Source organism: Methylophilus sp. 3sh_L (assembly GCF_046766015.1).
In the GTDB taxonomy this organism is placed as follows: Bacteria; Pseudomonadota; Gammaproteobacteria; order Burkholderiales; family Methylophilaceae; genus Methylophilus.
Map to the genome: position 1 here is coordinate 852,230 of NZ_JBKOUF010000001.1, position 57,148 is coordinate 909,377.

Sequence of the window (57,148 nt, forward strand, 5' to 3'; positions counted from 1 at the left end):
AAGCCGTTTGTGTTCCGCAAGTATTTGGATTTTAATGCCTATGCCTCCATGCGCGACCTCAAGTTGCAAATACAACGCGATGTGGTGCAACGTAAACTCTCAGACAACATTAAGCTGGGCCGCGGCGGCATCCGCGAGGTGGAGTTTATTGCGCAGTTGTTCCAGTTAATCCGGGGCGGCCAAGTCCCGGATTTACAAATCAAGCCAACGCTGGCGGTTTTGGATTGTCTGGCCGAGCGTCACATGTTGCCCTTGGAAGATGTCGCTGCGCTCAAGCAGAGTTATATTTATCTGCGCAACCTTGAGCACCGCCTGATGTATATCGATGACCAGCAAACCCAGGATTTGCCCGCATCTGAGACTTACCGTAATTATCTGCTGCGTATGCTCAAACACGCTGACTGGACCAGCTTTATCGCCGAGCTCAATATGCATAGAGACCGGGTGCAACGTTTTTTTGACGCAACCTTTAAAGATGAACAGCAGCAGGATTTGCAACAGGAAACCGCTCTTTGGCAAGGGACGCTGAGTGCCATTGACAGTGAGCAATGGTTGTCTGCGCAAGGCTATACCCGTGGGTGCGATATCGTGCATTTGCTGCAGCAAACCCGGAACAGCCAGCGCATCCAGCAATTGCCAGAGCAAAGCCGACGGCGCCTGGATCAGCTCATGCCCTTGCTGTTGCGGGAAGCCGCACAGCAGCAAAGCACCACCCCAGATACTGCGCTGATTCGCACGCTGGATTTATTGGAGAGTATTTGCCGCCGCGCCAGCTACCTGGCCTTGCTGGCGGAGTTTCCGGATGCGCTGTCTCTGGTTGTCAAGTTGTGTGCGGCCAGCCCGTGGATTGCCCAGTATGTTTCTGCGCATCCTATTTTGCTGGATGAATTGCTCAATAAGCAGACCTTGTTCAAGCGTCTGGATGCGAAGCAGCTCAAAGCTGAGCTGATGAAACAGATGCAAGCATTGCAGGGTGATGTCGAAGCACAAATGGATGCCATACGGCATTTCAAGCATGCCAGTGTGCTTAAGATTGCTGCCCAGGATGTCATGACGGCGCTGTCGCTGGAAGCAATTTCGGATGACTTGAGTGCGCTGGCTGACCTGATCCTGCAAGTCAGCTTGCAAACCGTGTGGCAAAACCTGGCGATTAAGCACCGCCAAGAGCCACAGTTTGCCGTGATTGGATACGGCAAGTTGGGTGGCAAGGAACTAGGCTATCTCTCTGATCTGGATATTATTTTTCTGTATGACGATACGGCAGAGCAGGCCCCGGAAGTCTATGCGCGCTTTGCCCAGCGCCTGAATACCTGGTTTAACACATTGACCAATGCTGGTTTGCTCTACGAGACTGACTTGCAGTTGCGCCCGGATGGCAATAGCGGTTTATTGGTCAGTAGCGTGCAGGCTTTCAGGGACTATCAGCAGCATAAAGCCTGGGTATGGGAGCATCAAGCCTTGACGCGTGCGCGGTTTGTGGCGGGCAGTGCCGAGATTGGCGCGGTATTTGAGCAAGTGCGGCGGGAAATCATCCATCAAAGCCGCGATGCCAGCCAGCTTAAGCACGACATCGTGCAGATGCGTGAAAAAATGCGCGTAGCACATAAGCCCAAGGCGGGCCGCTTCGATATCAAACAAGGGCCTGGTGGCATTATTGATGTCGAGTTTATGGTGCAGTATCTGGTGTTGTTACACGGCCCCGCCTATCCTGAACTGGCTGATAATATTGGCAATATCGGCTTGCTGGAGCGCTGTGCGAGTTTGGGGATGATTGCTTCTGCAGACTTGGCCGAGCAAGTGGCGGCGGCTTACCGCGAATACCGCACACTGATCCATCACACCAAATTGCAAGGACAGGAAGCCATCGTCGACGATACTGAATTGTTGCCTCAGCGGACTGCGGTTAAGAGGCTTTGGCAACAGTTATTAGGCTAACCGACTAAGCTATCTTTTATTTACCACTATCACTATCCAATTATTCACCACTGTTCCATGCTTGTTGATTCTTGGTTAGCTGGTCCTTTGTTTGCTCGTTATTGGCTTGCTCATCTGTGGCTGGTTGCCATTGGCTGTTATAGCAGATGACGCGGTTACGCCCGGTTTGTTTGGCTTGGTAGAGGGCCAGGTCTGCATGCTTATACAGCAGTTCATACGCATAGATGGTCTCTTTTGCGCAAGAAATGCCAATGCTAATGGTGGTGCTGAATTCATGCCCGCCTTGCGGTGTAAAGAAGCGTAGTTCAGCGATGGAGGTGCGGATGCGCTCAGCAATCACACGGGCTTCTTCCGGCGTCGTGGCGGGTAATACTACCGCGAATTCTTCCCCGCCCAGTCTGCCTAGCAAATCTTTGTCACGTATGGTGTTTTCAATGGCCCGTGAGCAGGCAATCAGGACTAAATCGCCTTGCGGATGGCCGTAAGAGTCATTGATGACTTTAAAGAAATCAATATCCAGCATCAAAAAGCATAGAGGCTCCCCGGCATGGTCTGCCTGCTGCAGAATGGCTTTGGCACGGTTATAAAACGAGTGGCGGTTGGGGATCTGCGTCAGGCTATCTATGGTCGCTTCTTTTTCCGCTTTGTCTTTAGCGCGCTGCAATTCCCGCGTTCTCACTTTTACCTGGTCTTCCAGTGAGTGATTCAGGCGCTGCATCTCGTTGCGGTATTGCTGCAAGCTGCCAGACATGCTTTTAAACATCCTGGCCAGTTTGCCGATTTCGTTTTCCAGCTTAAATGGCAGCGGCAACGTGTGATGCGTAATTTTTTCATATTGCTGTTCTTCAATTGCATTGGATGCCGCCATAAACGCCTCCAGTGGCTGAATGACTTTTTTCTTCATCACCAGGTATAGCATGATCAGCTCGATGACGAGTGCCAACAGGCTGACAATCAGGATAAATCTGGCGGCATTCATGGAAGGGGATGAGAGCAAGGTTTTGGGGTAGACCGTCACAAACCACCAGCCTGGGCCTTCAATTTTTGTCGCTGCTAAAAACGCATCATCGCCCTCAATAATAAAATCAGTGTCCTGATTGGTTTTGATATGTTGGCCGAGTGCCTGAAACTGCGCATTTAAATAGGCATCTTTTAAATCCGGAATCATCAGCATGCCGTGTGCACGGTTCATTTCAGTGACTTTAGCCGGATGCGCAATCAAACGGCCATCTTCGCGGAAGATAAAGTTGTAGGTGCCTGACAGGTGGTCTTTAAAGACACGGTCAAACAAGGCGTTGAGTAAAATGTCATGGCCGACATTGAGGGTATTCTTCTCTGAAATATCAATCGGTGTCTCTAGTGACACCATCCATTCATTGGCTGTGGGATCAAAGTAAAGACCCGTCCATACACTTTTACGGCCTGGATTGCGCTGACGGGTGGTGATATATACCCACTCTTCGGTGAGGACATTCAGCTTGCTGCTGGCATTATCCGCCCAACGTTTGCCTGGCCAGTACACGATATTGACATTTTCAGGCATGGAGACATACAGGTTGGCGAACTGCCGGGTCCAGGCGGTGCCGAAGTGGTCAACCATGACATAAGATAACAGCAGTTTTTTTCTGAAATCGCTGTCAGCGAGCGGTGCCTTGGCACCAATATAGGCGGTGACATCTTTGCTGATCAGGCCTGATTGATTATAAAAGCCGTCATAGGCTTTTTTTTGCAAATGGATGGTCTGGTCTGGCATGCGTTTAAACACTTGCCAAAAGAAGCGGTCATTGTAGAAAAAATCTTGTTTCCAATGTGCCAGAAAGGTGGATTTGAAAATCTGGTGGTTGGACTCGGCCAGCTGAAAGACTGCGCTCTCACGTTGACCACGTTCCTGGATGTAATGCTCCAGGCCATCAATGGTAGATGCAACCAGGGTTTTGTAGATGTGCCAGTAAGTGAGCGCGCTGACAACAATAATGACGATGCTGACTCTCAGCGCCATCTGCAACATGACATCCAGGGTCAAGGATTGTTTGTAATTAAGCAGGCGCTTCATGACGATAGCCCGGTAGCGTTGCTAAAAAATAATGCCCAGGCTGAATGCAAATTCAGAAAAATGACCGCTAGTTTATTGCCGTTGTGCATCATCACTCTATTTGTTGCTATTGTTTATTTTTATTTCCACCGCTTATTGACCAGTGGATTCACAGTGCTGGGATTAACATACACCTGCTGCAAGTTGGAAGCAATCACAACATGCGCTTAAGTGATGATTAAAAATAAAGTGATGATGTTTGCCATGCGCTATTGAGGCGGCGCATGAGGCCGTTAGCAGCCCCAGCGCAAGCCAGCCGTATGCACGGGGCTGTCCCAGTGCTGCAAGATTTCCTCATCCAGCAGGCAAACTGTCAGCGAGGCACCGGCCATATCGATCGCCGTCGTATAGTTTCCTACCAGACTGCGTGCAATGGTGTAGCCATGGTCCGACAGTTGCTTCGCGGCCGTATGGTAAATCAGATACAACTCCATCAGCGGAGTGGCGCCCAGGCCGTTTACCAACAACAGGATATCGCCTTTTTCGGGGAGCTGTTTGGCTTGAATATCATGCACAATTGCGGCGACCATGTCGGTGACGATGGCGTCAGCCTCACGCATGGCTTCGCGGCGGCGGCCTGGTTCGCCATGGATACCTACGCCCATTTCAATCTCTGTGTCAGTGATATCAAAGGTTGGTCTGCCAGCCGCAGGGACGGTACAACTGGTGAGAGCGACGCCGATGCTAGAAGTGCGCAAATTGATTTTATCGCCGAGTGCTTTGCAAGCGGCAAGATCCGCGCCACTTTCAGCCAGGCTGCCGACGCATTTTTCGACAATGACGGTGCCGGCCACGCCGCGGCGGCCAGAGGTGTGCGTGCTGTTTACAACGGCGCAGTCATCTGAAGTTAACACCGTAGCATGTTCAAATGGCAGCATTTCAGCCGCCATTTCAAAGTTCATCACATCGCCTGCATAATTTTTGACGATAAACAGCACGCCTTTACCCGCATGCACCGCTTCAGCGGCAGCCAGCATCTGGTCTGGGGTGGGTGAAGTGAATACTTGGCCAGGGCAGGCTGCATCAAGCATGCCACTGCCGACATAACCCGCGTGCAAGGGTTCATGACCAGAGCCGCCGCCAGAAATCAGGGCGACTTTGTTTTGAGCTTTCTGCTTTCGGCTGACGAAGGTCGGTTCAAACTGTACTTCGAGCAGTTCATGATGTGCGCTGGCAAAGCCTGCGAGGCTTTCAGTCAGCATCTGGTCAACCTGGTTGATAAATTTTTTCATTGTTCGCTCCGTCATTAAAACTGTGTATAACTGGCTAACCTAAGCCTGACGCCCAGTGTGCTTAGAGGGGGCAGCTTGCTCAGCAATGCCCTTAGCCGGCAAGCACGAGGTCGCACACTGCATGAATCATGACCTGGCAGCTTTTTGCACCCGCATCGAGATGACCAATGGCGCGCTCGCCCAGCCCAGCCGCGCGACCTTTGGTGGCTAGCATATTGCGTGTGGACTCCAGACCTTCACTGGCTGTCTTTTTTAGAGAGGCTGCAATTTCCGGACGGGTCTGGCCTTGTTCTGCCATGTGCTTAAAGGTCTGGGCGACTGGGACCAACACATCCAGCATGGTTTTTTCACCGGCTTGGGCTTTTCCCCGCTGCATAATGGCCTGTACCCCAGCGTCAAATGCGATGGCAAGGTCATTGATGCTGATTGTTTCACTGGTTTTAAGCGATTTGCCCATGGCCATAAAGAAGCTTGCAAATAGCGGCCCGGATGCCCCGCCTATGGTGCTCAGCAATTTCATGCCAATTTTATTCAGCGCATCAGGAGCATCTAGGCCATTGAGCTCGCTTGCCAGGCCTGCAATCGCTTCACAGCCACGCTTCATATTAATGTAGTGGTCGCCATCGCCAATTTCGCGGTCCAGGCATTCGATATCCGCTTCATGCGCAACAATTGCCTCGCGTATCGCCGAGGCATAACGATTGATAGAGTGAGTATCCATAATCTTTGTCTGTCAGTGAGAAAGTCTGAAGGTGCATGTTACTCACAGCTATCGGGCTCGGCAAGCTGGCTGGCGGAGGCGTCAGTGATTTTGAATAACAGGGTAGTCGTTTTGCAGACAAGCGTTTAAAATAGCGCCGCTGTCCTCGTGGTGAAACAGGATATCACCAGCCCCTCCTAAGGGCTAGTTTCAGGTTCGAGTCCTGACGGGGACGCCAGCTTAGCTGAAAATGCTTAAGTGCTTGATAGTATTCGAATTAAGCGCTATAATTTTGGATTGACTTTTTCGTCAAACCCTTGCTTGCAATCACATTGGGTGCCGTTAAATACGGTGTTTTTGATTACAAGTTTATGAATAACCCTTTGAATGGAAAGATAAAATTATGTCCGTGACTATGCGTCAAATGTTGGAGGCTGGTGTTCACTTTGGCCACCAAACCCGTTACTGGAACCCAAAAATGGCAGAGTTCATTTTTGGCGATCGTAACAAAATTCATATTGTTAACCTGGAAAAAACCCTGCCACTGTTCGAAGAAGCGCAAAAGTATGTGCGTACTTTGGCAGCCAATAAAGGCCGTATTCTGTTCGTGGGCACCAAGCGTCAAGCCCGTGACATCGTAAAAGAAGAAGCGCAGCGCGCGGGTTGTGCATACGTGAACCATCGTTGGTTGGGTGGTATGCTGACTAACTTCAAAACCGTTAAGCAATCTATCAAGCGTTTGCAAGACTTTGAAGCCATGATGATTGATGGCAGCATCGACAAGTTCGGCAAAAAAGAAGCGTTGGGCATCAAGCGTGAAATCGAAAAACTCGAGCGTTCCATCGGTGGTATTAAAGAGATGGGTGGCTTGCCAGATGCGATTTTTGTGATCGACGTGGGCCATGAAAGCGGTGCTGTGACTGAAGCACGTAAACTGGGTATCCCTGTGATTGGTATCGTTGATACCAATAACTCACCAGACGGCATCACTTATGTGATCCCTGGTAACGATGACTCTTCACGCGCAATCCGCTTGTACGCGCGTGGCATGGCTGATGCCGTGTTGGAAGGCCGTGCAAACGCGATTTCTGAAATCGTGAAAGCTGCTCAAGAAGAAGTTGCTCCTGCTGCTGAGGCAGTTGCGGAGTAATTCCTGGTAGCGAGAAAAGGGGCGCATCGCCCCTTTTTCTATTGCGTCTAAGCGGACGCGCAATCTGGCTGTCACACAGCCCCTGTATATTGAAAAAATATTTACGATAACCGTCCTAGGTTATTGAACAAAAGGAGCAAATAAATGGCTGAAATTACCGCAAGCATGGTGAAAGACTTACGTGAGCGCACCGATGCCCCAATGATGGACTGTAAAAAAGCGTTGACTGAGGCTGAAGGCGACATGGCCCGTGCAGAAGAAATCCTGCGTGTGCGCTTTGGTAACAAGGCAAGCAAGGCGGCAGGCCGTGTGGCTGCTGAAGGCACTGTGGGTATCAGCATCGCTGCTGATGGTAAGTTGGGTACTTTGATCGAAGTGAACTCTGAAACCGACTTCTGTGCCAAGAACGAAGAGTTCCTCAAGTTTGTGAATGAATTGGCACAAACTGTGAACGAAAACAACCCTGCGGATATTGAAGCCGTAGGCGCTTTGCCATTGCGTGGTGAAACAGCCGAGTCTGTACGTGCGCAACTGGTTGGTAAAATTGGTGAAAACATTACCCCACGTCGTTTTGTGCGTACACAAGCACAAGGCCAATTGTTCAGCTATGTGCACGGTAGCAAAATCGGTGTGCTGGTGGACTTGGTGGGTGGTGATGAAGCATTGGGTAAAGACATTGCGATGCATATTGCTGCCGCCAAACCAAAATCTTTGGATGCGAGCGGCGTAGACGCAGCTTTGATCGAAGCTGAGCGTCGTGTAGCGATTGAAAAAGCGAAAGAAGCTGGCAAACCAGAAGCAATGTTGGAAAAAATTGCCGAAGGCACTGTGCAGAAGTTCTTGAAAGAAGTGACTTTGCTCAGCCAAGCCTTTGTGAAAGATGACAAGCTGAGCATTGAGCAATTGTTGAAATCCAAAGGTGCCAGCGTGGCTTCTTTCAGCATGTACATTGTAGGTGAAGGCATTGAAAAAGCGGTGGTGGATTATGCGGCTGAAGTTGCTGCGGCAGCTAAAGTATAATTAGTCTTTTATCGGGTTGATTGCAAAAAGTGGAATCCTAGGATTCCACTTTTTTTATGCGCAATCCTGGGCAGGAACGCCCAAAAAATGACGTTTTTGTGATTAAATAGGCACATTTTTGAGTTTGGGAAATTAATCATGGCACAACCTGTTTTCAAGCGCATTTTGCTCAAGTTGTCAGGTGAGGCGCTGATGGGCGATGACGCATATGGGATTAATCGCGAAACAGTGACTGCTATCGTTGCGCAGGTAAAAGAAGTCGTCAATATGGGCGTGCAAGTTGGTGTGGTCATCGGTGGCGGCAATATTTTCCGCGGTGTTGCGCCTGCGGCTGAAGGCATGGATCGTGCCACAGCTGATTATATGGGCATGCTGGCAACCGTGATGAATGCGATGGCGTTACAAGATGCCATGAAGCATGCAGGTGTGGCTGCACGGGTGCAGAGTGCACTGAATATCGAAGCAGTGGCCGAGCCTTATATCCGTGGTAAAGCAATTCGTTATCTCGAAGAAGGCAAAGTCGTGATTTTTGGTGCCGGTACCGGCAATCCGTTTTTTACCACAGATACGGCTGCGGCTTTGCGTGGTGTCGAGATTGATGCCGAAATCGTATTGAAGGCGACCAAGGTAGATGGCATTTACACGGCAGATCCGAAAAAAGATCCAACAGCAACGCGGTATGATATGGTGACCTACGACGAGGCGATCAATAAAAACCTGAAGGTGATGGATGCGACTGCATTCACCTTGTGCCGAGATCAGAAAATGCCGATTGCGGTATTTAGTATCTTTAAAGAAGGCGCCTTGAAGCGTGTCATCCTGGGTGAAAATGAAGGCACACGCGTGATGGCTTAAGCCACGCGTGTTGATTGGAGAAGCAAATGGTTGAAGATATCAAGAAATCTGCAGAGCAGAAAATGCACAAATCGCTGGAGGCCCTGAAGGTCGATCTGGCGAAAATCCGTACTGGCCGTGCGCATACCGGCTTGCTGGATCATGTGATGGTTGAGTATTACGGCTCTATGGTGGCTGTTAACCAAGTGGCGAATATCAATTTGGGCGATGCCCGCACCCTGAATGTGCAACCTTATGAGAAGAATATGATTGCCAAGGTAGAAAAAGCGATCCGTGATTCTGATCTTGGCCTGAACCCGGCCACCAATGGCGACTTGATTCGCGTACCAATGCCAATGTTGACCGAAGAGCGTCGCCGTGACCTGGCCAAGATTGTGCGCCAGGAAGGCGAAGGAGCCAAAGTGGCGATCCGTAATGTACGCCGTGATGCCAACGATGCGCTGAAAAAGCTGATTAAAGACAAAGCCATCTCTGAAGATGATGAGCGCCGTGCGCAGGATGAAGTGCAAAAAATGACAGACAAGGCAGTGGCCGAAGTCGATAAAATCCTACAACAAAAAGAAGCGGACCTGATGGCTGTTTAACAGCTGTTTGCGCGAACGGAAACAGTTTTGGGTTTTTTCTCCAGCTCTACCAAAGAAGTCCCGCCGGTTCAGGAAGTGCCTCAGCATGTCGCTGTCATCATGGATGGCAATGGCCGCTGGGCTAAAAAACGCTTTTTGCCGCGTGTTGCTGGGCACCAACGTGGCCTGGAGTCTGTACGTGCCATGGTCAAGGCCTGCGTCCGGCTCGAAATCAAATACCTCACCCTGTTTGCGTTCAGCAGTGAAAATTGGCGCCGCCCGCCGGAGGAAGTGACTTTTCTGATGAGCCTGTTTCTGGAGGCCCTGGACCGTGAAGTCAAGAAGCTACATGAAGCCAATGTCATTTTGAAACTGATTGGTGATCGTGCCGCCTTTAACCAGGCATTGCAGCAGAAAATGATCGAGGCAGAAGCAAAAACCGCGTCCAATACCGGTCTGGTGTTGACCATAGCCGTTAATTACGGTGGTCGCTGGGATGTAGTGAACGCCATGAATCAATTCATGCAGGCGCAACCCGAGCGTAAGCAGATCGAAGAGGCTGATCTGCTGCCTTATCTTTCCATGCCCTATGCGCCAGAGCCGGATTTATTTATCCGCACCGGGGGTGAAACCCGCATCAGTAACTTTTTACTCTGGCAGTTAGCGTATACGGAGTTATATTTTACGCCCACCTTGTGGCCAGATTTTGATGATGACGCCTTTGAAGCGGCGCTCTCTTCATACCGTCAACGTGAACGCCGTTTCGGCCGTACCAGTGAGCAGCTGGTCGATGGTAGTGACGCTTAAGAGACGAAAAACAAGGATATGCTAAAAACAAGAATCATGACTGCCATTGTCTTGCTGGGCTTGTTTTTGCCAGCATTATTCTGGCTTCCTTTGTTTGCCTGGGCCACGATCATGTTGGGATTGTCGCTCGTTTGCCTGCGAGAATGGGCTGGGTTTTTGCAGTTTAACCGATTGCAAACCACGGTTTACCTGGCGATTTCAACCTTGGTGGGGCTTATCCTGTTGTTTGGGCTGGTTCATTTGGGATTCCACTGGTTGTTTTACCAATCGCTATCAGTCTTCGTGCTTGCGACAGTCTTTTGGCTGTTGATTGTACCGGTCGCGTTGTACTTTAATACTTTTTTTAAACAGGCCTTTCTCAATGCATGCATAGGTGGCGGGCTGATGTTGTCGTTATGGATGGCCTTGGTTGTCGCAAAAGCCGTAAATCCCTACGTTTTGCTGGTGATTATTTCCACCATCTGGCTGGCAGACAGTGCCGCCTATTTTGCGGGCAAGCAGTTTGGCCGCCATAAACTGGCGCCTGCAATCAGTCCGGGTAAAACCTGGGAGGGTGTGCTTGGGGCATTAGCCGCCGTGACAGGTTACGCCGGCATTCTGTATGGTAGCGGTTGGGTGGCGACTGGCTGGATTTTCCCTGGGATGTGGCTGATCACCATTGTGGGTGTCTATGGCGATCTGTTTGAGTCCTTTTTTAAACGCAGGGCCAATCTCAAGGATAGCGGGCAGTTTTTGCCCGGGCATGGTGGACTGCTGGATCGGGTCGATGGCGTGGTCCCAGCGTTACCGGTAGGACTGTGCCTGATGTTCTGGTTTCACTTCTGCTTGCAGGCTTATTCATTTTAAGAGGTTGATTTGCAATACGTCACCATATTAGGCAGTACTGGCACCATCGGGCAGCAGACGCTGGATGTGATCGCCCAGCATCCTGCGCGCTATGGTGTGTTCGCGCTGGCAGCGCACAGTCGCGTGGACATGATGTTGCAGCAATGCGCGCAGTTTAAGCCAAGATTCGCAGTGATGCAGGATGCTGAAGCCGCACGACAATTAAAACAGCGCCTGGCCGCAGAGCAGCTTCCTGTCGAGGTGTTGTCCGGTGTCGATGGCCTTAGTGAAGTCGCCGCCCATGAAGACGTCAACATTGTGATGGCAGCAGTGGTCGGGGCTGCCGGATTGTTGCCCGCGTTGGCGGCTGCACGTGCTGGTAAGAAGATTCTGCTGGCAAATAAAGAAACCCTGGTGATGGCCGGCCAATTGTTCATGGATGCGGTCAAGCAGGGGCAAGCTACCTTGTTGCCGATTGACAGTGAGCATAACGCAATTTTCCAGGCCATGCCCCGCCAAGGCTATCACGCACTGTCAGAGGTTGGGGTAAACCAGATTATCCTGACGGCTTCCGGCGGTCCATTCCGGCGTTATTCGCAGGCACAGTTGCAAGAAGTAACGCCTGCTTTAGCACTTAAACACCCAAACTGGGTGATGGGTGCAAAAATTACGATAGACTCCTCAACCCTGATGAATAAAGGGTTGGAGGTCATTGAGGCGCACTGGCTATTTGATGCGCGTCCTGACCAGATTGATGTGGTCGTGCATCCGCAAAGCGTTATTCATTCTATGGTGTCTTATGTGGATGGCAGTATCTTGGCCCAACTTGGCAATCCGGATATGCGCACCCCGATTGCATACGGGTTGGGATACCCGGACCGCATTGCCTCTGGTGTTAAACCACTGAGTTTGATTGAAGTTGCCAAGCTGGAGTTTGAGGCGCCCGATATACAACGTTTCCCGTGTTTGCGTCTGGCCTATGAGGCATTAGCCGCAGGCGGGACTGCCCCTGCAGTGCTGAATGCCGCCAATGAAGTGGCCGTTGCTGCATTTTTACAGGAAAAGATCCATTATCTGGATATTCCACGCTTGATTGAACGTACTTTGCAGGCTTTGCCTGTAGCACCTGTGGTCTCGATTGAGCAGTTACTCGAGATTGACCAGCAAGCACGCCAGTTTGTCGAACATGCGTTGAAAGGCAAAGCTGCAACGCCTTTACGCAAGGCAGTCAGTATATGACTTCGGTCTGGGCCTTCATTGTTGCCATTGGGGTGCTGGTGACCATTCATGAGTTTGGTCACTATTTGGCAGCCCGCAGTTGTGGCGTGCGAGTGCTTAAGTTTTCCATTGGCTTTGGTCGGCCAATTTTCAGGTTTCAAGCCCATCCTAAAGCGACTGAATGGGTACTTTCCTGGATCCCGCTCGGTGGCTACGTCAAAATGCTGGATAGCCGTGAAAGCGCTGAATTGCCAGCTTCATCCGAAGTGGATTGGTCACAGGCGTTTGACCGTCAGTCAATTGCAGCCAAAATGTGGATTGTATTTGCTGGACCGTTGGCGAATCTCATCCTGGCATTCGTCTGTTACTGGGGCTTGATTGCGCAAGGGGAGACCGGCCTGAAGCCATTGATTGGTCCGGTGGAACCTGGGTCATTGGCTGCCGCTGCCAAGTTGCGCCAAGGTGATTTGATCGTCACTGTGGACGGGCAATCTGTGGCTACCTGGCAAGAAGTGCAGTGGCAAATGCTGGAGCAATGGCTTGCACATCATTCCGTGCGCGTGGTGACCCGAACACCACAAGGTGAACTGCATCAACATCAGCTCCCACTGCAACAATTACAGGGCGAGCCAGACGGTGAGGTGATGCAAAAAGTAGGATTGAGCGTCCTCATGCCCACCGTTCCAGCGGTGATCGGTGAGGTGCTCGCTGGCTCTGTGGCAGAAAAAAGTGGTTTGCAAGCCGGGGATCGTATTCTAAAAGTAAACCAAAAGCCGATTGCGGACTGGCAACAGTTCGTTAAGCTGGTCCGTGCCAGCCCGGAGCAAGCGCTAAAAGTCGAATACGTACGTGGTGAAACCGCCTTTACAGTCAAGCTTTTGCCTGACTTGACTTTGCAAGGCGGTCAAAAGATCGGCCGACTGGGTGCGGCAGTGGATATGGATGCGGTGGATTTAACGCCATACCAGGTGGTTAGGCATTTTACGGTCATGCAGGCAGCAACCAGGGCGCTTGAGAAAATGCATGAGACGATTGCTTTTACGCTCAAAATGCTGGGGAAAATGATCACTGGCCAGGCTTCCCTCAAGGCGATCAGTGGGCCAGTCAGTATTGCGGATGCCGCTGGCGAGTCTGCGGACATGGGCATGAAACCCTATATTGGTTTTATCGCATTACTCAGTATCAGTATTGCGGTCATGAATCTGCTGCCGATTCCAGTATTGGATGGCGGTCATTTGTTGTATCATATGGCGGAGTTGATACGAGGAGAACCACTACCTGAACGCGTGCTGGCAATTGGCCAGCGACTGGGTTTAGGGATATTGGGCGCGTTGATGTTAATTGCGTTTTTTAACGACATTAATCGCTACCTGATTGGTTGAAAGCATAGTTAATGAGAATAAAATCAAGTTCCAAATTGTGGTTGGGTTTATTAGCGGGAGTGATGCATTTCAACGCTTACGCCACAGAACCATTTGTCATTTCCGATATTCGTGTTGAAGGCTTGCAACGTACTGAGGCCGGGACGGTATTTAATTACCTGCCTATGCAGGTCGGTGATGTCATGAGCGACGAAAAGGCCGCACAAGCGATTAAATCGCTCTATGCGACTGGTTTTTTCAAGGATGTGCGTATTGAAAACGAAGGCGATGTATTGGTTGTGACCGTACAGGAGCGTCCTTCTATTTCACAAATTGATTTCAGCGGTAACAAATCGTTTCAAACGGATAAAATTAAAGAGGGTTTGAAGCAGATCGGGATTGCGGAAGGGCAAATTTTTGATAAAGCGCAATTAGACCGTGCCGAGCAGGAAATCAAACGCCAGTATCTGTCACAAGGCAAATATAGCGCCGAGGTCAAAGCCACTGCGAGTCCGCTGGAGCGCAACCGTGTAGCCATTCGCTTTGAAATTACCGAAGGCCCTGCTGCTAAAATCCGCGATATTAATATTGTGGGTAATCATTTGTTTACCACACAAGATCTGCGCTCTAACTTTCAGCTGACGACGCCAAACTGGATGAGCTGGTGGAACAAGGATGACCAGTACTCTAAGCAAAAACTGACAGCTGATCTGGAAGCACTACGTTCGTTCTATATGAACCAAGGCTATCTGGAATTTTCAATTGACTCTACCCAGGTTTCCATTTCGCCAGACAAGCGTGATGTTTATATCACCATCAATATCACCGAAGGTGATAAATACAATATCAGTAAAACCAAGCTGGCTGGCGAGACCTTGCTGCCTGAGGAAGAGTTGCGCAAACTGATTAATATTCAAGATGGCGAAGTGTTCAACCGCCAAAAAGTGACGGATGCCAGCAAGAATATCAATGATAAGCTGGGCGAAGAAGGCTACGCGTTTGCCAATGTGAATGCAGTGCCGGAAATCAATAAACAAGAGCATACCGTTGCATTTACCTTTTTTGTCGATCCTGGCCGTAAAGTCTATGTCAGACGTATCAGCATCCAGGGCAATACCCGTACACGTGATTCGGTCATTCGTCGTGAGATGCGTCAACTGGAATCTGCATGGTATGCTGGCGATAAAATCAAGCGTTCAAAAGAACGTATTCAGCGCTTGAACTTCTTTGATAACGTTGAGCTGGAAACCCCCTCGGTACCAGGTATCAATGACCAGGTGGATATGAATGTGACCGTTGCAGAAAAGGCAACCGGTAGTGTCCAGTTCGGTGCTGGTTTGTCCAGTAGTAGTGGTGTGATCCTTGGTTTTAACGTCAACCAACCAAACTTCCTCGGCACTGGTAACCGCGTCGCGTTGGTGGTCAACACCAGCAACTACAATAAAACTTACTCTTTATCCTATACCAATCCGTACTTCACGCCGGATGGGATTAGTCGTGGTTTCGACATTTACCGTCGTGATGTCAACACCGCCAATACCAACAGTAGCTTGTTAAATGTCGGTACCTATAGCAGCCGTTCTTATGGTTTGGGTGTTAACTTCGGTATGCCGCTCTCTGAAAGAGACTTTGTCAATGCCGGGCTGACCGTCGACTTTACCAATGTCAGCCTGAGCAGTAGTAGCCCAATACAATATATTAACTTCTGCGGCAATACCAGTGGCTGCGACAGTAACTCGTTAGTGGCAAACGCGAGCTGGACCTTCGACTCCAGAGATAATATTCTCTTCCCGCATCGCGGTGTGCTACAAAGACTTTCTGGTGAGGTCAGTGTGCCAGGGTTGAATTTGCAGTATTACAAAACCACTTACCAGCATGCCTGGTATAAAGAGTTGAATGATAACTTTACGTTCATGCTGAACGGGCAGGTAGGTTACGCCAACAGTTACGGTGGCAAAAACTATCCTTTCTTTAAAAACTTCTATCTGGGTGGTGTGAACAGTGTCCGTGGCTTTGTGAACTCCTCATTAGGCCCCAGAGGTTTAAATCCAACGTCGGGTTCAACGTATGCGCTGGGCGGCACCAAAGAGGTATTAGGCAATGCGGAATTATTCTTCCCGGTCCCGTTTATTACGCAGTCAAGCCAGTTCAGGTTGAGTGTCTTTATGGATGCTGGCGGGGTTTACGGGCAGGATGATCCGATTAACTCTGAGTATTTGCGCTTCTCAACAGGTGCTGGGGTGACTTGGGTCTCGCCATTTGGTCCATTAAAACTTGTGCTGGCCAAGCCATTGAACAGTAAGAGTTATGACAACACACAAGTACTGCAATTCCAGTTTGGGCAGCAGTTCTAATGCATGCTATGTCAAATCAGTCATCATCCTGTTGCAGAAAGGAAGACTAGTATGAGAATCGTATGGTTAAGCATGCTGGCTATTGTATTGTGTTGTGCTCACGTACAAGCTGCAGACTTTTACAAAGTGGGATATGTACAGGTGGATAAGCTGTTACAAGAGGCGCCACAAACGGCTGAGACGGGTAAAAAGCTGGAAAAAGAGTTTAGTCCGCGTTCCCTAGAGTTGGATAAGCTGCAGAAACAGATTCGTGAGTTGGAAACACAGCTTGATCATGACCGTTCGAATTTGACTGAGTCGGATCGCCGCCTGAAGGAACGTCAATTAAACAACTCACGTCTTGAGTTTCAGAGCAAGCAACGTGAATTGCGCGAAGATATTAATTTGCGTAAAAATGAAGAGCTGGCGCTGTTGCAGGAGCGTATTAATAAAGCGGTGCAAACGGTGGCTGAGAGTGAGGGCTATGATCTGGTTGCATACAGTGGAGTGGCTTATGCCAGCAAGCGGATTGATATCACGGACAAAGTGCTCAAACTGTTAGGCAAAAAATAGAGATTCTGCCTGGCTTAATTTCTTCGCGTTTTACTCGGTTTGTTTTCGAAGTATTTTCTAAAGTTGTTTTTTTAGGGTTGTTTGTTTATGGCGCAACACTTTACATTACAAGAGATTGTTGCGTCTCTGGGCGGTGAGCTATTCCTCGGTAACTTATCACCGGATGCAACGCCATTGGTGATGTCTCGCATGGCTTCACTCGCCCAAGCGCAGCCTGGCAGCATCGCTTTCTTCAACGATACCAAATATACGCAATCATTACAGTCTACCCAAGCCTCAGCGGTCATTTTACGGCCTGAGCATCAGCATTTAACGGCATTGCCTTGTATCCTTACCGATAACCCTTATGCTTACTTCGCACGGTTATCCGCGTTATTAAATCCTCCACGCACTTACCAGAACCAGATTCACGCCACGGCTGTGCTTGGCCAAGACTTGCAGTATGCCTCTGAGTTAACCATAGATGCCCAAGTCAGTATTGGGGATCGTGTTGTCTTGGGCGAGGGGGTCAGAATTGGTGCTGGTTGTGTGATTGAGGATGATGTGACCATAGGCGCGCATACTGTGCTGGAGCCACGTGTCGTGGTTAAGCATGGCAGCCAGATTGGCAGTCATTGTCATTTATTTTCTGGCTGTATTATTGGAAATGATGGTTTTGGTTATGCAGAAGCGCAGGGCGAATGGGTTAAAATACCGCAGATTGGCCGGGTAGTGATTGGTGATCATGTGGATATCGGCGCAAATACCACAGTAGATCGTGGTGCATTAGATGACACCGTGATTGCAGACGGTGTGAAGTTGGACAATTTAATACAGGTCGCCCATAATGTCCGCATTGGCGCGCATACGGTGATTGCTGGCTGCGTGGGTATCGCAGGAAGTGCCGTGATTGGAGCGCATTGCAAAATCGGTGGCGCTGCCATGATTCTGGGCCATTTGCAGATCGCAGATGGTGTCACAATCTCGCCTGGCTCCATGATTATGCGTTCGATTAAGCAGGCGGGTACCTATACTGCGCTCATGCCATTCCAAAAACATGAAGATTGGCTGCGTACCGCCGCCAATATCCGGCATCTGGAACAATATCAACTCAAGCTCAAGCAGCTTGAACAAGCAATAAGCAATATACAGAGACATTCAAAAGATTGAGAGAAACTATGGCTGAGAACCCAATGAATAGCATGGATATTCATGAGATATTAGAACATTTGCCGCACCGTTATCCGTTTGTGCTGGTTGACCGCGTACTGTCCATGGAGTTGGGTAAAGAAATCACCGCCGTCAAAAACGTTTCGGTCAACGAACCCTATTTTCCGGGGCATTTCCCGTATCACCCTGTGATGCCGGGTGTGTTGATTGTTGAGGCGATGGCACAGGCGGCCGCTATCCTCTCTTTTAAAACCATGGGTACCAAACCCACCAATGACTCTGTGTATTATTTTGCCGGGATAGACAATGTACGTTTTAAAAAGCCAGTGTCTCCTGGTGACCAGATCGTGCTCAATGTAAAAATTGACCGTATCTTGAAAGGGATCTGGAAATATGTCGCCGTGGCCAAAGTAGGAGACGAAGTGGTGGCAGAAGCCAACATGATGTGCATCCTGAAAGCCATTGAAAAATAACGATATGATACTGCGCTCATGAGCGCGTAGCAGGCGAAACATGCAAAGTTTGATTCATCCAACTGCAATTATTGATCCCAAAGCCGAGCTGGACAGCTCGGTCGAAGTGGGTCCTTATAGCACGATCGGTGCTGGTGTCAGCATTGATGCTGGCACAAAAATCGGCTCCCACGTCGTGATCGAAGGCCCCACCACGATTGGTAAACATAACGAAATCTTTCAATTTTCATCTCTGGGCGCCAAGCCGCAAGACAAAAAATTCAAGGATGAGCCCACTTTACTGGAAATCGGTGATCACAACACCATCCGTGAGTTTTGTACTTTTAATCGCGGCACTGTGCAGGATAAAGGCACGACTAAAATCGGCAGCCATAACTGGATTATGGCGTATGTGCATATTGCCCATGACTGTATCGTTGGTAACCATACCATTATGGCCAATAATTCATCACTCGCGGGCCATGTCACCATTTATGACTATGCCATCCTAGGTGGGTTTACATTGATTCATCAATATTGCCAGATTGGTGAGCATATTATTACAGCGGTCGGCTCCGTGGTATTCAAGGATATTCCGCCTTATGTGACGGCAGCGGGTTATGATGCGCAGCCACACGGGATTAATGCCGAAGGGCTCAAGCGCAGAGGCTACACGGCTGAGACGATCCAGCAAATCAAGCGCGCTTATAAAGCGTTATACCGTCAGGGCTTGTCCTTGGAAGAGGCAAAAGCAGCCTTGGCTGATATGGAAACATCCTGCCCTGAAATTGGCTTGATGACCCGTTTTCTCGCGCAAAGTACGCGCGGCATTGTCCGTTAATTCACACATATTATGGCTAAGATTGCAATGGTGGCGGGAGAGGCCTCCGGAGACTTGCTGGGCTATCACCTGATTCAGGAGCTGAAAGCAGCACAGCCTGATATCGAGATTTTTGGCATTGCGGGTCCTAAAATGATGAGCCTGGGTGCCAAATCCTTATTCCCTATCGAACGTTTATCGGTACGTGGCTATCTGGAGGTACTCAAGCACCTGTGGGGCCTGCTTAAATTACGCAAGCAGCTTTACAAAGAAATCCTCAGTCAAAAGCCAGAGGTGTTTATAGGCATAGATGCACCAGACTTTAACTTCTGGCTGGAGCGTAAGCTCAAAGCCAAGGGGATTGCGACCGTGCATTATGTCAGTCCCTCTATCTGGGCTTGGCGCAAAAACCGGATTCATAAAATCAAGCGCGCGGTCTCGCATATGCTGGCCTTGTTTCCGTTTGAGCCTGCGCTTTACCAGCAAGTAGGCGTGCCTGTCACCTATATTGGACATCCTCTTGCCGATGCGTTGCCGATGGAACCACAAATCGAGCAAGCACGCGAAAAGCTAAAATTGAAAAAGGATACAGTGGTCATTGCCATGCTCCCTGGGAGCAGGCAGTCTGAGGTGACCTTTCATGCCGAACTGGTCCTGGAAACCGCGATCGTCTTTGACCGCTTGATGCGTGAGAATGGACAGAAGGCACAGTTCCTGGTGCCATTAGTCACGCGTGAGACACGGGATATTTTTACCAGTGCCTGGCACCAGTTATTAACGCAAAAACCCGAGACCAGCGTAGACCTGCAAATCATGTTCGGCCATGCACATGACGCAATGACTGCTGCAGATGCGGTGCTCGTCGCCTCAGGGACCGCCACGCTGGAGGCAGCGTTGCTCAAAAAGCCCATGGTCATTACTTACAAGATGTCCAATATGAGCTGGCAATTGCTAAAACGTATGCGCCTGCAGCCTTATGTGGGGTTGCCCAACATTTTGGCCGGAGAGTTTATTGTGCCTGAGTTGTTGCAACATGACGCGACAGCAGATCGCATTGCGCAAACCCTATACAATTTGCTGGCTGATAAAGTTGGCTTGAGCGCCTTGCAAGAAAAATATCGGCATATTCATGCACAACTCAAGCAAAACAGCGCGCAAAAAGCGGCGGCTGTGATCAGACAATTTCTACAGGCTTAAGCGCAATGCAAATTTTGTGTGGTATTGATGAAGCGGGCAGGGGGCCCCTTGCGGGGGCAGTGTATGCCGCTGCCGTCATTCTGGACCCATCCAGACCCATTGCAGGCTTGGCGGATTCCAAAAAATTATCAGAAGCCAAGCGAGATGCATTGGCGATGATGATTAAAGAAGCCGCTTTGGCTTGGGGAATCGCCAGTGTCAGTGCGCAAGAGATTGACCAGATCAATATCCTGCAAGCCAGTTTACTCGCCATGCAACGCGCCTATATTGCCATGGCCAGTCAGTTTGGGATTGCCGCTACCCTGATTCAAGTCGATGGTAACCACTGTCCACGCTTCGATATTCCCTGCGAAGCCATCGTGAAAGGGGATAGCAAGGTTGCTGAGATCTCTGCAGCTTCTATCTTAGCTAAAACGGCCAGGGATGCGTCTTTGCTGGAACTCGATGCGAAATATCCAGAATATGGGTTTGCGCAGCATAAAGGATATCCCACCGCCTTGCATCTTGAACGCCTTGCATTACACGGAATCACCCCTGAGCACAGACGCAGTTATGGTCCTGTTAAAAAGCTGCTGATGATATGAGTCGCAGTCAATAAGGCAAATGCCAACCATAAACAAAAAGCCGCTATGCATAGCGGCTTTTTGATGCGCTGAAGGGCTGGAATCCGTTATTCGACCAGTAATGCTGTCTTGCCGGATTTGCCATTCATTTCATCCGCACTAGGCAAAGGCTCTTTACGTGCTGTAATCGTTGGCCAGACTTTCGATAAGCGCGCATTTAATTCAATAAAGTGCTGCTGGTTTGCTGGTACATCATCCTCAGAAAAAATCGCTTCTGCTGGGCATTCGGCCACGCACAAGGTGCAGTCGATGCACTCATCCGGGTTGATCGCCAGAAAGTTCGGGCCTTCAACAAAACAGTCAACCGGGCACACGTCTACACAGTCGGTATATTTGCACTGAATACAATTTTCGGTTACTACATAAGTCATGTTTTAAATCCTTTGTGGGCTTTTAGGGCCAAAACGATATTTTATTGCAATTTAGCCAAATTGACGATGGATGGCTTTGTGTTACATCAGCTTGCGCTGGTTTAAACAATCATGCCGGCGCCAACCGTGTTGTTGGTGCTTTCGTCAATCACGATGAATGCGCCGGTGGCACGGTTCTTATCATAGCTGTCTACCATCAGGGGTTGCGCCAGCTTAAAGCTCACGCGGGCGATATCATTCATTTTGAGATCGGCCGTGGTTTGTTGCTCCAGCGTATTGACATCAACTTTGTACTGAATGCTGCCGATTTTGGCTTTGGATTCGCGTGTCGTGTGACGCACAATGTAAGTCCGAGCCGGGGAGAGCGGCGTTTCTGACAGCCAGCAGACATGCGCTTCGATCTGTTTGACGGCTGCTGGTGCTTCACTGGTTTTGACGATCATGTCGCCGCGTGAAGTATCAATCTCATCTTCCAGCAACAAGGTGACGCTTTGCTCAGTCTGCGCATGCTGCAATTGTTCGGCGCCCAGTTGAATCGCTTTCACTTTCGATTGGTAGCCATTAGGCAACACAGTCACGGCATCGCCAACGGCAATTTCGCCAGACTCGACACGGCCCATAAAGCCGCGGAAGTCATGCAATTCAGGATTCGCTGAATCATGCGGGCGGCAGACAAATTGTACTGGGAAGCGGAAAGCTTCGGTTCGCTCGCTGTGGGCAGCCGGGGCAGCTTCCAGCAGCTCCAGTAAGGTTTCGCCCTGGTACCAGTTCAGGCTATCCAGGCGGTCTACCAACATGTCGCCATTGAGGGCTGACATGGGGATAAACTTAATTTCACGCGCTTGTGCCAGACCAATCTCGGTGGCAAACGTCGTGTAATCGGCTTTGATTTTCTCAAATACTGCCTGATCGTAATTCACCAGATCCATTTTATTGACCGCGACCACGATATGCGGAATCCCGACCAAGTGTGCCAGATAGCTGTGGCGGCGGGTCTGTGTCAACACCCCTTTACGGGCATCAATCAGGATAATCGCCAGGTTGGCCGTGGAGGCTGCAGTTACCATATTGCGGGTGTATTGCTCATGACCAGGGGCATCTGCAATGATGTATTTGCGGGTGCCAGTACTGAAATAGCGATAAGCCACGTCAATGGTAATGCCTTGCTCACGCTCGGCTTGCAGGCCGTCGGTCAGCAGTGACAGATCTACCGCTTCCATGCCACGTTTTTGCGAGGTGCGCTCAATGTTATTAAGCGTATCTGCCAGGATAGTCTTGGTATCGAACAGCAAGCGGCCAATCAGTGTGCTTTTACCATCATCCACGCTGCCGCAGGTCATAAAGCGCAGCAAAGAGTCGTTATGTTGAGTTGTCATATTAAAAGTAACCTTCTTTCTTACGCTGCTCCATGGAAGCCTCGGAAGTTTGATCATCCAGACGTGTCGCGCCCCGCTCGGTAATGGTGGTGGTCGCGGTTTCAACCACGATTTTGCTCACATTATCGGCATCAGAAATCACGGGGGCAGTGCAAGTGACGTCCCCGACAGTACGGAAGCGCACCTGCATATTGATCACTTCTTCACCGGCTTTAGGCTGGTTGATCACTTCGCCTGAAATCAGTGGCACATTAACTGGGAAAATCGCACCATTGCGCATGACCACATCACGTTGATGGGCAAAATAGATGCTAGGCAGCTCCAGTTTTTCGCGCTCGATATACTGCCAGACATCCATCTCCGTCCAGTTCGAGATGGGGAAGGCACGGATATTTTCGCCCTTGTGTACACGGGCGTTGTACAGGTTCCACAACTCTGGCCTCTGGTTTTTCGGATCCCATTGGCCAAATTCATCGCGGAAACTCATGATGCGCTCTTTGGCACGGGCTTTTTCTTCATCACGACGGGCGCCGCCGATGCAGCAGTCAAAGCCGAATTCTTCGATCGCCTCGAGTAAGGTCACGGATTGGTGTTTGTTACGGGGCTCGTCTGGCGTTTTCAGCACGACGGTACCGCGCTTCATGGAGTCTCCCACCGAGCGCACAATCAGGCGTTCGCCCAACTCAGCGGCGCGCTGGTCACGGAAGTTCACTACCTCCTGGTAGTTGTGACCGGTGTCGATATGCATGAGCGGAAAGGGGAAGCGGCCAGGACGGAACGCTTTCTCAGCCAGGCGTAAAATACACAAAGAGTCTTTGCCGCCTGAAAACAGTAATACCGGATTGGCACACTGGCCAGCCACTTCACGCAGGATATGAATGGCTTCTGCTTCCAGCCAGTCCAGATGAGATAAAGGTTGTTTAGTTGTCATCTTAATTATATTACCGATCAAATTTTTACCGCCAATAAACGCAGATACACGCTAACTGCTGCTTTAACGTTTACCGGCAGTTAACTATTTCTTTACGTGCAAACCGCATTCTTTGCTGGTCGGATCTTCCCACCACCAGCGACCGGCACGGATATCTTCACCCATGGCGACGGCACGCGTACAAGGCGCACAACCAATGCTGGGATAGAACTGATCATGCAGGGCGTTGTACGGTACTTCATACAGCCGGATATAAGCCCAGACTTCTTTTTCTGTCCAGTCACTGAGCGGGTTGAATTTTTCCAGTTGATTGCCAGCGTCAAATTCACGGGCTGGCAAATGACTGCGTGTAGCTGCTTGTTCGGCACGCATGCCGGTGACCCAGGCTTGTTTGCCGGCCAGTGCGCGCTGCAGCGGTTCTACCTTACGCATATGGCAGCAGGCCTTGCGTAATTCTATGCTTTCATAGAAGGCATTGATTCCATTGCGACGGACATACTGTTCTACGGCCTCATGCTTGGGGAAAAATACGACCGGTTTAGTGGCATAGGTTTGCTCGACTTCGCCCATCAAGGTGTAGGTTTCTGCTGGCAAGCGACCTGTGTCCAGCGAGAAAATCTCAATCGGCAGGGCTTCCTTGGCAATGATGTCAGTGAGCACCATGTCTTCTGCCCCATAGCTGTTGGCAAAAGTGATGGCTGGAAACTCGGCCACCGCGGACTGAAGCAAAGCCACGACAGCGGCACGCTTGGCCTGCACGGATGCGACTAACTCTTCAGTCAGTTCGGGGCGTGTTGCAGGATTGCTGGCTGCCGGTTTGAGCATGCTGACGCCGAAACTCATGCGCGTTGTATCCTTCTCCATACAGGCACATCACCGACGGCGCCTTGATATGGCTGGCTAAAGTCATTGAGGCTGGTCAAGGCATCTTCAGCTGAACGGTCGGCCCGAATTAAAAAGCTGGTGAAGCCTGCGCGTTTATGAAAAAACAATTGGTCACGCAGCACATCGCCAATTGCGCGTAACTCATTCTTAAAGCCATAACGTGTGCGTAGCCAGTTACCCAAGGTGAAAATGCGGCCATCGGCAAAGCGTTCCACATAAATCGCAATGATTGGCAAGGTGTTCAAATCTGCAAACTCAGCTTGCAGGGTCTCGGCAGATTCATTGGTGGCCAGCACAATGCCAAGTTCACCCGCTGCCAGACGCGCTTGCAATTCGGCTTTGCGTGCTTGCCAGACGGTAAGGGGAACCATAATCTTGCCGGTGGCAGGAATCTGGGTATTGGCGATTTGCTCCGGGCTGTAGGTTTGTTCGCCGGTCAGTTTAAACAGCACCACTTTACCCGCCTGTTTGCGCACAGACTCTTCTGCCGGTGCAGGCGGGATGACGCGGGTCCAGGTATCCGCCACAATGCTGGCGTGGCCGTTGGCATCGAGTTGAATTAATTGGCTCATTATGCAGACTCCTTTTCAGCGTAGACATGGGCCTTGAACGGCGCCACGCCCAAACGGCGTACGGTGTCAATAAAGCGCTCTTCATCGTTGCGCTCACGGACATAGACTTCAATCAGGCGTTTGACCACACCAGGCATTTCTTCGGCCGAGAAAGAAGGTCCGATCACGGTACCAATGCTGGCATCATTGCCTTGCTTGCCGCCAATGGTTACCTGATACCATTCGGAGCCATCCTTATCCACACCCAAAATACCGATATGGCCGACGTGATGGTGACCACAAGCATTCATGCAGCCGGAAATATTCAGTTCCAGATCACCAATTTCATACAGGTAATCCAGGTTGTCAAACTGCATCTGGATCGCTTCAGCAATCGGGATAGACTTGGCATTGGCCAAGCTGCAGAAGTCGCCGCCAGGACAGCAGATAATGTCAGTCAGCAAACCAATGTTAGGCGTGGCCAGACCCGCTGCACGGGCTTTTTCCCACACGGCAAACAGGTCAGACAATTGCACGTCTGCCAGAATCAGGTTTTGCTCATGGGAGGAGCGCAGTTCGCCAAAGCTGTAGGCATCGGCCAGGTCAGCCACCACATGCATTTGCTCACTGGTGATGTCGCCAGGGGCTTTGCCATGCGGCTTGAGTGACAAGGTCACAGCGCGGTAGCCAGGGACGCGGTGTGCGTGTACGCAACGTTTGACCCAGGCAGCAAAAGCCGGATTGCTCGCTACGGCAGCATCAAAAGATGCATCATGCGCTGGCAATGTTTTGTAGGGCATGGGCTCAAAGTATTGCGCCACGCGGTCGAGCTCAGCCTGGGTAATCGTGAGTGGGCCATCTTTAAGATGTGCCCATTCTTCATCCACCTGGCGTCTGAATTCATCAATCCCCAAGGCTTTGACCAAGATTTTGATCCGTGCCTTGTAAATATTGTCACGACGGCCATGGATGTTGTACACACGGATCACTGCTTCGCAGTAAGACAACACATGTTGCCATTCCAGATGTTCGCGAATCACCGTGCCCAAAATTGGCGTGCGGCCCAAGCCACCACCGACCCAGACTTTGATCGCCATCTGGCCTTGTGCGTCTTTGTAGAATTCAAGACCAATGTCATGTGCTTGCACGATCGCACGGTCTTTTTCCGTGCCTGAGACGGCAATCTTGAATTTACGTGGCAACAGGGCGAATTCAGGGTGGAAGGTGCTCCACTGGCGCATGATTTCAGCGATGGCACGCGGATCAATAATCTCGTCTGGCGCAATGCCGGCAAACTGGTCAGTGGTGATATTGCGGATGCAGTTACCAGAAGTCTGGATGGCATGCATTTCTACCGTTGCCAGTTCAGCCAGAATCTCCGGGGTATCTTCCAGCTTAGGCCAGTTGAGTTGCAGGTTTTGGCGGGTACTAAAGTGACCATAGCCACGGTCATAGCGCTTGGCAATGTCTGCCAGCTTGCGTAATTGTTTGCTGGACATCAACCCGTAAGGCACCGCAATGCGCAACATGGGCGCATGACGCTGGATATACAGGCCATTTTGCAGGCGCAAAGGGCGGAACTCTTCATCGGTGAGTTCGCCTGCCAGATAGCGGCGGGTTTGGTCGCGGTACTGTGCGACGCGTTCGTTAACAATTTGTTGGTCTATAGGATCGTATTTGTACATGCTTGAGTCACTTTGTTCGCAAAAAGCGAAGAGGCGGTATTTTAATGGAAAACCAGCTTAAAGCCTACATAAATCAATATCATAGCTAAAGCAATGCGTACCCAGTGTTCTGACACGCGTGCGCTCATATGGCTACCCAGGTAAATGCCGGGCAAGGAGCCGATCAGCAAGGTGCCGAGTAACTGGTAGTCTATGGTGCCCAGCGAGGCATGGCCGAGGCCGGCGACCAATGTCAGCGGGACGGCATGGGCAATATCACTGCCAACAATGGTGGTGATTTTTTCTTTTGGATATAACAGAATCAAGGCTGTCACGCCGAGTGCGCCAGCACCCACCGAGGTCAGCGTCACCAGTGCACCCAGTACGATCCCCAATAATACTGTTGCCACAGGCACGTATTTGGCGGGAATCCATTCTCCTTTAGAGGCCAGAGCCATCAATTTGTTGCGTAACAGGACGGCAGCAGAAGTAACAATCAAGGCAATCCCCAGCCAGAACTTGATGGTAGCGACCACATTGCCTGATTGCAAATCCATGCTGTGCAACGCCCACAAGGTCAACAATGAAGCGGGCACGCTACCTATAGCCAGGCGCTTAACAATCCGCCAGTCAATATTGCCCAGCTTGCCATGGGCAAAAATACCTACCGATTTGGTGATCGAGGCATACAGCAAATCTGTGCCGACGGCGACGGCGGGTTTAATGTTATAAATGAGTAAGAGAATAGGGGTCATCAGTGAACCACCACCTACCCCGGTCAAGCCCACTAAAAAGCCCACGACAAAGCCTGCCAATATATATCCGAATTCCATGAGGAGTATCTTGAAACGTTAAGCGCGGCATCATAACAAGTTTTTAAGTGTTGATTTAATAACAAATTCTTCTATGATATAGCTTTTGGTTATAAAGGGCGGGTATGAAGTTTCACCAGTTGCGTTATGTGCACGAGGTGGTGCGCCAACATTTGAATATCTCGGCGGCCTCTGAGGCTTTGCATACCTCACAACCGGGGGTGAGCAAGCAAATCCAGCTGTTAGAGGAAGAGCTTGGGTTGCAGATTTTTCAGCGTAACGGCAAACGTCTTATTGGTGTGACTGAGCCGGGCCGTAAAATCGTAGAACTTGCCGCACGTGTCATGCTGGATATGCAAAATATCAAGCGTGTTGGCGACGAATATAGCCGTGAAGATAGCGGTGAACTGACGATTGCCACCACACATACGCAAGCGCGGTATCGTTTGCCTGCTGCGGTTAAGCAGTTTATGGCACAGTACCCCAATGTCAAGCTAACTATCCATCAGGGTAATCCGTCGCAGGTCACCGAGCAGGTGGCTGCCGGCGAGGCAGACATTGGTATTGCGACCGAAAATATCAGCAAGGATGAGCGCTTGTCGTGCTTGCCATGCTACCGCTGGAACCGCTGCCTGGTGGTGCCGCCCGAGCATCCGCTGCTGGCAAATAAAATCTTGAGCCTGAAAGATCTGGTCAATTATCCGCTGATCACCTATGACTTTGCCTTTACTGGCGGCACACTGGTGTCTAAAGTCTTTCACGATGCCGGTTTGCAACCCAATGTGGTTTTTACCGCGATTGATGCTGACGTGATCAAGACCTACGTGAACCTGGGCCTGGGCATCGGGTTGATTGCCAATATGGCCTACGAAGAAAATCGTGATGCGCCGCTTAAAAGCCTGGATTGCAGTCACTTGTTTCCTGACAGTACGACCTATCTAGGCGTACGCCGGGATGCTTTCTTGCGTGATTACATGCTTAACTTTATCACCATGCTGTCGCCGGAATACGACAAGCGCAGCGTCCAGCGGGCCTTACACCAGGACTTGTGATGCGGGTCACATTGGCCAGCGTAAGCGCATGCTGTAATGCGGCATAGTGTTAATAGATTGAGAGGTCTTTCATGTGTTTAAGCCCCCTGAAGGGATTATGCTACCTCTGTTTTTGTATCCATTTCTCGGTCTGGGCGGCCCCAGCCAATGTCCGTGTGATTGGTCATGGCATGCCGGATGTCGATCTTGATAACGCCATTTATGAGGTGCCGGTCCAACCTGGCGTGAGTTACCAGGATCTGGTGGATAGCCTTAAATCACTGTCCGAGGGCATGAACTTTGTCAATCCGGCCAATTTTCCGATTGGTGACCATATGAAGCAGCGCGGCCAGGACCCGCAAGGGATCAAAGAGGTACGCACTTTTTGTAACCTGAGTATGGGCACTGAAATTATCCTCGATCATCCCGAGTTTCTGGTCTTTGCGCCATGCCGCCTGGCGATTTACGAAAAGCCTGATACGCATGGCAAACGGCAGCTTTACCTCGGGCTGGATCGGCCCACGCATGATTTGAAAAATATCAAACATCCCACCGCCAGGGCGCAAGCCTCGGCACAACAGCTTGAAAATGCCTTAATCGAATTGATGGAAAAAGCCCGTCGTGGGGATTTTTGATAGTTCTTAAAAAACATTTTTTAGCCACAGAGAACACAGAGTGCACAGAGTGCACAGAGTGCACAGAGAAAGGCGATGAGTGTGCACCATCTAGTAAATCAGAACATAGCGGATTGATGTTGTTGCCACTGTGGCCTCTGCGTTCTCTGTGGCTAAAATCTTTTTAAACGATTTCGCGCTTGTGGCAAAACAACAATCTTCCTCTTTTAGCCACCATCCCCTATACTCAACTTAACTTTTCACTGTTTGAGTACCGCTTATGATTCAACCTATGCTGATCGCTAAAAACAACGACATCGAAAGTGTGATGCTGCCCAAAATGGCCAACCGTCATGGCCTGATTGCCGGGGCTACCGGGACAGGTAAAACGGTCACTTTACAAAGCCTGGCTGAGCAGTTTGCGCGTATTGGCGTGCCAGTGTTCATGGCGGATGTCAAAGGTGACTTGTCTGGGATGAGCCAGGTCGGTGGCGGCAATGCCAAAGTCGAGGCGCGGGTACAGCAGCTGGCGCTGGCTGGCTATGTGAATAAAGCCTACCCGGTGATGTTCTGGGATATGTTTGGCGAAAAAGGCCATCCGGTGCGCACTACCCTCAGCGAAATGGGGCCACTGCTGCTGGCGCGCATGCTTAACCTCAATGAGGTGCAGGGCGGTGTCTTGAATGCGATTTTCAAAATTGCCGATGACAATGGCATGTTGTTACTGGACCTGAAAGATTTGCGCGCCATGGCGCAACATTGCGCCGAAAATGCCGCCAGTTATCAGACCCAGTACGGCAACATCTCAACTGCCAGTGTCGGTGCCATCCAGCGCGCGTTGCTACAGCTGGAGACCGAAGGTGGCGACTTGCTGTTTGGTGAGCCCGCCTTGAACCTTGAAGACATGATGCAAACCGATGGCAAAGGATTCGGGTTTATCAATATCCTGGCAGCTGACAAGCTGCTGAATTCACCGCGCGTGTATGCGACATTGTTGCTGTGGCTACTCTCTGAATTATTTGAAAAGTTGCCAGAAGTCGGTGATTTGGAAAAGCCCAAACTGGTGTTTTTCTTTGACGAAGCGCATCTATTGTTCAATGATGCGCCCGCTATTTTGATGCAAAAAATTGAGCAGGTGGTGCGGCTGGTCCGTTCCAAAGGCGTCGGTGTCTATTTCGTCTCGCAAAATCCATTAGATATCCCAGACGTTGTGTTGGGCCAGTTGGGTAACCGGGTGCAGCATGCACTGCGGGCGTTTACGCCGCGTGACCAGAAAGCGGTACAAGTGGCTGCACAAACCTTCCGCGCGAATCCCAAGCTGGATGTGGCGACGGCTATTACAGAGCTCGGCGTGGGCGAGGCGCTGGTGTCGTTCCTGGACGAAAAAGGTGCGCCGACGCCGGTTGAACGCCTCTTTGTCTGCCCACCCGAAAGCCGGATCGGACCCGCGACCGATCTGGAACGCAAACAGGTGATGGCGCAGTCACTGGTGGCAGGTGTGTACGACAAGCTGGTGGATCGAGAATCTGCTTATGAGATTCTCAAGCAGCGTGCCGAACAGGTGACCGCCGCCACGCAGGCGCAGGCACAAAAACAGGAAGAAGGCGGGGGCTTTGATTTGGGCGGGATACTGAGCGGTAAAAGCAGCCGCTCAGATTCGGTGCTGGAGTCCGCGGCCAAATCCGCCGCACGCGCCATCGGCTCGCAGTTGGGCCGGGCAATTATCCGTGGGGTGCTTGGCTCCATCATGGGGAGTGGCAAAAGCAAGCGTTAGCCTTAACTCCCATTTAGGAAAAAACCATGCGCAGTGATATCGAAATAGCCCAGGCCGCCACGTTAACGCCCATCGTCAACATTGCCCACAAGCTTGGTTTGGTTGCGGAAGATGTACACGCCTACGGTCAGCATATGGCCAAATTAACGCAGGCGACCGTCAACCGCTTGCAGGCCCAAAGCGCCAAAGCCAAATTGATTCTGGTGACTGCGATCAACCCGACGCCAGCCGGCGAAGGTAAAACGACCACCACGATAGGGCTCACTGATGCCTTGAACCTGGCGGGTTATCAGGCGATGGCCTGTTTGCGTGAGCCCTCACTGGGCCCCGTGTTTGGCATGAAAGGCGGGGCCACTGGCGGCGGCTATGCGCAGGTGGTGCCGATGGAAAATATCAACCTGCATTTTACCGGTGATTTTCATGCCATCAGTGCCGCCAATAATTTGCTGGCGGCGCTGATAGATAACCATATTTATCACGGCAACGCGTTGCAGTTTGACACGGTAAGCTGGCGCCGCTGCATGGATATGAATGACCGCGCCTTGCGGCGGGTGACGCTGGAAAATGACACACGTACCGGCTTTGATATTACCGTCGCCAGCGAAGTGATGGCCATTTTTTGCCTGGCGACCGATCTGGCGGATTTGACGCGTAGGTTGGGAAGGATTCAGGTTGGCTTGAATCAGTCGGGTCAGCCGATTTTGGCGAGTGATTTACAAGCCGAAGGTGCGATGGCCGCGTTGCTCAAAGACGCTTTCCAACCTAATCTGGTACAAACGCTGGAAGGGTCGCCTGCGTTGGTGCATGGGGGGCCGTTTGCCAATATTGCGCATGGCTGTAACTCATTGGTCGCCACCCAAACGGCCTTGCGCCTGGCGGATTATGTCGTGACCGAGGCCGGTTTTGGTGCCGACCTCGGCGCAGAAAAATTCATGGATATCAAATGCCGCCAGTCCGGCCTGCGGCCGGATGTGGCGGTGATTGTCGCCACGGTACGCGCCTTGAAATATCACGGGGGCGTGGATGTGGCGGATTTGAACCAGGAAAACCTCGCCGCCCTTAAGCTTGGTGTTGCCAATCTCAGCAAGCATGTGACTAATCTGCGCCAGCATTTCAATTTGCCAGTGGTGGTTGCACTCAATCATTTTACCGCGGATACCGAGGCCGAAATCGCCTTAATACAAGCAGCCGTGCAAGCCTTAGGCGCCAGTCTGCATGTCTGCCATCACTGGGCGCAGGGCGGGGCGGGGGCGATTGCGCTTGCCCATGCGGTGGCTGAGCTGGCAAAACAGTCCTCCGCACCTTCGTTATTGTATGCAGATCATTTATCGCTGGCTGAAAAGCTGGACACGATTGCACAAAAACTCTATGGCGCCAGCGAGGTGACGTTTAGTGCGCTGGCACAACAACAGCTTGCCCGTTTGGCAGAGTTGAGCCAGGGTTTGCCGGTCTGCGTTGCTAAGACACAGTATTCTTTCTCTTGTGATCCCAAGTTGCGTAATGTGCCGGAAGGACATGCCTTGCATGTGCGTGAGCTGCGCTTATCGCGTGGCGCGGGTTTTGTCGTGGCCGTCTGTGGCGATATCATGACCATGCCCGGATTGCCCAAACAGCCCGCCAGCAGCCGTATCCGCGTCGATACAGATGGTAGAATACAAGGGTTGTCCTGAAGTCTCTGTCATGCAAACGTTTAGTCAACTCGGCCAAGCCGATCAAACCATCAATAAATCCCGCTTTATCGCCCGCGCCAAGCGCTGTGAAAACGAGCGTGAACTGGCGTTATTTTTGCGCCAATTTGCCAGTGAGCATCAAACTGCCGGTCATCTGGCGTACGCGTTTCGCATGAAAACACCGGAAGGGATTGTGGCACGTTTTTCAGATGCGGGTGAGCCAGCAGGCACGGCGGGTAAACCCATCATGCAAATGCTGGATGGGCAGAATTATGTCAATTGCTGTGTTGCCGTGGTGCGCTACTATGGTGGCATTAACCTGGGCACGGGTGGCCTGGTACGCGCTTATGGTGGTACGGCAAAACAAGCAATGGACCAGGCAGGAAGCATGCCTTTTGTCGAGATGGTACAGCTGAAGATATCGACCACGTATAAGCGGGTAGATGAACTGACCAGGGAAGTACAAAAGTGCCAGGGGGAGATCCTGGATAAACAGTTTGATGAGGCGGTGCACTTCCTACTCAAGCTGCCGATGGATGCCGCCCAACAAATACGCGCCAAGTTTTAGTCGCGTAACAGACTCAACAAACGAGGAACCGGAGTTCGCTGTGAACCAAACTCAACGACTGGATACTGCCACCTTTGTATTGATGGTGGGATTAATGTGGCTGGTATTGCAGGTGCAATTATTGCCCGCGCTGCTGGTCGGCATGCTGGTGTTTGAGCTGATTCATGTCATTTCGCCGCTGATTGCACGCAAATTGCCGGGTAAATATGCCAAATGGCTGGCAGTCATGCTGATTGCCACGCTGGTGATCGGCCTGCTGGTTGCCTTGGGCATGGGGATTGTGACCCTGATCCGCAGTGACAGCGGCGGTTTGGCCATGTTGTTTGATCAACTGGCTAGAATCATTGAAGACTCGCGCAAAGTGTTGCCGCCCTGGCTCAACGAGCGTTTGCCAGATGATGCGATTACCTTGCAGCAAACCGTGATTGAGTGGTTACGTTCACATTCGGCAGATTGGCAATTGCTGGGCAAGGAGGCCGGGCATCATCTGGCGCATATTCTGATCGGCATGGTGATCGGGGCCATGGTCGCCTTGCATGATGTGCAAACACACGGTAACCATAAACCGCTTGCGCAAAGCCTGCTCAATCGCATCACGCTGTTTGCGCTGGCGTTTAAAAATATCGTGTTTGCGCAGGTGAAAATTTCCGCGGTCAACGCCAGCCTGACCGCGATTTACCTGATCGTGATTTTGCCGTTGTGCGGTGTACATCTACCATTCACCAAGACCATGATTGCGATTACCTTTTTGGTTGGCTTGCTGCCTGTGGTGGGCAACCTGATGTCCAATACCGTGATTGTCATTGTCAGTACCAGCCATTCCTTTGTGATTGCCATGGGCTCGCTGGCCTTTTTAATCGTCATCCACAAACTGGAGTATTTTTTAAACGCGCGCATTGTCGGCGGGCAAATCCGGGCGCATGCCTGGGAGCTGCTGGTAGCCATGTTGCTGATGGAGGCCACCTTTGGATTGCCGGGCATTGTGGCGGCCCCTGTTTACTATGCCTACATTAAAAGTGAATGCCGGGCTCGGGATTGGATTTAATCAACGCTTTAGCGTATTGAGTACAGTAAAGATGTAGCTGTCAGCATGGCCGTCATGGTCATGCTTTTTTGAAAGTGATGATACGGTGTGTCAAAGATGACCCGAACGGGCCATTGTATGCAGATTGGCAAATAGGTATTCTACACACATCGCAAGGACGCAATAAATGACAGGGTTTAATCTAAAAGTATTATGGTTTGGATTGCTAATCCTGCTCATAGTCAGCATTTTGGATGCTTTTGTGTAATTGTGGCGTGTTTTTCAAGTTTAAAGTCTCTTTAGCCCCGACCAGTCGGGGCTTTTTCTTTTTGGCGCTAATAACTAATGCCTTTGGATGAAGGGGCTTTGATGTTATTGCGCTTTTGCCAATGCGCCTGCTGCCGGGACGTCATCATTGAGCGTTTTTAAAAAAGCCACAATCGCGTCAATCTCCTGGGCATTGAGCGGTGCTTGATCGCCAGCCTGCTGACCAAAAGGCGCTTTGGTCTCGATGTTGTCGCGGTATTTTTCTGGCAGGTCATTATATTTTTGCAGCCCGCCTTTGCGGTCCTGCGGATACCATTTTTCTGGGGCAGTATCGCGTTCAGCATAAAAACGCACGGCATCCCTGAGGATATGTACAACGCCGTTATGAAAAAAGCTTTTTTTACGGGCGACGTTGCGTAAGGTGGGGACTTTAAAGAAGCCGCAGTATTCTGCATTCAGATCTTGCCTGGCCGGGCCACATAATCCCAGGTCGTAATAGTGCCGGTCATGATTTTGCTTGATGTGCTGGTTGCGCGGCAGGCCCAGCGCAGCATAGCCATGATCGGTAAACTGCGGCAAGGCCCCATGTATGACCGCCGCCTGGTGGCAACTTGCACAGTTACCTTTATTGGGATCCATAAATAGCCGAAAGCCTTTTTCTTCCAGCGGTGTAAAGCTGGCATTGCCTTGCATGACGTGATCAAACTTGCTGGAGTAGGGGGCAAATTCTGCCGCGTCTTGCTGGTAGGTTTGCAAGGCCAATAACACTGCATCTGTGAGGGCGGCGTCAGACTGCAAACTTTCCGCGCCAAACAGCTGTGCGAACACTTTAGGATAGGCGGTGCGTATTCTTTTTGCGATCAGCGTTGGTGTTGAGGCCATTTCATTACGCGAAAACAAAGGGATTTTTGCTTGTTCTGCCAAGGTATTCACCCGGCCATCCCAGGTGTAGCCACCGGCCGGCCCATTATCAAACCCCGGCTGTAGCCCCTCATCTTCAGTGTAATGTTCTGTGAAAGGGGGCGTGGATTGCAAATACATCAGTGTAGGGACGGCCCGTGTCCCTATGAGTTGCATATGGTCACCGCCCTTTTGTACCGCTTTGGAGTTGTTTGGGGTAAAGCCATACTCCGCCTGATGGCAGCTGGCACACGATAGTTTGCCCGACGCCGACAGTTGCCTATCATGGAACAGTTGCTTACCCAGTGCGGTTAATGTCTGGTGACGTGCGGCGGCTGACAAGGTATTGGCGGGTTGGGACGCTTGCGCAGGCACGACGGAGAGGGCGTCATCTTCATGCGCAGTCAATGGCAATGCAGCCAGGCAAAACAGGGAGAGCAATAAGGTTTTCAAGGTGGACATGGTCGTGACTGAAGTGAATAAAAAAGCGGATAAACAAGCTGCTCATCCGCTTTGTTGATCACAAAGAGGTGATTATTTGGACTGACGTCTGCGCAACATAAGCCCCGTCAAGCCCAACCCAGCCATCATCATTGCCGTGTTGCTGGCTTCAGGAACGGCCGCGGCGGTGACGCGCACAGCACTTCCGGAGAGCGCACTGATGGTCACGCCTGCGTCGGTGCTTTGGAACATGTTGCTGGTGCTGGCCGCATCTTGTGTATCTACCAATGCACTATAGCCAGTCGCCCCAAATTGGCCCGAACCGAAAATAATGTCATAGCTGCCTGCTGTCAGGTGAACGGTGCTGCCCAGGGACGCAAGTTGATCGCCACCGGTGGCAGAAAAAACCGTATGTGCAAGGCTGTTGGCGGCCAAGGTGCTGCTGTTCCAGTCGCCCGCTTTGACAATCGCGCCAAAAATATTGCCATCTGAGAATTGGCTGAAGTTACCGCCAATGTAGGAAATATCCATACTGTTGCTCAAGGTGAGGCGCACGCCCAGGTAATCCGTGTTGTCGATAATGTAGTTACCGACGGCGGCAGATTCGCTCACATAGTCTGCACTTGAAAACACGATGGTAGGGGTGGCTGCAAAGCTGCTGTTAGATGCCAAGGTGAAGGCTACCAAGCTGGCAAAGCCTAAAGATTTGATCATGATTCTTCTCCAAAAATTAAGATTCAGTCAGCGCAATTGATGGCTCAATTGCGCTGTATTTTTTATGATTAAAATGCCAGGGCGTTAGTCAGGTCGCCCATGATATTGGCGCCATGGCTTTGCAAGCTTTCATCACGTTTTTTCAGGCCATCCAATGGTGGCAGTGAGTAACGGTGGCTGATAAAACGCAAGGCAGAGCCGGTGTCGTATTGGGTATGATCCACGGCCCCTTTTTTGGCGAAAGGTGAAATGATCAAGGCAGGAATACGGGTGCCTGGACCGACCAAATCGCCTTTGGGTGGGACCGCGTGGTCAAACTGGCCACCAAATTCATCATAAGTGATCAACACCAGTGTGTTGTTCCATTGCGGGCTGTTTTGCAGCTGGTTGATGATGGTCATGACTTCATCATCTGCATTGGTCACGTTGGTGTAGCCAGGGTGCTGGTTCAGGTTGCCAATCGGCTTGTAGAATGAAACGGCTGGCAAGGTGCCTTGTGTAATGTCATTCAGCAAATCGGCACGGTCCTGCAAGTGGCTGTTACGGTAAGTGCCATGGACCACTGGGTCAAAATTTGCATAGTAGTTAAATGGCTGGTGATGGGCCTGGAAGTCGCCGTGGCTGGCGTCAGCAACCCCAAAACTATTGGATTTGTAGACATTGCTGCGGTCGTTGACGGCATCGCTCCAGCCGCCGGAGTACCATTTCCAACTAATTTGCTTGCCATCCAGCAGGTCAGCAATCGTGGTAATGGTTTGTGCGGGCAAGGTAGTCGAGGCCGATGGGTTGGCATACAGCAACTGGTTACCTGAGGCGCTGGTCACAGGCGCATTCCCGCTTGGTTGGAACGGTGGCTGCATGGTGTTGACGGCACGGTAGCCGTCACCCGCACCAAAGTAGTCCAATGGGGCAATATTGCCGCTCTTGAATGAGGTGTTGGTGGCGTTGGTGCCAATCGCAGACGCGCTCATGGCGCTATTGCGGGCCAATTGTGGCACGCCATTGACTGGCGTAGTCAATACATTGAGCGAGGCCTTGTTATTGGCAACGGTATCGGCGGAAATCGCTGGTGCACATGCACAAACCAGGTATTGATGGTTCAGGAATGAACCGCCGTATGCAGCTTGGTAGAAGTTGTCTGCCAGCGTGTATTTTTTCGCCAGACCCCACAGTTGCATTTTGCTGCCATCAAAATAACCCATGGATAAACCACCGGCATCACTAAAGGCTGCATACAGGTTATTCTGGCCGCCATTGATTTGCATGGCGTTCTCAAAAAAGCGGTGGTACAAATCTCGGGTGATGTTGTTGCCAGTCACCAGGCCATAGCCGAATTGGTCACTCGTGGCATCGATCTGGAATGGCGCATTTGGCCAAACACCGGTCGTTTGTGCCTGGGTGATTGCTTGACCCGCGGTATTTTTCTGCCCATTGGCCAGCATGCCGCCCCAAGCGGGTGGCAAGGTAGTCAGCGTGGTAGTGTAGTCACGGTCTACTTGTTTGATTGCCTTGGCTTGTGGCGTATTCAAACCATTTGCGCCTGGATATTTGCCAAACAGATTGTCAAAGCTGCGGTTTTCGAGGTAGATCACCACAAAATGCTCGATTTTGTCCAGATTCAGACGGTTGCTAAGGGCTTTATTCAAGTTGCCTTTGCCACCCGCTTCACGGACCGCTTCGGCAAGACGGTTTTGCAACTCATCGTTTTCGGTCAGCAGGCTGTCAAGGTCTGCGCCTGTGCTCGTTTGTGTGAAGTCACCTTCGAGTTGGGATCCGCTGACATGTAATCTGGCGGCCAGACGGTCACGTGCAGTCATGTAGTCAAGATTGCTGCCTTCCATGAGCGCCTGGATTTCAGTGCTCAACGCGCTGACCGCAGTTGCGTTTTGTGCCGCTGCGCGATACACAAACTTGCCTGCTTGCGCGACCACGGCGCCATTGCCTGCCAGGTTAAATTCACCGTTGGTATTGGTCTGTGTGCTGACTTCACTGCCGTCACAACGGGCATTCAGGTTGGCGTCAATACACACCAAGGTATTGGCAAGCTTGGCACCATGCAAGCCGATCACGACACCAGAGGTGCTGGCAGCAGCCAAAGCTTGGCCGCTTAAGGCCATCAATACTGCTGCTGAAATTGGTAACAAACGAAAAAAATTCATAAATCATCCCCATATCAAGAGCGCAAGAACAATTCTTGAGCCCGGAAAATCCTAACGTGGCTTTGTAACAGGCATTCAGTGGTCCGGCGCCTGAAACGTAGCTCATGATGACTAGCGGGCGTGATGGTTTTATGAAGGTTCCGTGAAACCAGCGCTGGCTTACATTTTTTAATATTTTAGGCGGTGTTGAACGGCATCAAACTAGTCAGGTCCGTCATATAAATTTCATTTTTCCGCAACTTTTCTGACACAGAGTTTTTCAAGAATGCATGGGCTAACACAAGCAAATGACTTGTGACATGACAAACACGTTAAGTGTACAAAAACATAATATAACCATCTGTGAGAGGATGAATGATGACATTGAAACCTTGGCTCATGGCAGGGTTTGTGGGAGCTTCTTTGCTCTCTCAAGCGCACGCCGCAGAATTAATCCAAAATGGTGGCTTCGAGGTGCAGGGCGTAGACGCCTATGACCTCGTCGGCTGGCAAGTGGCTGAAGCCGGCGTGGTTGGCAGCGTACTGTCACAGCAAGGCACCACTTCTGAAGTCACTGCACACACGACCGTTGGTGCTTACCAGGGCACACATTACGGTTTGCTCGATAATTACGGCCTGGCCAGTAACGTTTTGTATCAGAACTTCACGACGTCTGCGGTCAGCCAGGCGACCTTGACCTTCCAAATGTTTGTCAACAATCAGGCAGTCAGCACAGCAGTGGATGCAGGCGGTCTGGATTACAGCGTTGACGCGACCGACCATCCCAACCAGCATGTCCGTGTAGATCTCTTAAAGGCGGGCAGTGATCCTTTTTCTACCAGCCAGGGCGATGTCCTGCAGAGCCTGTATCTGGGCGGTGCCAATGGCACGCTGGCTGCCAACAATTACCTGAGCTACCAGTTTGACTTGACCCCGCTCCTGTCCGGCGGCGGCCAGTTCATGTTGCGATTTGCCAGTGTGGCCAATCAGAGCTCACTGCAACTGGGCGTAGACAATATTAGTTTGCAAACGGCTTCTGCAGTCCCAGAAGCGGATAGCAATGCCTTGATGCTGGTAGGGCTTGGTCTGATTGCCGTCATCATGCGCAGACGCGCACAATAATTAATAACGAATATCTTTGAGGAAACGAACATGCAACTGTTTAACTTAAAACGTACTGCTATGTTGGCCATGCTGCTGGGCACACAAGTCTCGCTGACACAACCTTTGATGGCGGAAGAAAACGCCCAGTTTTGGCTTAACGATGGTGCAGCTAGCCTGAACGACAGTAAAAAGCTGGTACCCAACGCCCGCAAAGCCAAAAACGTGATTCTGTTTGTAGGCGATGGTATGGGGATTTCGACAGTGACCGGTGCCCGTATTTTTGAAGGCCAGCTCAAAGGTATCGACGGTGAGCGCAATAAGCTGTCTTTTGAAGAATTCCCTTATGTCGCGTTGTCCAAAACGTATTCAACCAACCAGCAGACTTCAGATTCTGCACCGACCATGACTGCCATTATTTCTGGCGTGAAAACCAATGACGGCATCATTTCACTGAACCAGTCGGTCGCCCGTAACGAGGCGAATCCAGCGGTAATCAATACCAATAAAGTGACTACCTTCCTGGAGCAGGCTGAGCAAGCGGGTAAAGCCACGGGTGTGGTCTCTACTGCGCGTATCACGCATGCTACCCCGGCAGCGACTTATGCGCATATTTCCAACCGTGACTGGGAAGCCAATGCTAACCTGTCTGCGGCGGCGGCCAGCAATGGCGTGAAAGATATTGCGGCGCAACTGATCGACAATTTTGGGAATGGCAAAATCGGCGATGGGATTGATGTGGTGTTTGGCGGTGGCCGCAGCTACTTTTTGCCTAATAGCATTAAAGATATTGAAGGCGCCAAAGGCCGCCGTACAGATGGCCGTAACCTGACGCAAGAATACGTGAGCAAGTTTGGCGGCGTCTATATCGAAAATCAATCGGCATTCAATGCTTTGAATCCAGCCACGACTAACAAAGTGTTGGGCTTGTTTAACCCATCGCACATGGAATACGAGCAAGACCGCCCAAATGATATTGCCGGTGAACCTTCGTTGGCAGAAATGACAGGCAAGGCCATCGACATATTGAAGAAAAACCAGAATGGTTTCTTCTTGATGGTAGAGGGTGGCCGGATTGACCATGCCTCCCATGCGGGGAATGCTTACCGCACCTTTAAAGATGCGGTAGCGCTGTCGGATGCGGTGCGTGAAGCGGCTTCAAAAGTGAACCTGAATGATACTTTGATTATCGTGACCGCTGACCATAGTCATACCTTGACCATTGGCGGCTATCCAAAACGCGGCAACCCGATTCTGGGTAAAGTAGTAGAGCCAGGTAAAACGACACCAACCCTGGCTGCAGACGGTAAGCCTTACACCACAGTGAGCTTTGCTAACGGCCCTGGCTACCACACCAACTCCCCAGGCGATGCAGTTTACAATGAGGCGATTGCTGCTGGCCGTGTGGTTGACATGTCTGGTGTAGATACTGAAGATCCAGACTTCCACCAGGAAGCCCTGGTGCCACTGAGCTCTGAAACCCACGCGGGTGAAGAGGTTGCGATTTACGCTGTCGGCCCTAAAGCTTATCTGGTGCATGGCGTTCAGGAACAAAGCTATATTTACCAAGTGATGAAAGACGCGTTTGGTTTTTAATCACACGCTAAGATTAGCACTGAAAAATCGCGTATTTTAATGGCAGGGCAGCGCAAGCTGCCCTCTGCCTTTAGTGAGAAATGGAATGATGATGAAATTGAAACAAACCGCTAGCAGCTTTGCCTTGCTGATGACGATGATCAGTGCCGGCGCCTCTGCCGAAGAAGCCGTCAATGCGCGCTACGAAACCGTACAGTGCGCATCCCCCTGCCAGACTGAAGCTGCCAAGCACTTGCAATGGTGGTTAATGCGCGACCAGGATGAAGTGGAAATCCGCAACCTATACCAAAATGGCGAGCCTGCACACCACAGCAGCTTGTGGCAGAAAAAACCGGGTGGGCAATTCAGCTATGTCTACCTGATGCATGACGAACGCCGCGCCATTGATTATGCGGATGTGGATTTGAAATTGTTGGCGATCAAAATGGATGAGGCTGCATGGCAGCTCAAAACACAGTTGGTGACTGACTCTGAACTGGCCAGCCTGCAAAAAGTAGCGGGCGAAGCGGGTAAACAATATGGCTATGTGGTGGAAAAGTATACCGGTATCTTGGGCAATGGCATCCAAAGCCAAGTATGGTGGATACCTGCCTTGAAGCTGCCTTACAAGGTGGAATATACCTATCCACAACACACGGTCAGCATACAGTTGCAGGCCTTGCAGCCGGCGGCCAAGTCTGACCGGCCCGTTGAAGTCGCGCCTAAAACGTCCTTGACTGCCTTAAGCCAATACCAGCATGTCGATTATGCGGATTTGGGGGATATGGAGCACAACCCTTCCGAAATGCAATGGCTTGCCAAAGCACATGATGCTCCTGGCCTGCAAACGCATCATCATTAGATCATTCATTTATCAAACTCGGCCAGGACCACAGGGATGTCATGTGTGCATGGCCTAGTCTCAAATATCGCAAAGAATGCGTGTTTATTGATGTGATGTGAGCGTGCATCATAGCTTCCGGCAAGCCGCTGGCCGAAATTACGGCCGGGCGGTGTGGCCTTTCCAGTCATCGGCTATAATGCCAGCATGATGTTTCAAATTATTCAGCTCCTTTTATTGGTCGTGATTATTGCCATGCTGGTGTGGCAGTCGCGACGTCAACAGCAAGCGGCGCAGCAGGCGCTGTCACAACTCCTGGCGCAACAGCTGGAAGAAAAACACCGCATGATGCTGCATGAAATGCACCAGTCCCTAAACCAGCTGGCGGATCGCTTGCAAAGTCTGAATACCGATCAGCAAGACCGGTTGCGCGCCCAACTGTCGCAAGAGTTGACGGCCACGCGGGACGCGATGCAGACCTTGCGTGAATCCATGCAACAATTACAGGTCGCTCAGCGCGATCACTTGAGCCAGAGCAGTGAGCAACTCAGCCTGAGTTTGCGTAACGGCTTGTCAGAGCAGGGCATGTTGCAGCAAAATCTGCTCAATACCGCCTTGCAAACCACCACCCAAAGCCTGACGCAGAGTATCGAAGCGCTCACCAAGATTGTAGATACACGGCTGGAAGAAATGAGCGGTAAGGTCTCCGAGCGCCTGGAGGCGGGCTTTAAGAAGACCAACGAAACCTTTGTCAGCGTGATGGCCAGATTGGCAACGATTGATGAAGCGCAAAAGAAAATTGATGGCCTGAGTGTGAATGTGGTGAGCCTGCAAGAGTTGCTGGGCGACAAACGCAGCCGCGGTGCCTTTGGTGAGGTGCAGCTTGAGGGCTTGATCCGTAATGTACTGCCTAACACCAGCTTTGCCATGCAGCACACGCTGAGTAATGGTGCACGCGTGGATTGTGCCTTGTTCTTGCCCGAGCCGACTGGCACGGTGGCGGTAGACAGTAAATTCCCGCTGGAGAATTATCACCGCATGATTGATAGCAGCCAGGGGGAGGTCGGCCAGGCGCAGGCTGCCAAGCTATTTAAGGCAGACGTCAAAAAGCATATTGATGACATTAGCAGCAAATACATCATTGCCAACGAGACTTCGGATGGCGCCGTGATGTTTATCCCTGCTGAAGCGGTGTTTGCCGAAATCCACGCTTATCATCGGGATGTGGTCGATTATGCGATGCAAAAGCGTGTCTGGATGGTTTCGCCCACTACCCTGATGGCGGTGCTGAATACAGCGCGCGCGGTGCTTAAAGATGTTGAGATGCGCAAGCAGGTGCATATCATCAAGGACGAACTGGGTAAATTGAGTAAAGACTTTGACCGCTTTGATACCCGCATGAAGAAACTGGCCGATAATATCCGCCAGGCGCATGAAAATGCGCAGGATGTGCATATCAGCAGCCAGAAAATTTCCAGGCGCTTTGCCCAGATAGAGAAGGTCGAGCTAGCCCAGGCGAGCCTGGAAACCCTGGAATTGCTGGACGAATTAGACGAGGTTGGAAAGAACACCCCCACATGAAGATCACCATTTTATATTTTGCACGCATCAAAGAGGTGGTGAATTACTCCTCTGAAGACGTAGAGTTACCAGACGAGGTAGAAACCATCGTTGCACTCAAATCCTGGTTGTCCGGCCGCGGCGAGACCTGGCAAAAACTGTTTAACGGCAGCGGCGTCGTGCGTGCGGCCATCAATCATGAGTTGGTTGATGATATGGCCACCTTTGATGAAGGTGATGAGGTGGCGTTTTTCCCACCTGTGACCGGAGGCTGACTTGAGCACGCTGGCATATCTGGAAATATCCGTCCAGCCTGAGGACTTTGACCTGGGCCATGAATTGCAGCGCCTGCGGCACGCCTCGCCAGAAGCCGGGGCACTGGTGAATTTTGTCGGCTGGGTGAGAGAGCACGCCAGTCAAGGCGCATTAAGCCAGATGTTGATTGAACATTATCCTGGCATGACCGAAAAAGCCTTGCAGAGTATTGTGCAGCAGGCGGCTAGCCGCTGGCCGTTGTTAGGCGTGCGCTTGATCCACCGCGTGGGCGTATTGCCTGCCCAGGCGCAGATTGTACTGGTGGCGGCGACCAGCTTGCACCGCCAGGCAGCCTTTGATGCCTGCGCCTTTATGATGGACTATTTGAAAACTGACGCACCGTTCTGGAAAAAAGAAATCGGTGCGTTTGGTGAGCACTGGGTAGAGGCCCGTGTCTCTGATGAACAAGCAAAACAACAATGGAAACAGCCCTAAATGATGCAAGTCCTCAGCCCTGAAGAAATGACCGTTTCCTATAAACTGTCGCCCATGTCATTTGAGTCCACTGCCGATCTGCTCGATGCGAGTGAGTTCAGCCTGACCGACTATGGCTGGAAACTGCAGCCGGAAGCGCAGAAAACATTGATGATGGGCCTGTCGTTACAGCAGGATGGGTGTAATGTGCTGGTGTTGGGGACGCCCGGCTCAGGCCGTGCCGGGCTCACACTGGCGGCGATGAAAGCCTCTGCGATGACCGGGATTGATACCACGCTGACCGACCTGGTGGCGTTGTATGATTTTAGCCAGCAATCCTGTGCCAATTACATCAAACTGCCGGCCGGATTGGGCGCCCAGTTACGCACGGTCATGGAGTCCTTTATCAAGGGATTGGTGGCCGAAATGCAGCAATGGGTAGACGCCAATGGCCAGGTGAATGTTCCGCAAGCTGAAACCTGGCTTGAAGAGCGCGTGGATGGCTTGCGCTCACAACTGAGTAGTGCCAAATTGTCGCCATTTTTTAATGTGATCAAGCCCGAGGTATTGGCTTATTTACAGGCTTGGCAACAAGTCGGCAGTGAAGGGGACAGCGGCACCGATGGGTTGATCAATGACGGTTTCTTATCCCGTTTTCGCGTGAATCTATTAGTTGATCAGCGCGCTAACCTGACCTCGGGCATCAAACAGCCGGTGGTGGAAGATAAAGATCCCGGCTTTGCCGCTTTATTTGGCATGCTGGAAACGGCAGCCGGGGAATCGGCGCAATGGCCTGAGTTTTTACGGTTGCGTGCCGGTAGCGTGCATCAGGCCGATGGCGGGATGTTGCTATTGCATTTACGCGATCTTATGCAGGATGAAGGCAATGGCAGTGCCTTGCTTGAAAAACTGTATCGCCTCATGCGTAACCGCGAGGTGCAGATTGAAGACTGGGCGAATCACGCACAACAGGGGGCAGGCGGGAATCGCCACGGCGCGTTACCGGTCCATGTCAAAATAGTCATGATTGCCAGCCGTGAAGATTATTACGATTGCCTTGAAGCACAACCAGATTTCTTTGATTTCTTCCCGGTAAAAGTCGAGTTCGAAGACCGCGTCGCCGCGACCTTGGATAATTATGCCTGGGTGGCGGGCTATATTGCGCGTAAATGCCAGCAACAGGTGATGCCGCATTTTACAAGTGCAGCAGTGAATGTACTGTTGCAGTTCATGCACAGGCTGGAAGAAGACCAAGGCCGTATCAGTACGCGGTTTGTGCATCTGGATCAGCTCATGCATGAGAGTGCGGCAGTGGCTGCCGAGGCGCGCTTGGTGACCGATGCGCATGTGAAGCAGGCGCTGTCTGCGCGGTTATTGCGTCAGCAGTTTTTTGAAACACAGATCCGTGACTCGATTATTGATAATGAATTATTGATCCAGGTGCACGGCAGTGTGGTGGGTCAAGTCAATGGCCTGACCCACATCGAGTTGGGCGATGCCAGTTTCGGTTCGCCTATCCGCATTACCGCCCGTTGCTATCCCGGCCGTAGCGGCGTCATTAATATTGACCGCGAAGTGAATATGAGTGGCCCTACGCATGACAAAGGTATTTATATTCTGCAAAACTGGCTCAGTGCCAGTTTTTGGGCGCTGGCCCCATTAAGCCTCAACGCTTCACTGGTGTTTGAGCAAGAATATAACGGGGTAGAAGGTGATTCTGCCTCTTGTGCTGAATTGTTTGCGCTGTTGTCGGCGTTGACTGGCTTACCAATTAAACAAGGGATGGCAGTCACGGGTGCCCTGAACCAGTTTGGCGAAGTGATGCCAATAGGGGGCGTGAATGAAAAAATTGAGGGTTATTTCCGTGTTTGCCAGGCCTTGGGCTTAAATGGCGAGCAGGGTGTCATTATCCCCAAACGCAACCAGCGTCACCTGGTGCTGGATGAGACGGTGGTAACCGCGGTCAATAACGGCATGTTCAAGATCATTGCCATCGACCACGTACTGGAAGGCATTGCCCACTTGACCGACTGTGAAGCAGGTGTGCAAGAGGCTGACGGCACCTATCAGGGCGACACGCTGATGGCGCGCGCACAAGCTGCACTGGCCAGCTACCGGCAAACACTGGAACGTAATCAGGCGCGCATGTTCCATAACCAGCAACAACAAGATCATCAACCCTTCTGATTTATGCCACGTACGCATCACCGCAAGCAAGAAGCCCCGCCAGAAAAGGATGACGGTTGCCGTCTCGATAAATGGCTGTGGGCGGCCCGTTTTTTTAAAACCCGTAGCCTGGCGGCCGATGCGGTCGATGCTGGCAAAGTGCGTATTGATGGCGACCGTGCCAAAAATGCACGAGAAATGAAGCCTGGTATGCGCGTGAGTATCAAAAACAAGGATATGCAGATAGAGGTCGAAGTGCTGGCGCTCAGTAATGTGCGGCGCGGTGCCCCCGAAGCCGCTTTGCTATACCGCGAGACAGAGGAAAGTCAGCGCATGCGCCAACAGGTCAAAGAGAGTGGGGCAGACCAGTTTGCTGAGCGCGACCGGGGTATGGGGCGCCCGACCAAGCGCCAGATGCGCGAAATTCAGCGTTTTACTGGCCGCGGCTAAGCTGGTCTATCTAGCGTTACTGTCTAGCTGGCCTAGCCAAAACTGGGTATGCCAAGCTGACTTCGTTTGGAATAGATTAGTTGGGTCTGCGGGCGCCGTTGCTCAAGCCGGTTTTGGCAACCGCTTGTGCGCGGCAAGACACATCCAGTTTCTGGAAAATACGTTTCAAGTGGTTTTTCACAGTGTTGGCGCTGATGCTCAAGATCATGCCTATTTCCAGGTTGGTCTTGCCACTGCGGACCCAATGCAGGATTTCCTGCTCACGGTCTGATAACCCGCCTTGGGCCATGCTATCCAGCAGGTCTTCGTCTTTGATCACTGGTTTGAGATGTCCAATGCGGCGGATGGCAGCATCCAAGTGCGGCATGATCATGCCCAGCATCTGGTCGGGGACGTGAAACTCTTTGGTGCGGTCAAAAAACACATAAATACAGTCTGACTTGCCACGGGTGTCACGCACGCCATACACCATGAGCGAGTGCATTTTGATCAACTGCTGGGTGAACGGGTTGGGGGACTGCGCATGGATGCCGGTGGCATCAAAGCGGTTAATCACAAACCATTTTTCGTCATTTTCTACCCAGCGTTTATAAAGGTTGCACATCAGGTAATTGACAATGGCCGAGTCTTCCAGCAAACGCTGGGTGGACATTTCCGGGATGGCGGAAGACACATCGAAATGCAATTCGCCGGTACTGAAGTCACCCCAAGCCGCCAATAGCGCATCATGCCGCATCAACGGATGAATATCCTGTTTCAGCCACTCAAAGAATTCGATATGCCGTTTAATCGCATAGGATTTCTGTATGGCTTGCAAAATGCCTTCCCAATGGGTTTGTTTTTTTTGTACTAGCATGCAATGACCTCAAACGTAATGAGTAGGGCAGCATTGCCCGTTGTTTCATGGTTTAAGTGCTTTACGGCATCTGAAATTAATTCTTTAACCACAGACCAGTTAAGCCTTGCAAAGGCCTATATTTGATATGGCGCAAAGGGTGAACGAATTAGTCATATCGTTTTCATACTGTTTTGGGCCTTGAGGTAAAATAAGGCTGGTCAAATCAGGTTGCTTATAAGGCATACACATTCATGGGTATCTTGAAAAAACTTCCAGGTGGCGTGCGTTATCCCAGCTACAAAGAGTGGCAGTTGCTCAAGAAGCTGCCTAAATGGTGGCTGTTAGGGAGCGTTCTGTTTGCCTCGCCGATTGTGTATGACTGGTGGCAGTCAGGCGATTTGCTGGCGCACGACCTCGAACGCAATTCTATGTTTCTCGGCTTGCTGTTTACGTTCTGGTTTTTTATCGGCGCCGCGATGATAGGCTTGATCGTGATCATTATCATGAAGGGGCCAGGCTATGTCGCCGACCCTTATTACTTGCCTAAAGAAGATAAGTCCCTGGAAAATCCACCCAAAAAATGATCAGTGCTTGATCAAGCACGTGAAAAGAGTTTATAATCGCGTGTTTTGCAACCTTGCCACACTTTGTTCAGGCGTTTTAAGTTTGTTCTGAAGGTGGCTTTAACCACAAGGAAATCTCATGCGACACTATGAAATCGTGTTTATTGTTCACCCTGACCAGAGTGAACAAGTGCCTGCAATGATTGAGCGTTACCGCGCACAAATCACAGGCAATGGCGGCAACATCCACCGTCTGGAAGACTGGGGCCGTCGTCAACTTGCCTACCCAATTCAAAAAGTACACAAAGCGCACTACGTGTTGATGAACATCGAGTGCAGCCAAGAAGTGCTGGAAGAGTTGGAGCACGGCTTCAAATTTAACGATGCTGTATTACGTCACCTGACCATCTCGACTAAAACAGCCGTCACAGCACCAAGCCCAATGATGAAAGAGGAAAAATCCAAAACCATCGTGGGTGACGCACCTGCTGCGACCACTGAGGCAGCTGCTTAAGGGTTGTGAATACGCTGGTGATTGCGGCAACCATTCACTCTGTTGAAGCGTTGCGTTACACACCGGCAGGCTTACCCTTGTTGCGATTGCAATTGCAACATGATTCAGAACAGCAAGAAGCCGGGATGAATCGCAAGGTGCAGTGTCAGTTACCCGCAGTACTGATTGGCGAAAAAGCCAATCTGCCATTGCAAAGCGGCGATCAAATCAAAGTAAAAGGGTTTTTGGCACAACGCAGTGCAAAGAGCACACAGGTGGTACTGCACATACAAGAGTTACAGCGAATACAGTATTAAAGAATTTAAGGAGTTTCAAATGGCAAGAGATATGTACAAACGTCGCCGTTACTGCCGTTTTAGCGCAGAAGGCATCAAAGAAGTTGACTACAAAGACGTAGATCTGTTGAAAGATTTCGTTTCAGAAAACTTCAAAATCATCCCAGCCCGTATGACTGGTACCAAGGCTAAATACCAGCGCCAACTGACAACTGCGGTTAAACGCGCACGTTTCCTGGCCCTGATGCCTTACACAGACAAACACCCAGGTTAATCGGCGGCTTAGGAGAACAACATGCAAGTAATCTTATTGGAAAAAGTAGCAAACCTGGGTTCCCTGGGTGACGTGGTAAAAGTGAAAGACGGTTACGGCCGTAACTTCCTGATCCCACAAGGTAAAGCCAAACGTGCCACTGAAGCGAATAAAGCAGTATTCGCTGCACAACGTGCTGAGCTGGAAAAACAACAAGCTGACCTGTTGGCCGCTGCGCAAGCACGTGGTGAAAAACTGGCTGGTTTTGTACTGACCGTGGCGCAAAAAGCCGGTGTGGATGGCCGTTTGTTCGGTTCCGTGACTAACATGGACATCGCTGAAGGCTTGCAAGCACAAGGTCACGAAGTGAAAAAAGCGGAAGTGCGCTTGCCAAATGGCCCACTGAAGACCATTGGTGACTTCGCTGTGAGCGTGGCGCTGCACCACGACGTGGTTGTAGACATCACTGTGACAGTGACGCCAGAAGCTTAATCAAGCCTCTGGTTGCAGTTCGAGAAAAGGCTACTTCGGTAGCCTTTTTGTTTTTAGCCACAGAGATCACAGAGGACACTGAGAAAAAAACCAAACTCTATATTGGTAAGTTATCCAGTCACTTGATAGAGCGAGCCACAAACTCTGTGATCTCTGTGGCTAAAGTATTTTAATCTTTGATCTCTTCTGAAAGCTCAAAAAGCCAGACTGCTTTTCGGTATAATCGCAAGATGGCTGATGAACAACTCGAATTCTTAAAACTTCCTCCACACTCTATCGAAGCTGAGCAATCCGTACTGGGCGGGCTATTGCTCGACAATGAAGCGCTGGACAAGATTGCCGATATCCTCGCACCACAGGATTTCTATCAGCATGACCACAAGCTCATTTACGAGCATATTGCCAGGCTGATTGAGCGTAACCAGCCTGCCGATATTGTGACCGTGGCAGAATCCCTTGAAAACAGTAATGAGCTCACTACAGTGGGTGGCGTGGCTTACCTGGGCGCACTGGCACAAAATACGCCGACGGCCGCCAATATCCGCCGTTATGCGGAAATCGTGCACGAGCGCTTTGTCATGCGCCAGCTGGTTGCCGTGGGAACTGATATTGCAGAAAGTGCTTACCAGCCTAACGGCCGCGATGCCCAGCAATTGCTGGATGAAGCTGAAGCCAAGATTTTCCAGATTGCCGAAGGTGGTAACCGCAAGAGCCAGGGTTTTCTGGGGATGCAGGTCTTGTTGCCGCAAGTGGCTGACCGCATTGATTACCTGTATTCACGCGAAAACCATTCTGATGTGACCGGGATCCCGACCGGTTTTACCGACTTGGACTCCATGACCTCTGGCCTGCAAGGCGGTGACATGGTGATTATTGCCGGTCGTCCTTCGATGGGTAAAACGGCATTTGCGATTAATATTGCCGAGAACGTGGCGCTGGATACCAATAAAGCCGTGGCGATTTTCTCGATGGAGATGGGCGCGACCCAGTTGACCACGCGTATGATCGGCTCGATTGGCCGCCTGGACCAGCATAAAATGCGTAACGGTAACCTCGAAGATGAGGACTGGGAAAAGCTCACCACGGCGCTGGGTAAACTCAACGAAGCGCCAATTTATATTGACGAAGGCGCGGGCTTAAGCAGCTTTGACGTGCGTGCGCGTGCGCGCCGCTTGCACCGCCAGACCGGTGAACTGGGCCTGATTGTGATCGACTATTTGCAGTTGATGACTTCACCGGCTGGCCGCTCGGGTGAAAACCGTGCGACTGAAATTTCCGAGATCTCGCGTTCTCTCAAGGCGTTAGCTAAAGAATTAAACGTGCCGCTGATTGCGATTTCACAGCTTAACCGTAGTGTGGACCAACGTCCGGACAAGCGTCCAGTCATGAGTGACTTGCGTGAATCGGGCGCGATTGAGCAGGATGCCGACTTGATCATGTTCGTGTACCGGGATGAGTACTACAACCCGGACAGCGCTGAAAAAGGCACTGCCGAAATTATTATCGCCAAGCAGCGTAACGGCCCGATTGGCCGCGTGCGCCTGACCTTTATGGGCGCGCATACCCGCTTTGCTGATTATGCCAATGCGGCATATATGCCAGACGAGTATTAATTCTGCTGGCACGACTATGCGTCCTATTGTCGCCCATATTTCAGAAGCTGCGCTGGCGCATAACCTGGCGCAAGTCAGGCGCTATGCGCCGCAATCTAAAGTCATTGCTGTCGTCAAAGCCAATGCCTATGGCCATGGCCTGCTCAATGCTGCGCATGGCTTGAAGGCGACCGATGCCTTTGCCGTACTCAATATCAGTGAAGCCATTGCGTTGCGTGACGTGGGTTACCAGCATCCGATTTTGTTACTGGAAGGTATTTTCTCAGCAGAAGAAATGGCGCTGGTTGACCAGTACCATTTGGATATCGTGGTCTCACATCAAGCCCAGTTGGCCTGGGTACTTGAAAGCCGCCCCAATATTCCGCTGCGGGTATTCCTTAAACTGGATAGCGGCATGCATCGCTTGGGCTTTCAGCCAACCCATTACAGCCAAGCATTACAGCAATTGGCCAGTTCTGCGAATGTGCGGGAAGTGATCCTCATGACACATTTCGCCAACGCGGATGTGGATGATGGCACGGATGCGGCCATGCAGGTGGTGGGGCAAATGATGCCCACACCCTATGCGCGTTCGCTGGCAAATTCTGCGGCCATTGTGCAGCAGCCACATACCCATGCAGACTGGGTGCGTCCTGGCATTATGCTGTATGGTGCCACGCCTGTCGCTGAGAAACCGGCCAGCAGCCTGGGGCTGAAACCGGTGATGACCTTGCAGTCAGGTTTGATTGCCGTGCAGGAGATTTCTGCGGGAGAAAGTGTAGGGTATGGCAGTTTGTTTACCGCGGACAAACCGACCCGTGTAGGCATTGTGGCTTGTGGATATGCGGATGGTTATCCGCGCCATGCACCAACGGGGACGCCTATTGCCGTCGCAGGCCGTTTAACCCGTACGCTAGGCCGGGTTTCCATGGATATGCTAGCGGTCGATATTACCGATATTCCAGAGGCTGCCATCGGTAGTCCTGTGGAGTTATGGGGTGAGCAAGTGCCTGTAGATGACGTGGCGCAGGCTAGCGGCACCATCGGTTATGAATTGTTATGTGCCGTCACGGCCAGGGTGCCTTTTAAAATTCATGGCTAAACCAAAAACACAATATACCTGTACCGAGTGTGGTGCCGTTGAGCCTAAATGGCAAGGGCAATGCCCGAGTTGCCATGCGTGGAACACCCTGGTTGAGACCGTGCCTGAAACTGCCACGCAAAGTCGTTTTGCCAGCCTGGCGCCGACGGCACAATTGCAAAAACTAGCAGATGTTGAAGCACAAGATGTCTCGCGCCAGGCAACGGGGATTACCGAATTTGACCGCGTACTGGGCGGGGGGCTGGTGGCTGGTGGCGTCGTGCTGATAGGCGGCGATCCCGGCATTGGTAAATCTACCTTGTTATTGCAAACCGTCTGTAAGGTCTCGCAATCACTCAAAGCGTTTTATATCAGTGGCGAGGAGTCTGCGCAGCAGATTGCCATGCGTGCGCAACGGCTTGGCCTAGATGCGAGCAAAGTGGATGTGTTGGCCGAAATCAACCTGGAAAAAATCAGCCATGTGCTGCAACATCATCAACCTGATGTCGTGGTGATTGACTCTATCCAGACCATGTACTCCGAAGCCTTACAGTCAGCACCCGGCTCTGTGGCGCAAGTGCGTGAATGCAGCGCGCAATTAACACGGATTGCCAAGCAGTTGGGTATCAGCATGATCCTGGTCGGTCATGTCACTAAAGAAGGCTCGCTGGCTGGCCCGCGCGTACTGGAGCATATTGTTGACAGCGTACTCTACTTTGAAGGTGACCAGAATTCGAGTTTCAGGCTGATCCGCGCGTTTAAAAACCGGTTTGGTGCGGTGAATGAACTGGGCGTGTTCGCCATGACAGAAAAGGGCTTGCGTGAAGTCAGCAATCCTTCGGCCTTGTTTTTATCGCATCATGAGTCACCTGTGCCTGGCTCCTGTATTACGGTCACCCAAGAGGGCACGCGGCCTTTACTGGTTGAGATTCAGGCGCTGGTAGATACGGCGCATGCGCCTAATCCCAAACGGTTATGCGTGGGGTTGGAGCAAAACCGGCTGGCCATGTTGTTGGCAGTGTTGCATCGGCATGCCGGTGTCGCCTGTTATGACCAGGATGTCTTTATCAATGCCGTCGGCGGCGTGAAAATCAGTGAGCCTGCCGTGGATTTGGCGGTATTGCTGGCGATTGTATCATCTCTCAAGAACAAACCTTTGCCTGGCAAGCTGATTGTATTTGGCGAAGTGGGGTTGGCGGGAGAGGTGCGTCCGGTTCAGCGCGGCCAGGAGCGGCTAAAGGAAGCGGCAAAACTGGGCTTTACCCATGCCATCATCCCCAAAGCCAACGCGCCTAAAGGCGGTATCACCGGTTTGCATATTGATGCGGTTGACCGGCTGGAGCAAGCGATAGACGTGCTACGCACATAAAAAAATGGCAACGATAGATGGGAGTCCTATCGTTGCCTAAGGATGAGGTTGCCCAGAAGAGGGTAGGCAACCACAGGTAAGCGGGTTTAAATACTGCTTGGTGTTAAAAAAACTCGTTTTGTTTAGGGTTGTCAGTGCTTAACTTTTCCAGATTCCTCGCAGTTCTTTCTTTTTCGGGCTGGGTGATCTCTTCAGCCGCTAATTTCTCCTGACAAGCACGCAACGCCTCATTATCACTAGCCAGACGTATACATTCCGCTTGTTTGCCTAGTTGTTTGAGGATGCGTACTTTTTCACCTGTCAGGTTTGCGTAATCTTCTGTGGGTAACATGTCTGAAGCCAAGATTGACATGTGGACTAGCAAGCCGGTGGCCATGATGGTCGCATATTTCATGCTTCACTCCCTTCAATCAATCACAATGAAAATAGTATAAAAAAGCTGGGATGGACTGTCAGTTACAAATGCGAGGCATTTTGTAGGCATTTGTAGCGAGTCCGATACAGAGACTAAACCAATAGCGTGGTGGTTATTTTAATTGCTATAAAAGTAATTGTCATAAAAACTTCATGCAACTATTGCTTAGATTGGCAGGCCAAATAGAAGTCAGATACACAAAAATATGACAATAAGATGACGAAATGTATTAAAAGGAGAAAAAATAATGAAAAAAATGATTTTTCTTTTGCCATTCTTGATGACTGCCTGTGCCAGCGTCAGTCCGCAACAATATACGGGGCAGAACGGTAAAACAGGCTATACCCTGACGTGCAGTGAATTCAATACCACTTGGGATCAATGCCAGCGCAAAGCAGGTGAGCTATGTAGCGCTGGGTATGAGTTAGATAACAGACTGTCTTACAAAGAAACTTTCCCGGATAGTGGGGATGGTATTTACAGACCAGCCAATAATCACTTGGCTGTCGTGTGTAAAGGTTAACTAGATACCGACGGCTTGTCGTTAAGCCAGTAAGCGGCCAATGGCTTGTGCAGCGGCTTGACCACTGCGGACCGCACTTTCTATTGTCGCCGGATAGGGGCTGTCAACATAGTCGCCAGCTAGTAAGACACGTGCGTTTACGGTTTGATAGCTGGGTCGTTTCATGGCCGGATGACAGGTAAAAGTCGCCCGTTTTTCGGTAATGACTTGGGACCACAGCGGCTGCTCAGGTAGCTTGACGCCATGGCTGGCGAGCGCAAGATTGATCTCGGTCAGGCAGTGCGTGATTAATGTGGATTTGTCCATCTCGAACCGCGCGTGTGCGCTGATGACGACGGCAAGTAAGCCGGCTTGGTTGCAGCATTGACCGCGATCAAACACCCATTGTGCCCAGCCATCACACAACCCTATAAAGGCATGTGGTAATCGCACCTGATCGTTGAATTGCAGGTAAATGGTGGTGATTGGCTGATAGTCCCACTGCGGTAAGGTCGGCGCGCCGGCGACGGTTTTCAATTGGTGCGGTCCGACCGCAATCACTACGGCATCAAAGGCTTCTGGTTGCGCATGCGTCACCTTACAACCCTGTTCAAAAGGTTGGATCGCCGTGATAGGGGTCCGTAACCGGAGTTGAACGCCACGCGTTTCTAAATGTGCGATCAGCGGCTGAATCAAGGCCTGCGACAAATCTGATTTAGCCACTAAAAAGTCGCTGTCCTGGCGGCGATACTGAAAGCTATCCCGTAACACATTTAAAAATACCTGTGCACTGGCGCGGGCCAGTGGTGTGTTTAACGCGGCCAGGCATAAGGGCTCCCACAAGGTTTTGATCAGCAACGGTGTTTGCTGCGCTTGCGTCAGCAAAGTGGAGACCGGCATATCTTGTGCCAGCGTAAAACGTTGTTTTTGTAATTGCCGCATCCAGCTGGTCGCGCGCCATTTGCTGCCCCAATCCAGACCGCGTGCTGTGATCAATCCCCATAGCAGATGAAGTGGGGCGGGAAGCCAGCGCGGGGTCACCAGCGAGATGGATTGATTGCCATGATGCATATGTAATGCCAGTGGCAAGCGTGTGAACACCTGCGCAGGATCAATGCCTGCCTCATCTAATAATGCGAGCGTGGCATGATAAGCACCAAGGCAGAGATGTTGACCGTTATCCAAGGTCGCTGACGCATGTGAGACGCTACGTGCGCGGCCGCCCGCTTGCGGAGCGGCCTCAAACACGCAGACTTGGTGGCCTTGCTGGCTCAGCCGTAAAGCGGCAGACAAACCAGCCAGCCCTGCCCCGATGATGGCCACGCGACGTGGCCTGGCGGTTGTTCTAAAAACTGGCGAGGTTTCTTGACCAGGCTTGGATAACACTGCACTCATGAGCGGCGGAATTTAAACCAGGCGCTTAGCGCCAATTTAAGCTTTCTAAATGGCGGTAAGGCTATTTTATGCGTGAGTACCAGATTAGGATCTTGTTTGATCTCTTGCAATAGCGTTCGGTAAATGGCGGCCATCATCAAACCGGGTAGCTGTGCCTTTTGATCTTCTGGCGGTAATTGCTTGAGCGCTTTGTCATAAAACAACTCAGCGCGTGCAATCTGCTTGAGCAGCAAGGCTTGGGTTTGAGCGGTGGCTTCACTGTTTAGGAGTTGCTGTTCAGTCACCTGTGCACGTTCCAGTTCATCCAGCGGAATATAAATTCGCCCCCGGCGGGCATCCTCGCCGACATCGCGGATAATATTGGTGAGTTGGAACGCCATCCCAAGATCATGCGCATACTGTAAAGTATCCGCATTTTTAAAGCCAAAAATTTGCGCTGACAGCAAGCCGACCACACTGGCTACACGGTAACAGTACAAGCCTAGCTGTTCAAAATCCGCATAGCGATTGTATTGCGTGTCCATTTGCATGCCATCGATGATTTCAATGAAATGGGTTTCTTGCAAGCCATAGGTTTTGATGACGGGCTGCAAGGCCTGAGTCACAGGATGTTGCGGCGTGGCATGGAACAACCGTTCAATTTCCTGTTTCCACCAGCCCAACTTGGTTTGGGCGATCTGGTAATCGGTACACTCATCGACCACATCATCCACTTCGCGGCAAAAAGCATAGAGTACCGTCATCGCTTCGCGTTTGGCTTTGGGCAAAAAGGCAAAGCTTAACGTGAAGCTGGAACCGCTT

The 57,148-nt window shown here is 51.1% G+C and carries 56 protein-coding genes and 1 tRNA gene (2 of these 57 cut by a window edge); 40 read left to right on the plus strand and 17 right to left on the minus strand.

All coding sequences use genetic code 11. The features are described 5' to 3' along the window. On the plus strand, positions 1–1,935 hold the 3' portion of the coding sequence (glnE, locus tag ACIDF8_RS04325; protein ID WP_412009362.1) for a bifunctional [glutamate--ammonia ligase]-adenylyl-L-tyrosine phosphorylase/[glutamate--ammonia-ligase] adenylyltransferase. Its footprint begins 783 nt before the window's first position; only the last 1,935 of its 2,718 coding nucleotides appear in the window; the start codon falls outside the window, past its left edge; its stop codon occupies positions 1,933–1,935. 40 nt (positions 1,936–1,975) lie between these two features. Here the strand turns inward: glnE and ACIDF8_RS04330 are convergent, their stop codons facing one another. From ACIDF8_RS04330 to dhaL, 3 genes are all read right to left on the minus strand, one after another. After that, positions 1,976–3,988 carry a diguanylate cyclase domain-containing protein gene (locus ACIDF8_RS04330; protein ID WP_412009363.1) on the minus strand — a complete coding sequence of 671 codons (2,013 nt, stop codon included), beginning with the start codon at positions 3,986–3,988 and terminating at the stop codon, positions 1,976–1,978. 272 nt (positions 3,989–4,260) lie between these two features. Beyond that, positions 4,261–5,259 carry a dihydroxyacetone kinase subunit DhaK gene (dhaK, locus tag ACIDF8_RS04335; RefSeq protein WP_412009364.1) on the minus strand — a complete coding sequence of 333 codons (999 nt, stop codon included), beginning with the start codon at positions 5,257–5,259 and terminating at the stop codon, positions 4,261–4,263. A gap of 91 nt (positions 5,260–5,350) precedes the next feature. Then, positions 5,351–5,980 (minus strand): dihydroxyacetone kinase subunit DhaL, encoded by a 630-nt coding sequence (gene dhaL / locus ACIDF8_RS04340; protein ID WP_412009365.1) that lies wholly within the window; start codon positions 5,978–5,980, stop codon positions 5,351–5,353. A 141-nt stretch (positions 5,981–6,121) separates the two neighbouring features. On the opposite strand from dhaL, the gene ACIDF8_RS04345 reads away from it, so the two are divergent. From ACIDF8_RS04345 to rnhB, 16 genes are all read left to right on the plus strand, one after another. Then, a tRNA-Arg gene (locus ACIDF8_RS04345) sits at positions 6,122–6,197 on the plus strand. Between the two features lie 165 nt (positions 6,198–6,362). Further along, entirely contained in the window at positions 6,363–7,109 is a 747-nt protein-coding gene (gene rpsB / locus ACIDF8_RS04350) for a 30S ribosomal protein S2 (RefSeq protein WP_412009366.1), read from the plus strand. Positions 7,110–7,253: 144 nt separating this feature from the next. After that, entirely contained in the window at positions 7,254–8,129 is an 876-nt protein-coding gene (tsf, locus tag ACIDF8_RS04355; RefSeq protein ID WP_412009367.1) for a translation elongation factor Ts, read from the plus strand. A 138-nt stretch (positions 8,130–8,267) separates the two neighbouring features. Continuing rightward, on the plus strand, positions 8,268–8,984 hold the full coding sequence (pyrH, locus tag ACIDF8_RS04360) for a UMP kinase (RefSeq protein WP_412009368.1): 717 nt from the start codon (positions 8,268–8,270) through the stop codon (positions 8,982–8,984). A 14-nt stretch (positions 8,985–8,998) separates the two neighbouring features. Next, a complete protein-coding gene (frr, locus tag ACIDF8_RS04365) occupies positions 8,999–9,568 on the plus strand; it encodes a ribosome recycling factor (protein ID WP_412009369.1) in 570 nt (189 codons plus the stop codon). Positions 9,569–9,595: 27 nt separating this feature from the next. Continuing rightward, the gene (locus ACIDF8_RS04370) at positions 9,596–10,354 is read left to right on the plus strand and encodes an isoprenyl transferase (RefSeq protein ID WP_412009370.1); all 759 of its coding nucleotides are present in this window, start codon (positions 9,596–9,598) and stop codon (positions 10,352–10,354) included. A 36-nt stretch (positions 10,355–10,390) separates the two neighbouring features. Further along, positions 10,391–11,200, plus strand: coding sequence for a phosphatidate cytidylyltransferase (locus ACIDF8_RS04375; RefSeq protein WP_412009371.1), 810 nt, complete (start codon positions 10,391–10,393; stop codon positions 11,198–11,200). Positions 11,201–11,209: 9 nt separating this feature from the next. Continuing rightward, positions 11,210–12,418 carry a 1-deoxy-D-xylulose-5-phosphate reductoisomerase gene (gene ispC / locus ACIDF8_RS04380; protein ID WP_412009372.1) on the plus strand — a complete coding sequence of 403 codons (1,209 nt, stop codon included), beginning with the start codon at positions 11,210–11,212 and terminating at the stop codon, positions 12,416–12,418. After that, positions 12,415–13,779 carry an RIP metalloprotease RseP gene (rseP, locus tag ACIDF8_RS04385; RefSeq protein WP_412009373.1) on the plus strand — a complete coding sequence of 455 codons (1,365 nt, stop codon included), beginning with the start codon at positions 12,415–12,417 and terminating at the stop codon, positions 13,777–13,779. Before ispC ends, rseP begins: the two co-directional genes overlap by 4 nt. Before the next feature lie 62 nt (positions 13,780–13,841). Beyond that, positions 13,842–16,112: an outer membrane protein assembly factor BamA gene (gene bamA, locus ACIDF8_RS04390; RefSeq protein WP_412009374.1), complete on the plus strand. Its 2,271-nt coding sequence runs from the start codon at positions 13,842–13,844 to the stop codon at positions 16,110–16,112. Positions 16,113–16,184: 72 nt separating this feature from the next. After that, positions 16,185–16,664: an OmpH family outer membrane protein gene (locus ACIDF8_RS04395; RefSeq protein WP_412009658.1), complete on the plus strand. Its 480-nt coding sequence runs from the start codon at positions 16,185–16,187 to the stop codon at positions 16,662–16,664. Positions 16,665–16,751: 87 nt separating this feature from the next. Continuing rightward, positions 16,752–17,813: a UDP-3-O-(3-hydroxymyristoyl)glucosamine N-acyltransferase gene (gene lpxD / locus ACIDF8_RS04400; RefSeq protein ID WP_412009375.1), complete on the plus strand. Its 1,062-nt coding sequence runs from the start codon at positions 16,752–16,754 to the stop codon at positions 17,811–17,813. Positions 17,814–17,821: 8 nt separating this feature from the next. Further along, a complete protein-coding gene (gene fabZ / locus ACIDF8_RS04405; protein WP_194748091.1) occupies positions 17,822–18,286 on the plus strand; it encodes a 3-hydroxyacyl-ACP dehydratase FabZ in 465 nt (154 codons plus the stop codon). A 40-nt stretch (positions 18,287–18,326) separates the two neighbouring features. After that, entirely contained in the window at positions 18,327–19,106 is a 780-nt protein-coding gene (gene lpxA, locus ACIDF8_RS04410) for an acyl-ACP--UDP-N-acetylglucosamine O-acyltransferase (protein WP_412009376.1), read from the plus strand. Positions 19,107–19,118: 12 nt separating this feature from the next. After that, positions 19,119–20,282 carry a lipid-A-disaccharide synthase gene (lpxB, locus tag ACIDF8_RS04415; protein WP_412009377.1) on the plus strand — a complete coding sequence of 388 codons (1,164 nt, stop codon included), beginning with the start codon at positions 19,119–19,121 and terminating at the stop codon, positions 20,280–20,282. Positions 20,283–20,287: 5 nt separating this feature from the next. Continuing rightward, entirely contained in the window at positions 20,288–20,866 is a 579-nt protein-coding gene (rnhB, locus tag ACIDF8_RS04420) for a ribonuclease HII (protein WP_412009378.1), read from the plus strand. Positions 20,867–20,952: 86 nt separating this feature from the next. Here rnhB and fdxA read toward each other — a convergent pair whose 3' ends face one another. The 7 genes from fdxA to ACIDF8_RS04455 all read right to left on the minus strand — a co-directional run bounded on the left by fdxA (position 20,953) and on the right by ACIDF8_RS04455 (position 27,516). Beyond that, positions 20,953–21,276, minus strand: a complete 324-nt coding sequence (gene fdxA / locus ACIDF8_RS04425) for a ferredoxin FdxA (RefSeq protein ID WP_412009379.1) — start codon at positions 21,274–21,276, stop codon at positions 20,953–20,955. A gap of 101 nt (positions 21,277–21,377) precedes the next feature. Next, positions 21,378–22,652 carry a sulfate adenylyltransferase subunit CysN gene (gene cysN, locus ACIDF8_RS04430; RefSeq protein WP_412009380.1) on the minus strand — a complete coding sequence of 425 codons (1,275 nt, stop codon included), beginning with the start codon at positions 22,650–22,652 and terminating at the stop codon, positions 21,378–21,380. 1 nt (position 22,653) lies between these two features. Continuing rightward, entirely contained in the window at positions 22,654–23,583 is a 930-nt protein-coding gene (gene cysD / locus ACIDF8_RS04435; RefSeq protein WP_412009381.1) for a sulfate adenylyltransferase subunit CysD, read from the minus strand. Positions 23,584–23,667: 84 nt separating this feature from the next. Beyond that, a complete protein-coding gene (locus tag ACIDF8_RS04440) occupies positions 23,668–24,426 on the minus strand; it encodes a phosphoadenylyl-sulfate reductase (protein ID WP_412009382.1) in 759 nt (252 codons plus the stop codon). Beyond that, positions 24,423–25,040 (minus strand): DUF934 domain-containing protein, encoded by a 618-nt coding sequence (locus ACIDF8_RS04445; RefSeq protein WP_412009383.1) that lies wholly within the window; start codon positions 25,038–25,040, stop codon positions 24,423–24,425. The genes ACIDF8_RS04440 and ACIDF8_RS04445 overlap by 4 nt, the downstream gene beginning before the upstream one ends. Beyond that, entirely contained in the window at positions 25,040–26,704 is a 1,665-nt protein-coding gene (locus ACIDF8_RS04450) for a nitrite/sulfite reductase (protein WP_412009384.1), read from the minus strand. The genes ACIDF8_RS04445 and ACIDF8_RS04450 overlap by 1 nt, the downstream gene beginning before the upstream one ends. Before the next feature lie 41 nt (positions 26,705–26,745). Continuing rightward, positions 26,746–27,516 carry a sulfite exporter TauE/SafE family protein gene (locus ACIDF8_RS04455; RefSeq protein WP_412009385.1) on the minus strand — a complete coding sequence of 257 codons (771 nt, stop codon included), beginning with the start codon at positions 27,514–27,516 and terminating at the stop codon, positions 26,746–26,748. Between the two features lie 104 nt (positions 27,517–27,620). On the opposite strand from ACIDF8_RS04455, the gene ACIDF8_RS04460 reads away from it, so the two are divergent. From ACIDF8_RS04460 to ACIDF8_RS04485, 6 genes are all read left to right on the plus strand, one after another. Next, positions 27,621–28,547 (plus strand): CysB family HTH-type transcriptional regulator, encoded by a 927-nt coding sequence (locus ACIDF8_RS04460; protein ID WP_412009386.1) that lies wholly within the window; start codon positions 27,621–27,623, stop codon positions 28,545–28,547. 71 nt (positions 28,548–28,618) lie between these two features. Then, positions 28,619–29,161, plus strand: coding sequence for a DUF302 domain-containing protein (locus ACIDF8_RS04465; protein ID WP_412009387.1), 543 nt, complete (start codon positions 28,619–28,621; stop codon positions 29,159–29,161). A gap of 259 nt (positions 29,162–29,420) precedes the next feature. Further along, positions 29,421–30,914 (plus strand): helicase HerA-like domain-containing protein, encoded by a 1,494-nt coding sequence (locus ACIDF8_RS04470; RefSeq protein WP_412009389.1) that lies wholly within the window; start codon positions 29,421–29,423, stop codon positions 30,912–30,914. Between the two features lie 26 nt (positions 30,915–30,940). Then, positions 30,941–32,584, plus strand: a complete 1,644-nt coding sequence (locus tag ACIDF8_RS04475; protein ID WP_412009390.1) for a formate--tetrahydrofolate ligase — start codon at positions 30,941–30,943, stop codon at positions 32,582–32,584. 10 nt (positions 32,585–32,594) lie between these two features. Then, positions 32,595–33,152 (plus strand): IMPACT family protein, encoded by a 558-nt coding sequence (locus tag ACIDF8_RS04480; protein ID WP_412009392.1) that lies wholly within the window; start codon positions 32,595–32,597, stop codon positions 33,150–33,152. 40 nt (positions 33,153–33,192) lie between these two features. After that, positions 33,193–34,197: an AI-2E family transporter gene (locus tag ACIDF8_RS04485; protein WP_412009393.1), complete on the plus strand. Its 1,005-nt coding sequence runs from the start codon at positions 33,193–33,195 to the stop codon at positions 34,195–34,197. Between the two features lie 351 nt (positions 34,198–34,548). Here ACIDF8_RS04485 and ACIDF8_RS04490 read toward each other — a convergent pair whose 3' ends face one another. The 3 genes from ACIDF8_RS04490 to acpA form a co-directional block, all read right to left on the minus strand. Next, the gene (locus ACIDF8_RS04490; protein ID WP_412009394.1) at positions 34,549–35,805 is read right to left on the minus strand and encodes a cytochrome-c peroxidase; all 1,257 of its coding nucleotides are present in this window, start codon (positions 35,803–35,805) and stop codon (positions 34,549–34,551) included. Between the two features lie 72 nt (positions 35,806–35,877). After that, positions 35,878–36,498 (minus strand): hypothetical protein, encoded by a 621-nt coding sequence (locus ACIDF8_RS04495; protein ID WP_412009395.1) that lies wholly within the window; start codon positions 36,496–36,498, stop codon positions 35,878–35,880. A 68-nt stretch (positions 36,499–36,566) separates the two neighbouring features. Beyond that, a complete protein-coding gene (gene acpA, locus ACIDF8_RS04500) occupies positions 36,567–38,657 on the minus strand; it encodes an acid phosphatase (protein WP_412009396.1) in 2,091 nt (696 codons plus the stop codon). 354 nt (positions 38,658–39,011) lie between these two features. Between acpA and ACIDF8_RS04505 the strand changes: the two genes are divergently transcribed. The 8 genes from ACIDF8_RS04505 (at position 39,012) to ACIDF8_RS04540 (ending at position 47,058) form a co-directional block, all read left to right on the plus strand. Beyond that, positions 39,012–39,758, plus strand: a complete 747-nt coding sequence (locus ACIDF8_RS04505; protein WP_412009397.1) for a hypothetical protein — start codon at positions 39,012–39,014, stop codon at positions 39,756–39,758. 30 nt (positions 39,759–39,788) lie between these two features. Then, positions 39,789–41,333, plus strand: a complete 1,545-nt coding sequence (locus ACIDF8_RS04510) for an alkaline phosphatase (protein WP_412009398.1) — start codon at positions 39,789–39,791, stop codon at positions 41,331–41,333. Between the two features lie 91 nt (positions 41,334–41,424). After that, on the plus strand, positions 41,425–42,174 hold the full coding sequence (locus tag ACIDF8_RS04515; protein WP_412009399.1) for a hypothetical protein: 750 nt from the start codon (positions 41,425–41,427) through the stop codon (positions 42,172–42,174). Positions 42,175–42,360: 186 nt separating this feature from the next. Next, positions 42,361–43,734 carry a DNA recombination protein RmuC gene (gene rmuC, locus ACIDF8_RS04520; RefSeq protein WP_412009400.1) on the plus strand — a complete coding sequence of 458 codons (1,374 nt, stop codon included), beginning with the start codon at positions 42,361–42,363 and terminating at the stop codon, positions 43,732–43,734. After that, on the plus strand, positions 43,731–43,988 hold the full coding sequence (gene moaD / locus ACIDF8_RS04525; RefSeq protein WP_412009401.1) for a molybdopterin converting factor subunit 1: 258 nt from the start codon (positions 43,731–43,733) through the stop codon (positions 43,986–43,988). The genes rmuC and moaD overlap by 4 nt, the downstream gene beginning before the upstream one ends. 1 nt (position 43,989) lies before the next feature. Further along, complete coding sequence (locus tag ACIDF8_RS04530; protein WP_412009402.1) at positions 43,990–44,463, plus strand: molybdenum cofactor biosynthesis protein MoaE; 474 nt, start codon at positions 43,990–43,992, stop codon at positions 44,461–44,463. Further along, positions 44,464–46,629: a Lon protease family protein gene (locus ACIDF8_RS04535; RefSeq protein ID WP_412009403.1), complete on the plus strand. Its 2,166-nt coding sequence runs from the start codon at positions 44,464–44,466 to the stop codon at positions 46,627–46,629. A 3-nt stretch (positions 46,630–46,632) separates the two neighbouring features. Next, positions 46,633–47,058, plus strand: a complete 426-nt coding sequence (locus ACIDF8_RS04540; RefSeq protein WP_412009404.1) for an RNA-binding S4 domain-containing protein — start codon at positions 46,633–46,635, stop codon at positions 47,056–47,058. 76 nt (positions 47,059–47,134) lie between these two features. On the opposite strand, the gene epsA is transcribed toward ACIDF8_RS04540, so the two are convergent. Then, a complete protein-coding gene (gene epsA, locus ACIDF8_RS04545) occupies positions 47,135–47,914 on the minus strand; it encodes an XrtB/PEP-CTERM-associated transcriptional regulator EpsA (protein ID WP_412009405.1) in 780 nt (259 codons plus the stop codon). Positions 47,915–48,147: 233 nt separating this feature from the next. Here epsA and ACIDF8_RS04550 point away from each other — a divergent pair, with 233 nt between their 5' ends. The 8 genes from ACIDF8_RS04550 to radA all read left to right on the plus strand — a co-directional run bounded on the left by ACIDF8_RS04550 (position 48,148) and on the right by radA (position 54,035). Continuing rightward, complete coding sequence (locus ACIDF8_RS04550) at positions 48,148–48,480, plus strand: hypothetical protein (protein ID WP_412009406.1); 333 nt, start codon at positions 48,148–48,150, stop codon at positions 48,478–48,480. Positions 48,481–48,598: 118 nt separating this feature from the next. After that, positions 48,599–48,973, plus strand: a complete 375-nt coding sequence (rpsF, locus tag ACIDF8_RS04555; protein ID WP_018985612.1) for a 30S ribosomal protein S6 — start codon at positions 48,599–48,601, stop codon at positions 48,971–48,973. 5 nt (positions 48,974–48,978) lie between these two features. Continuing rightward, positions 48,979–49,269: a primosomal replication protein N gene (gene priB / locus ACIDF8_RS04560; RefSeq protein WP_018985611.1), complete on the plus strand. Its 291-nt coding sequence runs from the start codon at positions 48,979–48,981 to the stop codon at positions 49,267–49,269. 19 nt (positions 49,270–49,288) lie between these two features. Then, positions 49,289–49,522, plus strand: a complete 234-nt coding sequence (gene rpsR, locus ACIDF8_RS04565; protein WP_024929836.1) for a 30S ribosomal protein S18 — start codon at positions 49,289–49,291, stop codon at positions 49,520–49,522. Positions 49,523–49,543: 21 nt separating this feature from the next. Beyond that, entirely contained in the window at positions 49,544–49,993 is a 450-nt protein-coding gene (gene rplI, locus ACIDF8_RS04570; RefSeq protein ID WP_194748038.1) for a 50S ribosomal protein L9, read from the plus strand. 230 nt (positions 49,994–50,223) lie between these two features. Continuing rightward, the gene (gene dnaB, locus ACIDF8_RS04575) at positions 50,224–51,606 is read left to right on the plus strand and encodes a replicative DNA helicase (protein WP_018985608.1); all 1,383 of its coding nucleotides are present in this window, start codon (positions 50,224–50,226) and stop codon (positions 51,604–51,606) included. Between the two features lie 16 nt (positions 51,607–51,622). Further along, entirely contained in the window at positions 51,623–52,687 is a 1,065-nt protein-coding gene (gene alr / locus ACIDF8_RS04580; RefSeq protein ID WP_412009407.1) for an alanine racemase, read from the plus strand. Then, positions 52,680–54,035 (plus strand): DNA repair protein RadA, encoded by a 1,356-nt coding sequence (gene radA / locus ACIDF8_RS04585; protein ID WP_412009408.1) that lies wholly within the window; start codon positions 52,680–52,682, stop codon positions 54,033–54,035. Before alr ends, radA begins: the two co-directional genes overlap by 8 nt. Positions 54,036–54,138: 103 nt before the next feature. On the opposite strand, the gene ACIDF8_RS04590 is transcribed toward radA, so the two are convergent. Continuing rightward, on the minus strand, positions 54,139–54,429 hold the full coding sequence (locus ACIDF8_RS04590; protein ID WP_412009409.1) for a hypothetical protein: 291 nt from the start codon (positions 54,427–54,429) through the stop codon (positions 54,139–54,141). Between the two features lie 268 nt (positions 54,430–54,697). On the opposite strand from ACIDF8_RS04590, the gene ACIDF8_RS04595 reads away from it, so the two are divergent. Then, a complete protein-coding gene (locus ACIDF8_RS04595) occupies positions 54,698–54,973 on the plus strand; it encodes a hypothetical protein (protein WP_412009410.1) in 276 nt (91 codons plus the stop codon). Positions 54,974–54,994: 21 nt separating this feature from the next. Here ACIDF8_RS04595 and hpnE read toward each other — a convergent pair whose 3' ends face one another. Together hpnE and hpnD are read right to left on the minus strand one after the other, a co-directional pair. After that, positions 54,995–56,347: a hydroxysqualene dehydroxylase HpnE gene (gene hpnE, locus ACIDF8_RS04600; protein WP_412009411.1), complete on the minus strand. Its 1,353-nt coding sequence runs from the start codon at positions 56,345–56,347 to the stop codon at positions 54,995–54,997. Continuing rightward, positions 56,344–57,148, minus strand: partial view of a presqualene diphosphate synthase HpnD gene (gene hpnD / locus ACIDF8_RS04605; protein ID WP_412009412.1) — the 3' portion only. Its footprint extends 38 nt past the window's final position; only the last 805 of its 843 coding nucleotides appear in the window; its start codon lies off the right edge, out of view; the stop codon is at positions 56,344–56,346. The genes hpnE and hpnD overlap by 4 nt, the downstream gene beginning before the upstream one ends.

Excerpts from the sequence above, each read along its gene's own strand:
- ACIDF8_RS04535 (WP_412009403.1), top strand. The coding sequence starts at position 44,464 with ATGATGCAAGTCCTCAGCCCTGAAGAAATGACCGTTTCCTATAAACTG.
- hpnE (WP_412009411.1), bottom strand. The coding sequence starts at position 56,347 with ATGAGTGCAGTGTTATCCAAGCCTGGTCAAGAAACCTCGCCAGTTTTT.
- dhaL (WP_412009365.1), bottom strand. The coding sequence starts at position 5,980 with ATGGATACTCACTCTATCAATCGTTATGCCTCGGCGATACGCGAGGCA.
- epsA (WP_412009405.1), bottom strand. The coding sequence starts at position 47,914 with ATGCTAGTACAAAAAAAACAAACCCATTGGGAAGGCATTTTGCAAGCC.
- radA (WP_412009408.1), top strand. The coding sequence starts at position 52,680 with ATGGCTAAACCAAAAACACAATATACCTGTACCGAGTGTGGTGCCGTT.
- ACIDF8_RS04495 (WP_412009395.1), bottom strand. The coding sequence starts at position 36,498 with ATGATCAAATCTTTAGGCTTTGCCAGCTTGGTAGCCTTCACCTTGGCA.
- rmuC (WP_412009400.1), top strand. The coding sequence starts at position 42,361 with ATGATGTTTCAAATTATTCAGCTCCTTTTATTGGTCGTGATTATTGCC.
- rpsF (WP_018985612.1), top strand. The coding sequence starts at position 48,599 with ATGCGACACTATGAAATCGTGTTTATTGTTCACCCTGACCAGAGTGAA.
- lpxB (WP_412009377.1), top strand. The coding sequence starts at position 19,119 with ATGGCTAAGATTGCAATGGTGGCGGGAGAGGCCTCCGGAGACTTGCTG.
- bamA (WP_412009374.1), top strand. The coding sequence starts at position 13,842 with ATGCATTTCAACGCTTACGCCACAGAACCATTTGTCATTTCCGATATT.
- pyrH (WP_412009368.1), top strand. The coding sequence starts at position 8,268 with ATGGCACAACCTGTTTTCAAGCGCATTTTGCTCAAGTTGTCAGGTGAG.
- ACIDF8_RS04515 (WP_412009399.1), top strand. The coding sequence starts at position 41,425 with ATGAAATTGAAACAAACCGCTAGCAGCTTTGCCTTGCTGATGACGATG.
- ACIDF8_RS04460 (WP_412009386.1), top strand. The coding sequence starts at position 27,621 with ATGAAGTTTCACCAGTTGCGTTATGTGCACGAGGTGGTGCGCCAACAT.
- lpxA (WP_412009376.1), top strand. The coding sequence starts at position 18,327 with ATGCAAAGTTTGATTCATCCAACTGCAATTATTGATCCCAAAGCCGAG.
- cysN (WP_412009380.1), bottom strand. The coding sequence starts at position 22,652 with ATGACAACTCAACATAACGACTCTTTGCTGCGCTTTATGACCTGCGGC.
- lpxD (WP_412009375.1), top strand. The coding sequence starts at position 16,752 with ATGGCGCAACACTTTACATTACAAGAGATTGTTGCGTCTCTGGGCGGT.
- ACIDF8_RS04480 (WP_412009392.1), top strand. The coding sequence starts at position 32,595 with ATGCAAACGTTTAGTCAACTCGGCCAAGCCGATCAAACCATCAATAAA.
- ACIDF8_RS04490 (WP_412009394.1), bottom strand. The coding sequence starts at position 35,805 with ATGTCCACCTTGAAAACCTTATTGCTCTCCCTGTTTTGCCTGGCTGCA.
- ACIDF8_RS04440 (WP_412009382.1), bottom strand. The coding sequence starts at position 24,426 with ATGAGTTTCGGCGTCAGCATGCTCAAACCGGCAGCCAGCAATCCTGCA.
- fdxA (WP_412009379.1), bottom strand. The coding sequence starts at position 21,276 with ATGACTTATGTAGTAACCGAAAATTGTATTCAGTGCAAATATACCGAC.
- ACIDF8_RS04465 (WP_412009387.1), top strand. The coding sequence starts at position 28,619 with ATGTGTTTAAGCCCCCTGAAGGGATTATGCTACCTCTGTTTTTGTATC.
- ACIDF8_RS04510 (WP_412009398.1), top strand. The coding sequence starts at position 39,789 with ATGCAACTGTTTAACTTAAAACGTACTGCTATGTTGGCCATGCTGCTG.
- ACIDF8_RS04395 (WP_412009658.1), top strand. The coding sequence starts at position 16,185 with ATGCTGGCTATTGTATTGTGTTGTGCTCACGTACAAGCTGCAGACTTT.
- ACIDF8_RS04455 (WP_412009385.1), bottom strand. The coding sequence starts at position 27,516 with ATGGAATTCGGATATATATTGGCAGGCTTTGTCGTGGGCTTTTTAGTG.
- rpsB (WP_412009366.1), top strand. The coding sequence starts at position 6,363 with ATGTCCGTGACTATGCGTCAAATGTTGGAGGCTGGTGTTCACTTTGGC.
- dhaK (WP_412009364.1), bottom strand. The coding sequence starts at position 5,259 with ATGAAAAAATTTATCAACCAGGTTGACCAGATGCTGACTGAAAGCCTC.
- cysD (WP_412009381.1), bottom strand. The coding sequence starts at position 23,583 with ATGACAACTAAACAACCTTTATCTCATCTGGACTGGCTGGAAGCAGAA.
- ACIDF8_RS04375 (WP_412009371.1), top strand. The coding sequence starts at position 10,391 with ATGACTGCCATTGTCTTGCTGGGCTTGTTTTTGCCAGCATTATTCTGG.
- ACIDF8_RS04595 (WP_412009410.1), top strand. The coding sequence starts at position 54,698 with ATGAAAAAAATGATTTTTCTTTTGCCATTCTTGATGACTGCCTGTGCC.
- ACIDF8_RS04330 (WP_412009363.1), bottom strand. The coding sequence starts at position 3,988 with ATGAAGCGCCTGCTTAATTACAAACAATCCTTGACCCTGGATGTCATG.
- alr (WP_412009407.1), top strand. The coding sequence starts at position 51,623 with ATGCGTCCTATTGTCGCCCATATTTCAGAAGCTGCGCTGGCGCATAAC.
- ACIDF8_RS04540 (WP_412009404.1), top strand. The coding sequence starts at position 46,633 with ATGCCACGTACGCATCACCGCAAGCAAGAAGCCCCGCCAGAAAAGGAT.
- dnaB (WP_018985608.1), top strand. The coding sequence starts at position 50,224 with ATGGCTGATGAACAACTCGAATTCTTAAAACTTCCTCCACACTCTATC.
- ACIDF8_RS04470 (WP_412009389.1), top strand. The coding sequence starts at position 29,421 with ATGATTCAACCTATGCTGATCGCTAAAAACAACGACATCGAAAGTGTG.
- ACIDF8_RS04475 (WP_412009390.1), top strand. The coding sequence starts at position 30,941 with ATGCGCAGTGATATCGAAATAGCCCAGGCCGCCACGTTAACGCCCATC.
- ACIDF8_RS04450 (WP_412009384.1), bottom strand. The coding sequence starts at position 26,704 with ATGTACAAATACGATCCTATAGACCAACAAATTGTTAACGAACGCGTC.
- fabZ (WP_194748091.1), top strand. The coding sequence starts at position 17,822 with ATGGCTGAGAACCCAATGAATAGCATGGATATTCATGAGATATTAGAA.
- acpA (WP_412009396.1), bottom strand. The coding sequence starts at position 38,657 with ATGAATTTTTTTCGTTTGTTACCAATTTCAGCAGCAGTATTGATGGCC.
- moaD (WP_412009401.1), top strand. The coding sequence starts at position 43,731 with ATGAAGATCACCATTTTATATTTTGCACGCATCAAAGAGGTGGTGAAT.
- ACIDF8_RS04550 (WP_412009406.1), top strand. The coding sequence starts at position 48,148 with ATGGGTATCTTGAAAAAACTTCCAGGTGGCGTGCGTTATCCCAGCTAC.
- ACIDF8_RS04445 (WP_412009383.1), bottom strand. The coding sequence starts at position 25,040 with ATGAGCCAATTAATTCAACTCGATGCCAACGGCCACGCCAGCATTGTG.
- rplI (WP_194748038.1), top strand. The coding sequence starts at position 49,544 with ATGCAAGTAATCTTATTGGAAAAAGTAGCAAACCTGGGTTCCCTGGGT.
- rseP (WP_412009373.1), top strand. The coding sequence starts at position 12,415 with ATGACTTCGGTCTGGGCCTTCATTGTTGCCATTGGGGTGCTGGTGACC.
- ACIDF8_RS04590 (WP_412009409.1), bottom strand. The coding sequence starts at position 54,429 with ATGAAATATGCGACCATCATGGCCACCGGCTTGCTAGTCCACATGTCA.
- rnhB (WP_412009378.1), top strand. The coding sequence starts at position 20,288 with ATGCAAATTTTGTGTGGTATTGATGAAGCGGGCAGGGGGCCCCTTGCG.
- ACIDF8_RS04505 (WP_412009397.1), top strand. The coding sequence starts at position 39,012 with ATGATGACATTGAAACCTTGGCTCATGGCAGGGTTTGTGGGAGCTTCT.
- rpsR (WP_024929836.1), top strand. The coding sequence starts at position 49,289 with ATGGCAAGAGATATGTACAAACGTCGCCGTTACTGCCGTTTTAGCGCA.
- tsf (WP_412009367.1), top strand. The coding sequence starts at position 7,254 with ATGGCTGAAATTACCGCAAGCATGGTGAAAGACTTACGTGAGCGCACC.